This is a genomic window from Pedobacter nototheniae, assembly GCF_032678625.1.
Classification (GTDB): domain Bacteria; phylum Bacteroidota; class Bacteroidia; order Sphingobacteriales; family Sphingobacteriaceae; genus Pedobacter; species Pedobacter nototheniae_A.
In genome coordinates, this window is sequence record NZ_JAVTSO010000002.1 from 865,073 (window position 1) to 922,743 (window position 57,671).

General features: G+C 36.2%; 54 protein-coding genes. 27 read left to right on the forward strand and 27 right to left on the reverse strand.

Going from position 1 to position 57,671, the window contains the following annotated elements:
• Positions 1–9: 9 nt before the first annotated feature.
• Positions 10–1,023, reverse strand: a complete 1,014-nt coding sequence (locus R2Q77_RS09465; protein ID WP_316803478.1) for a glycosyltransferase family 2 protein — start codon at positions 1,021–1,023, stop codon at positions 10–12.
• Between the two features lie 6 nt (positions 1,024–1,029).
• The gene (locus R2Q77_RS09470; RefSeq protein WP_316803479.1) at positions 1,030–1,902 is read right to left on the reverse strand and encodes a lysophospholipid acyltransferase family protein; all 873 of its coding nucleotides are present in this window, start codon (positions 1,900–1,902) and stop codon (positions 1,030–1,032) included.
• A gap of 39 nt (positions 1,903–1,941) precedes the next feature.
• On the opposite strand from R2Q77_RS09470, the gene R2Q77_RS09475 reads away from it, so the two are divergent.
• The 4 genes from R2Q77_RS09475 (at position 1,942) to bioB (ending at position 6,321) form a co-directional block, all read left to right on the forward strand.
• The gene (locus R2Q77_RS09475; RefSeq protein WP_316803480.1) at positions 1,942–2,553 is read left to right on the forward strand and encodes a WbqC family protein; all 612 of its coding nucleotides are present in this window, start codon (positions 1,942–1,944) and stop codon (positions 2,551–2,553) included.
• Positions 2,554–2,556: 3 nt separating this feature from the next.
• Positions 2,557–3,678: a magnesium/cobalt transporter CorA gene (gene corA / locus R2Q77_RS09480; RefSeq protein ID WP_316803481.1), complete on the forward strand. Its 1,122-nt coding sequence runs from the start codon at positions 2,557–2,559 to the stop codon at positions 3,676–3,678.
• Between the two features lie 210 nt (positions 3,679–3,888).
• Positions 3,889–5,238 carry a magnesium transporter gene (gene mgtE, locus R2Q77_RS09485; RefSeq protein WP_316803482.1) on the forward strand — a complete coding sequence of 450 codons (1,350 nt, stop codon included), beginning with the start codon at positions 3,889–3,891 and terminating at the stop codon, positions 5,236–5,238.
• Positions 5,239–5,319: 81 nt separating this feature from the next.
• Positions 5,320–6,321 (forward strand): biotin synthase BioB, encoded by a 1,002-nt coding sequence (gene bioB / locus R2Q77_RS09490; RefSeq protein WP_316803483.1) that lies wholly within the window; start codon positions 5,320–5,322, stop codon positions 6,319–6,321.
• Between the two features lie 60 nt (positions 6,322–6,381).
• Here bioB and R2Q77_RS09495 read toward each other — a convergent pair whose 3' ends face one another.
• The gene (locus tag R2Q77_RS09495; RefSeq protein ID WP_316803484.1) at positions 6,382–6,792 is read right to left on the reverse strand and encodes an organic hydroperoxide resistance protein; all 411 of its coding nucleotides are present in this window, start codon (positions 6,790–6,792) and stop codon (positions 6,382–6,384) included.
• A gap of 467 nt (positions 6,793–7,259) precedes the next feature.
• Between R2Q77_RS09495 and R2Q77_RS09500 the strand changes: the two genes are divergently transcribed.
• The 3 genes from R2Q77_RS09500 to R2Q77_RS09510 are packed head-to-tail and all read left to right on the forward strand — an operon-like array spanning position 7,260 to position 11,095.
• Positions 7,260–9,653, forward strand: a complete 2,394-nt coding sequence (locus R2Q77_RS09500) for a gliding motility-associated C-terminal domain-containing protein (RefSeq protein ID WP_316803485.1) — start codon at positions 7,260–7,262, stop codon at positions 9,651–9,653.
• Entirely contained in the window at positions 9,653–10,651 is a 999-nt protein-coding gene (locus R2Q77_RS09505) for a PorP/SprF family type IX secretion system membrane protein (protein WP_316803486.1), read from the forward strand. Before R2Q77_RS09500 ends, R2Q77_RS09505 begins: the two co-directional genes overlap by 1 nt.
• A 3-nt stretch (positions 10,652–10,654) precedes the next feature.
• Positions 10,655–11,095 (forward strand): hypothetical protein, encoded by a 441-nt coding sequence (locus R2Q77_RS09510; protein WP_316803487.1) that lies wholly within the window; start codon positions 10,655–10,657, stop codon positions 11,093–11,095.
• A 261-nt stretch (positions 11,096–11,356) separates the two neighbouring features.
• Here the strand turns inward: R2Q77_RS09510 and R2Q77_RS09515 are convergent, their stop codons facing one another.
• The gene (locus R2Q77_RS09515) at positions 11,357–13,516 is read right to left on the reverse strand and encodes an FUSC family protein (protein ID WP_316803488.1); all 2,160 of its coding nucleotides are present in this window, start codon (positions 13,514–13,516) and stop codon (positions 11,357–11,359) included.
• A 719-nt stretch (positions 13,517–14,235) separates the two neighbouring features.
• Here R2Q77_RS09515 and R2Q77_RS09520 point away from each other — a divergent pair.
• From R2Q77_RS09520 to R2Q77_RS09530, 3 genes are read left to right on the forward strand one after another with little or no spacing between them, the layout of a single operon-like run.
• Positions 14,236–14,601, forward strand: a complete 366-nt coding sequence (locus R2Q77_RS09520) for a hypothetical protein (protein WP_316803489.1) — start codon at positions 14,236–14,238, stop codon at positions 14,599–14,601.
• Positions 14,602–14,653: 52 nt separating this feature from the next.
• A complete protein-coding gene (locus tag R2Q77_RS09525; protein ID WP_316803490.1) occupies positions 14,654–16,006 on the forward strand; it encodes a PhoH family protein in 1,353 nt (450 codons plus the stop codon).
• A 40-nt stretch (positions 16,007–16,046) separates the two neighbouring features.
• Complete coding sequence (locus tag R2Q77_RS09530; RefSeq protein WP_316803491.1) at positions 16,047–16,844, forward strand: hypothetical protein; 798 nt, start codon at positions 16,047–16,049, stop codon at positions 16,842–16,844.
• Here the strand turns inward: R2Q77_RS09530 and R2Q77_RS09535 are convergent.
• The gene (locus R2Q77_RS09535; RefSeq protein ID WP_316803492.1) at positions 16,810–18,021 is read right to left on the reverse strand and encodes a TCR/Tet family MFS transporter; all 1,212 of its coding nucleotides are present in this window, start codon (positions 18,019–18,021) and stop codon (positions 16,810–16,812) included. The two genes, R2Q77_RS09530 and R2Q77_RS09535, sit on opposite strands and share 35 nt — an antisense overlap.
• Positions 18,022–18,213: 192 nt before the next feature.
• Between R2Q77_RS09535 and gyrA the strand changes: the two genes are divergently transcribed.
• The 3 genes from gyrA (at position 18,214) to R2Q77_RS09550 (ending at position 23,162) form a co-directional block, all read left to right on the forward strand.
• Positions 18,214–20,796 carry a DNA gyrase subunit A gene (gyrA, locus tag R2Q77_RS09540; RefSeq protein ID WP_316803493.1) on the forward strand — a complete coding sequence of 861 codons (2,583 nt, stop codon included), beginning with the start codon at positions 18,214–18,216 and terminating at the stop codon, positions 20,794–20,796.
• 32 nt (positions 20,797–20,828) lie between these two features.
• Positions 20,829–21,911, forward strand: a complete 1,083-nt coding sequence (locus R2Q77_RS09545; RefSeq protein WP_316803494.1) for a tetratricopeptide repeat protein — start codon at positions 20,829–20,831, stop codon at positions 21,909–21,911.
• Positions 21,912–22,016: 105 nt separating this feature from the next.
• The gene (locus R2Q77_RS09550; RefSeq protein WP_316803495.1) at positions 22,017–23,162 is read left to right on the forward strand and encodes a tetratricopeptide repeat protein; all 1,146 of its coding nucleotides are present in this window, start codon (positions 22,017–22,019) and stop codon (positions 23,160–23,162) included.
• A 155-nt stretch (positions 23,163–23,317) separates the two neighbouring features.
• Here the strand turns inward: R2Q77_RS09550 and R2Q77_RS09555 are convergent, their stop codons facing one another.
• Positions 23,318–23,824 (reverse strand): GNAT family N-acetyltransferase, encoded by a 507-nt coding sequence (locus R2Q77_RS09555; RefSeq protein ID WP_316803496.1) that lies wholly within the window; start codon positions 23,822–23,824, stop codon positions 23,318–23,320.
• A gap of 375 nt (positions 23,825–24,199) precedes the next feature.
• The gene (locus tag R2Q77_RS09560; protein ID WP_316803497.1) at positions 24,200–24,565 is read right to left on the reverse strand and encodes an NUDIX domain-containing protein; all 366 of its coding nucleotides are present in this window, start codon (positions 24,563–24,565) and stop codon (positions 24,200–24,202) included.
• Positions 24,566–24,782: 217 nt separating this feature from the next.
• Between R2Q77_RS09560 and R2Q77_RS09565 the strand changes: the two genes are divergently transcribed.
• The 7 genes from R2Q77_RS09565 (at position 24,783) to R2Q77_RS09595 (ending at position 33,686) form a co-directional block, all read left to right on the forward strand.
• Positions 24,783–25,031: a hypothetical protein gene (locus R2Q77_RS09565; RefSeq protein WP_316803498.1), complete on the forward strand. Its 249-nt coding sequence runs from the start codon at positions 24,783–24,785 to the stop codon at positions 25,029–25,031.
• A 273-nt stretch (positions 25,032–25,304) separates the two neighbouring features.
• Positions 25,305–25,808, forward strand: a complete 504-nt coding sequence (locus R2Q77_RS09570) for a hypothetical protein (RefSeq protein ID WP_316803499.1) — start codon at positions 25,305–25,307, stop codon at positions 25,806–25,808.
• Between the two features lie 120 nt (positions 25,809–25,928).
• On the forward strand, positions 25,929–27,038 hold the full coding sequence (locus R2Q77_RS09575) for a sensor histidine kinase (protein WP_316803500.1): 1,110 nt from the start codon (positions 25,929–25,931) through the stop codon (positions 27,036–27,038).
• Complete coding sequence (locus R2Q77_RS09580; RefSeq protein ID WP_316803501.1) at positions 27,028–27,783, forward strand: LytTR family DNA-binding domain-containing protein; 756 nt, start codon at positions 27,028–27,030, stop codon at positions 27,781–27,783. Before R2Q77_RS09575 ends, R2Q77_RS09580 begins: the two co-directional genes overlap by 11 nt.
• A 167-nt stretch (positions 27,784–27,950) precedes the next feature.
• Entirely contained in the window at positions 27,951–29,090 is a 1,140-nt protein-coding gene (locus tag R2Q77_RS09585) for an efflux RND transporter periplasmic adaptor subunit (protein WP_316803502.1), read from the forward strand.
• A 22-nt stretch (positions 29,091–29,112) separates the two neighbouring features.
• The gene (locus tag R2Q77_RS09590; protein ID WP_316803503.1) at positions 29,113–32,271 is read left to right on the forward strand and encodes an efflux RND transporter permease subunit; all 3,159 of its coding nucleotides are present in this window, start codon (positions 29,113–29,115) and stop codon (positions 32,269–32,271) included.
• A 2-nt stretch (positions 32,272–32,273) separates the two neighbouring features.
• Positions 32,274–33,686 carry an efflux transporter outer membrane subunit gene (locus R2Q77_RS09595; RefSeq protein WP_316803504.1) on the forward strand — a complete coding sequence of 471 codons (1,413 nt, stop codon included), beginning with the start codon at positions 32,274–32,276 and terminating at the stop codon, positions 33,684–33,686.
• 204 nt (positions 33,687–33,890) lie between these two features.
• Here the strand turns inward: R2Q77_RS09595 and R2Q77_RS09600 are convergent, their stop codons facing one another.
• Entirely contained in the window at positions 33,891–34,268 is a 378-nt protein-coding gene (locus R2Q77_RS09600) for a hypothetical protein (protein ID WP_316803505.1), read from the reverse strand.
• A 169-nt stretch (positions 34,269–34,437) separates the two neighbouring features.
• Here R2Q77_RS09600 and R2Q77_RS09605 point away from each other — a divergent pair, with 169 nt between their 5' ends.
• Positions 34,438–35,136 (forward strand): endonuclease V, encoded by a 699-nt coding sequence (locus R2Q77_RS09605; protein ID WP_316803506.1) that lies wholly within the window; start codon positions 34,438–34,440, stop codon positions 35,134–35,136.
• Here the strand turns inward: R2Q77_RS09605 and hemF are convergent.
• From hemF to R2Q77_RS09625, 4 genes are all read right to left on the reverse strand, one after another.
• Entirely contained in the window at positions 35,133–36,026 is an 894-nt protein-coding gene (hemF, locus tag R2Q77_RS09610; RefSeq protein ID WP_316803507.1) for an oxygen-dependent coproporphyrinogen oxidase, read from the reverse strand. The two genes, R2Q77_RS09605 and hemF, sit on opposite strands and share 4 nt — an antisense overlap.
• A gap of 150 nt (positions 36,027–36,176) precedes the next feature.
• Positions 36,177–37,406 carry an MFS transporter gene (locus R2Q77_RS09615; RefSeq protein ID WP_316803508.1) on the reverse strand — a complete coding sequence of 410 codons (1,230 nt, stop codon included), beginning with the start codon at positions 37,404–37,406 and terminating at the stop codon, positions 36,177–36,179.
• Between the two features lie 102 nt (positions 37,407–37,508).
• On the reverse strand, positions 37,509–37,721 hold the full coding sequence (locus R2Q77_RS09620) for a coproporphyrinogen III oxidase (protein WP_316803509.1): 213 nt from the start codon (positions 37,719–37,721) through the stop codon (positions 37,509–37,511).
• Between the two features lie 77 nt (positions 37,722–37,798).
• Positions 37,799–38,107, reverse strand: coding sequence for a phosphoribosylpyrophosphate synthetase (locus R2Q77_RS09625; RefSeq protein WP_316803510.1), 309 nt, complete (start codon positions 38,105–38,107; stop codon positions 37,799–37,801).
• 79 nt (positions 38,108–38,186) lie between these two features.
• On the opposite strand from R2Q77_RS09625, the gene R2Q77_RS09630 reads away from it, so the two are divergent.
• From R2Q77_RS09630 to R2Q77_RS09640, 3 genes are all read left to right on the forward strand, one after another.
• Positions 38,187–38,672: a DUF4442 domain-containing protein gene (locus tag R2Q77_RS09630; RefSeq protein ID WP_316803511.1), complete on the forward strand. Its 486-nt coding sequence runs from the start codon at positions 38,187–38,189 to the stop codon at positions 38,670–38,672.
• A gap of 11 nt (positions 38,673–38,683) precedes the next feature.
• The gene (locus R2Q77_RS09635) at positions 38,684–39,313 is read left to right on the forward strand and encodes a helix-turn-helix domain-containing protein (RefSeq protein ID WP_316803512.1); all 630 of its coding nucleotides are present in this window, start codon (positions 38,684–38,686) and stop codon (positions 39,311–39,313) included.
• A 180-nt stretch (positions 39,314–39,493) separates the two neighbouring features.
• Complete coding sequence (locus R2Q77_RS09640) at positions 39,494–40,906, forward strand: MATE family efflux transporter (protein ID WP_410479258.1); 1,413 nt, start codon at positions 39,494–39,496, stop codon at positions 40,904–40,906.
• Positions 40,907–41,356: 450 nt separating this feature from the next.
• Here R2Q77_RS09640 and R2Q77_RS09645 read toward each other — a convergent pair whose 3' ends face one another.
• From R2Q77_RS09645 to R2Q77_RS09680, 8 genes are all read right to left on the reverse strand, one after another.
• Complete coding sequence (locus R2Q77_RS09645) at positions 41,357–42,091, reverse strand: hypothetical protein (protein ID WP_316803513.1); 735 nt, start codon at positions 42,089–42,091, stop codon at positions 41,357–41,359.
• Positions 42,092–42,156: 65 nt separating this feature from the next.
• Positions 42,157–42,855 carry a pseudouridine synthase gene (locus R2Q77_RS09650; protein ID WP_316803514.1) on the reverse strand — a complete coding sequence of 233 codons (699 nt, stop codon included), beginning with the start codon at positions 42,853–42,855 and terminating at the stop codon, positions 42,157–42,159.
• 63 nt (positions 42,856–42,918) lie between these two features.
• Complete coding sequence (locus R2Q77_RS09655) at positions 42,919–43,821, reverse strand: histone deacetylase (RefSeq protein WP_316803515.1); 903 nt, start codon at positions 43,819–43,821, stop codon at positions 42,919–42,921.
• On the reverse strand, positions 43,822–44,682 hold the full coding sequence (locus R2Q77_RS09660; protein WP_316803516.1) for a bestrophin family protein: 861 nt from the start codon (positions 44,680–44,682) through the stop codon (positions 43,822–43,824).
• Positions 44,683–44,694: 12 nt separating this feature from the next.
• Positions 44,695–45,987 carry a kynureninase gene (kynU, locus tag R2Q77_RS09665; protein WP_316803517.1) on the reverse strand — a complete coding sequence of 431 codons (1,293 nt, stop codon included), beginning with the start codon at positions 45,985–45,987 and terminating at the stop codon, positions 44,695–44,697.
• A 230-nt stretch (positions 45,988–46,217) separates the two neighbouring features.
• Positions 46,218–46,706 (reverse strand): pyridoxamine 5'-phosphate oxidase family protein, encoded by a 489-nt coding sequence (locus tag R2Q77_RS09670; protein ID WP_316803518.1) that lies wholly within the window; start codon positions 46,704–46,706, stop codon positions 46,218–46,220.
• A 60-nt stretch (positions 46,707–46,766) separates the two neighbouring features.
• Complete coding sequence (locus R2Q77_RS09675) at positions 46,767–47,372, reverse strand: DNA-3-methyladenine glycosylase (protein ID WP_316803519.1); 606 nt, start codon at positions 47,370–47,372, stop codon at positions 46,767–46,769.
• A gap of 15 nt (positions 47,373–47,387) precedes the next feature.
• Positions 47,388–47,867, reverse strand: a complete 480-nt coding sequence (locus R2Q77_RS09680; RefSeq protein ID WP_316803520.1) for a GAF domain-containing protein — start codon at positions 47,865–47,867, stop codon at positions 47,388–47,390.
• A 143-nt stretch (positions 47,868–48,010) separates the two neighbouring features.
• Between R2Q77_RS09680 and R2Q77_RS09685 the strand changes: the two genes are divergently transcribed.
• From R2Q77_RS09685 to R2Q77_RS09695, 3 genes are read left to right on the forward strand one after another with little or no spacing between them, the layout of a single operon-like run.
• On the forward strand, positions 48,011–50,179 hold the full coding sequence (locus R2Q77_RS09685) for a S46 family peptidase (RefSeq protein WP_316803521.1): 2,169 nt from the start codon (positions 48,011–48,013) through the stop codon (positions 50,177–50,179).
• A 2-nt stretch (positions 50,180–50,181) separates the two neighbouring features.
• Complete coding sequence (locus tag R2Q77_RS09690; RefSeq protein WP_316803522.1) at positions 50,182–50,886, forward strand: DUF3291 domain-containing protein; 705 nt, start codon at positions 50,182–50,184, stop codon at positions 50,884–50,886.
• Positions 50,887–50,900: 14 nt separating this feature from the next.
• A complete protein-coding gene (locus R2Q77_RS09695; protein ID WP_316803523.1) occupies positions 50,901–51,152 on the forward strand; it encodes a hypothetical protein in 252 nt (83 codons plus the stop codon).
• Between the two features lie 306 nt (positions 51,153–51,458).
• Here R2Q77_RS09695 and R2Q77_RS09700 read toward each other — a convergent pair whose 3' ends face one another.
• The 7 genes from R2Q77_RS09700 to R2Q77_RS09730 all read right to left on the reverse strand — a co-directional run bounded on the left by R2Q77_RS09700 (position 51,459) and on the right by R2Q77_RS09730 (position 57,582).
• Complete coding sequence (locus R2Q77_RS09700; protein ID WP_316803524.1) at positions 51,459–51,746, reverse strand: hypothetical protein; 288 nt, start codon at positions 51,744–51,746, stop codon at positions 51,459–51,461.
• Positions 51,747–52,015: 269 nt separating this feature from the next.
• Positions 52,016–52,510, reverse strand: a complete 495-nt coding sequence (locus R2Q77_RS09705) for a YMGG-like glycine zipper-containing protein (RefSeq protein WP_316803525.1) — start codon at positions 52,508–52,510, stop codon at positions 52,016–52,018.
• A 110-nt stretch (positions 52,511–52,620) separates the two neighbouring features.
• The gene (locus R2Q77_RS09710) at positions 52,621–53,349 is read right to left on the reverse strand and encodes a diphthine--ammonia ligase (RefSeq protein WP_316803526.1); all 729 of its coding nucleotides are present in this window, start codon (positions 53,347–53,349) and stop codon (positions 52,621–52,623) included.
• Positions 53,342–54,031 carry an SIR2 family NAD-dependent protein deacylase gene (locus R2Q77_RS09715; protein WP_316803527.1) on the reverse strand — a complete coding sequence of 230 codons (690 nt, stop codon included), beginning with the start codon at positions 54,029–54,031 and terminating at the stop codon, positions 53,342–53,344. The genes R2Q77_RS09710 and R2Q77_RS09715 overlap by 8 nt, the downstream gene beginning before the upstream one ends.
• 55 nt (positions 54,032–54,086) lie before the next feature.
• Complete coding sequence (locus R2Q77_RS09720) at positions 54,087–55,028, reverse strand: ABC transporter substrate-binding protein (RefSeq protein WP_316803528.1); 942 nt, start codon at positions 55,026–55,028, stop codon at positions 54,087–54,089.
• Between the two features lie 79 nt (positions 55,029–55,107).
• Positions 55,108–55,698 carry a DUF6580 family putative transport protein gene (locus R2Q77_RS09725; RefSeq protein WP_316803529.1) on the reverse strand — a complete coding sequence of 197 codons (591 nt, stop codon included), beginning with the start codon at positions 55,696–55,698 and terminating at the stop codon, positions 55,108–55,110.
• Positions 55,699–55,737: 39 nt separating this feature from the next.
• Positions 55,738–57,582, reverse strand: coding sequence for a TonB-dependent receptor plug domain-containing protein (locus R2Q77_RS09730; protein ID WP_316803530.1), 1,845 nt, complete (start codon positions 57,580–57,582; stop codon positions 55,738–55,740).
• Positions 57,583–57,671: the final 89 nt, after the last annotated feature.

The following is a 57,671-nucleotide window of genomic DNA, read 5'->3' on the forward strand; positions in this document are numbered from 1 at the left end:
AAGCACACATTAATTAAGCTTAGAAAAGAACCTGATTTTTTTGATAAAGAAAGCCCAAACCACACTGCCATTAAAAACGCCAGCATGTTGCGCATAAGGCTTTTGATGCTGTTTTCTTTTTGCCGCTGTTTTTAAAATTGACTTTATAAAATGCCAGTGCCCTTTACTTACCGCAAGGGTAAATTTAGGTTTACCAGTTAGCAAAAAGTGCCACCAGGCAATAAAATCGATCCACATTCTAATAATTATACGAAAGAAAGCATCGCCGGCAGGCAAATTTTTCTGCATAATAATCAGGTTGTTTCTAAAGTTTAAATAGGTTTTAAATGGGTTTTCGGTTTGCAAGGTTCCGCCACCAATGTGGTAAACCTCAGCATCGGGCGAATACATAATTTTGTAATTCAGGTTTTTAAGTCGCCAGCAAAGGTCAATTTCTTCCATGTGGGCAAAAAGGTCAGCATCCAGTCCACCTGCTTCCTGCCAGCATTTGCTTTTAATAAAAAATGCAGCGCCACTTGCCCAAAAAACTTCTTTAGTATCATTGTATTGGCCGTTATCCATTTCATAAACATTAAATAAACGTCCACGGCAAAAAGGAAAACTAAACCGATCTAAATACCCACCTGCAGCACCAGCGTATTCAAACTGGTTTTTATTACCGTGCCATTTAATTTTAGGTTGTGCCGCAGCAATAAGTGCATCACTTTCCATTAAGGCAATAACGGGTTTAATCCAGTTGGGCGTTACCTCAACATCCGAGTTTAAAAGGATAAAATAATCGGCATCAACACGTTCTAAAATTTTATTGTAACCTCCGGCAAAACCATAATTCACATCATTGGTAATAACTTTAACCTGAGGGAAGTTTTCTTGTAAAAAAGCAACTGAGCCATCTGTTGAGGCATTATCGCCAACAATGACTTGCAAATTATCATAATCAGAAAGGAGTATTCCGGGTAAAAACTGATTTAGCAATTCTTTCCCGTTCCAATTTAAAATTACAACGGCTACTGAAGGATTCATTCTTATCTATTCGGGTTTAACTTTCCAGCGTTTGTGGCTCCAAAGCCAGTATTGAGGCTGTTCTTTAATAATATCTTCTAAAAACTTGAAGTGCAAATTGGTTATTTCAAATTCTTCTGTTTTGGATGGATCTGCACACATTGGTAAAACCTCTACTTCATAATATCCTTTTTTAACAGGAGAAACTTTAAAATAATAAATAGGTCTGTTGGTTTGTTTAGCAATTTTTTCTACTCCAAGTAAAGCTGCAGTGGGCTGGTTTAAGAAATTAACAAAATACTTTGTTTCTTCTCTAACCGGTGATTGATCGCTGGCCAGGCATAGCAAAGTTGTTTCATTTCTATAGGTCGCAATTCCCCTTAATGTTTGCCGCATTGCCAAAAATATGTTACCATATTTAGTGCGTAAATTATTAAACCAAAGTTCAAATATTTTATTGTTAATGGGTTTATAAATTACAATGGTTTTAGCCGAAATATTTAAACCCAAAGCCAATGTTCCAAGCTCCCAGTTTCCATAATGGCCGGTACAGGCAATAACACTTTCGCCCGCTTTAAAATGCTTTTCAATTAAATCTATCCCACTAAACTTAACCCTCTTTAGCGTTTCTTCCTTAGAAATAGAAGCCATTTTAATAATTTCAAAAATCAGTCCGGCAAAATATTTAAAATACTTTTTCTCTATGCTTAGTAATTCAGCCTTACTTTTTTCGGGAAAAGAATTCAATAAATTTTCTCTGACAACTTTTTTTCTATATCCAATTATGTAATAAAGGAGATAATATAGTAATCTTGCAAAAAAAAGCAACAATTGCAGAGGCAGGAGCGAAAGCAGGCATAAAAAAAACACGCCTATGTGCGCAATTCCTCTTTTTATCATTATTTTTAAAACGTTTGGGTTACAAACATAAATTTTCAAATGCAGAATACAGCTATACTTCCATTATTTTATATTCCACCGGTTGGTTATTTTAGTTTAATGCAAAAATTAAGTCCTGATTTTTTAATTGAGCAGTATGAGCATTTACCGAAGCAAACCTACCGCAACAGGGCGAGTATCTGTTCGCCAAATGGCAAACTGGATATTACGGTACCTGTAGTAAAGGGATCAAAAACACATACAAGGGTTAAAGATGTAAAAATCAGTTACGATTTTAACTGGCAGCGCCTGCATTGGCTTAGCCTGGAAAGTTGTTACCGCAGTTCGGCCTATTTCGAGTTTTACGAAGATGAACTCGCCAGGTTTTACAATGAAAAATTTGAATTTTTATTCGATTATAATTTTCAGCTTTTAGAATGGTTGAGTAAAAAGTTGAAATTAAACACAGCTTTCAGTTTTACAGAGGAGTACATTGCAAATGTTGGCCCAAATCTTGACTACCGTAATATTATGAACCCGAAGAAAACGGAAGAAATGGTAAACAATAAACCCTATTATCAGGTTTTTGAAGATAGAAATCAATTTATGCCCAACTTAAGCATCGTTGATTTATTGTTTAATCAAGGCCCGCAAGCCCGGTTATACCTATAAATTATGGCTAAAAACAAACCGCGTCATCGACATAAGCACTATAAAGTACCATTACCTGGCACAAGCCCGGGTTTATATGCTATTGACGAAAATGCTTTAAAATCTGTTATTACCTTACATACTTATAACGATAAAACTTATAAAAAAGAGGAAATTAAGGGTTTTAATAACCTGAAAGAGTTAACCGGGAATAAAGAATTTTATTATTGGATAGATGTTAAAGGGCTTGCAGATGCAGCCATGTTCGAAACCTTATATACCGAACTTAACGTGAGCCGTTTGGTTTTGGAGGATATAACAAGTTCCTATCAAAGGCCAAAATTAGATGAATACGATAATGATAATTATGTTTTTGCGGTAAGCAGGCATCTTTATTTAGGCGATGACAGTAGCCTTTGCAACGACCAGATTTCGTTTATATTAACTTCACGAGTACTCATTACATTTCAGGAAACTTACGAGGATTGTTTTGAACCCGTTCGCAAACGTTTGGAGGTTGGAAAAGGCAATATCAGGGTGGGCGGAAGCAGCTACCTGATGTACGCCATAATGGATGTAATTGTAGACAATTATTTCACTTTACTTAACTATTGGGGCGAAGAACTTGATGCCATTGAAGACCGTTTATACGATAATCCGGATAAACGAATTATGTACGATACTCAAGCCATTAAAAGATCATTGATTATGATCAGAAAAGTAGCCTGGCCTGAGCGGGATAAACTGAACGATATTTTGCGTAGCGACAGCCCTTTGATTACTGATTTAACGAAAACTTATATCAAAGATGCTTACGACCATTGCATCCAGATTATTGATTTCATTGAATCTTTAAAGGAAATTGCATCGGCCAATATTGATATGAATTTATCCATTATCAGTAACAGGATGAATGAAATTATGAAGGTTTTAACCATTATATCTTCTATTTTTATTCCACTAACCTTTATTGCTGGTATTTATGGAATGAATTTTAGCCGAGAAGATCCCGTTACCGGTAAAATTTTAAAAGATAACATGCCCGAACTCTATATGGCACATGGTTATTTATATACCTGGCTGATTATGGGGGCTATTGCCATTTTGCAAGTAATCTATTTTTGGCGAAAAGGCTGGTTTAAATAATTTTAAGCGAAGTAAATTTATAATCAATCCTTAAACCGCATAAAGAATGTTTAAAGATTATTGTTTGCTGTCATTTTGAAACAGTAGCGGTAAAGGGTCTATAAAAATTCTTAAATTAAAAACTTAGTTAAGCGCTTAATTCTTAAATTTAAATATAATTTTAGCCTTCATAGTTGAAGATAATCTAAAATACAAAGCACAAACATAAAGATGCAATCATTCGAGATAGATAAAAGCGACGTATTAAAGGTTAAAAATGCAATTTTAGCAGGTGATGAAGTTCTAAAAGAGGTTTTACAGGATTATCATGCCTCAGAGATTGCCATCTTATTTGAGCGTTTAGATAAGGTGCAGCAGCAGCATATTATTAATTTATTGCCCGCTGAGTTGGCTTCAGAAATTATTTCTGAAATGGATGAAGAATCCCATCCGGAAGATTTGCTTTTCAAACTGCATCCCGATAAACGTACTGAAATTGTTGAAGAACTGGATTATGATGATGCTACAGATATTATTTCGCAGCTTGAAGACCATGAGCAAAAGGAAATTCTTGGCGATTTAAACGAGGAAGATGCTTCAAACATTCGTAATTTATTAACCTACGACGAGAAAACGGCCGGAGGGTTAATGAACACAGATTTAATTTGTGTAAATATAAACCTGACCAAAAAAGATGCTATTGACGAAATTATCCGTCAAAGCGAAGAGATGGAAGAGTTTTATACCATTTATGTGGTAGATGACCTTGAAATTTTTAAAGGCATTGTTTCGCTTAAAGACATTATTAAAGCCAAGCACAATGCCCAAATAACCGAGTTGGTTAAAACAGATGCTGTATATGTACATCCAAATACAGACCAGGAAGAGGTTGCTTATCTGATTTCACAATATAACTTAACCAGTATTCCGGTTATAGACGATCATCAAAAACTGCTTGGAAGAGTAACCTTTGATGATGTGATTGATGTAATGCAGGAAGAAAGTACCGAGGATATTTTAAAAATTTCAGGGGTATCAGAAGACGAGGAATTGAGCGGTAACTGGGTTGAGGCGGTAAAATCGCGTTTACCCTGGTTAATTATAAACCTGGGCACTGCATTTTTAGCTTCATCTGTTGTTCGCTATTTTGACCCGACGATTAAACTCATTCCCTCGCTTGCTGCTTACATGACCATTATTGCCGGGATGGGAGGGAATGCGGCAACACAAGCACTTGCCGTTACCGTTAGGCGTATCTCTTTATATGATTTAACAGATCAGCAAGCTTACAGGACCGTTTTAAAGGAATTCACCGTTGGATTAATTAATGGCGCCGCTAATGGATTAATCGTATTTATTTTCGCTTATTTTTTCGATGGAAATCCAATGCTTGGATTGGTTATCTTCCTGGCTATGACGGGTAATCTGGTTATTGCGGGCATTACGGGGGCTGGAATTCCATTAATTTTAAAACGTGTAGGTATAGATCCGGCCATTGCTTCGTCTATAATTATTACTACTTTTACCGATGTTTTTGGCTTCCTGTTAATTTTAGGATTAGCCAGTAAATTATTGTTGTAACGTTAAATATTAAAAATTGATGGATTGTTATGATCAATACAATCTTAAAAAACCCTTATATCAACACATACTGATCAAACTATGCAACCAACAAGACACGACTGGAGCAAACAAGAAATAGCAGATATTTACAATAAACCATTCTTAGATTTGGTTTACGAGGCTGCAAGCATACATAGAGCAAATAAAGATTATAATGAAGTTCAGGTAAGTTCATTAATATCCATTAAAACAGGTGGTTGTGCAGAAGATTGTTCTTATTGCCCGCAAGCTGCACGTTATCATACTGATTTGGAAGTACAACCCTTAATGCAGGTTGGCCAGGTGGTTAGCGCAGCGGTTAAAGCTAAAGAGGGTGGAGCTTCGCGCTTATGCATGGGTGCCGCCTGGAGAGAGGTAAGAGATAACCGCGATTTTGACCGTGTAATTGAGATGGTTAAAGCCGTAAATGATATGGATATGGAAGTTTGCTGTACATTAGGCATGCTTACCGAAAACCAGGCACAACGCTTAGCTGATGCAGGTTTATATGCCTACAATCACAATATCGACACTTCTGAAGATGATTATAAACGCATCATTTCTACAAGAACCTATGATGATCGTTTAAATACCATTAAAAATGTACGTAAAGCAAAATTAACGGTTTGCAGTGGAGGTATCATTGGTTTAGGCGAAACGGTTGAAGATCGTGTTTCAATGCTTCAAACTTTATCCAATATGGCTAAACATCCGGAATCAGTACCTGTAAATGCTTTGGTGCCGGTAAAAGGAACACCATTGGAAGATCAACCCCGTGTACCCATTTGGGATATGGTTAGGATGATTGCTACAGCACGTATTGTAATGCCAAATTCCGTTGTTCGTTTATCTGCAGGAAGAAATGAAATGAGCACTTTAGAACAGGCATTCTGTTTTATGGCTGGCGCAAGTTCCATTTTTGCAGGCGATAAGTTATTAACCACACCAAACCCGGCTTTTGTGGACGATATGGCTATGTTTGAGTTATTGGGTTTAAAAACAAGAGAGGCTTTTAAAAATGGCAGACCAGCCAATACTAAAATTGAAGAAGTAGCACTTTAAAAGAAATATGATTTCATAAAAAAAGCGATCTTACGATCGCTTTTTTTATGAAAATTAATTTTAGATCGCTGTAATGCGGACTTCAATATTTCCTTTTGTTGCTTTTGAATATGGACAGGCCCTGTGTGCTTTTTCTGCTAAAGACTGTGCTTCTTCATGCGAAATACCCGGAATGTGAACATCCAAATCAGCGGATAGCACAAACGAATTTCCGTCTTTATTAAATGAAACCAAAACATTTACAGTAGCCTCGCTAACATCAACTCCATCGCGTTCAGCAACAGAACCCAGTGCACCTAAATAACAAGGCCCCCAGGCTGCAGCAAATAATTGCTCAGGGTTAGTTGCCCCACCTTGTCCACCCAATTCTTTAGGTTTTCTTAAATCAAATTCTATTAATCCATCACTTGATTTTACATGGCCATCACGGCCACCAGTAGCTGTAACTTCAGCTGTATATAACTTTTCCATAAATGTATTATTAAACACGTTTTAACAGTTCATATCGCGTATTGTTTTAATGAATTATAAAATTCGATTTTTAAAAAAGATTTGAAATGTGCTTTATAACGATAAAAACAGCCAAATAATAATTTGTTTTTACGATTCAAAGGGGCAATTATCAGGCTTTTAAGCAAAAAAATGTTTCGTTTCATGTAAAAAATATGTTTTTTAATCTCTGTATATTCCTGAAAGGTTTATCTATCAATAATTAGCAAATCGAATTATTAAATATTTGGCCTATAGCACTTTAAAGCCTATTTTGGCTTAAACGTAATAGATTGAATGCTCTTCTAAATTAGAAATTGCAAAATTTAAATATGGTTTCGTGTAAAAAATGCCTGTTGTGGCCTGTTTAAAATTTAACAGGTATACTAATTTGATATTTTTACAATAAAACTGTTTACTCCCTCCCAATGATAAATAGATCTTTATTAATGCTTCTATTAATCTTTATGGTTACTTCATCGAAACTATATGCACAGGCTTGTCCTGAAAATATTGGGTTTGAGAATGGGAATTTTCAGAACTGGAAATTGTATACAGGAACGACAACAAATATTGATGATAAAAACTTTGTTTACATCAACGAAATCAATGCGCCAGTAAAAGGACGACATACCATTATTACAGATAAGAAAGCAACTGATCCTCATGGTCATTTTCCGTTAATTCCGGCGGGTGGTGGAAATTTTTCAGTTAAAATTGGAGATGAAGGTTCAGGATCGCAATCGGAAGGCATTTCTTACTTAATCAATGTCCCGAATGATCGTCCTGAATTCACCTTAACCTATCAGTATGCTGTAGTTTTAGAAGATCCTGCTCACCGGGCATCAGAACAACCGAGGTTTATTGCCAGGATTAAGGACGTGGAAAAAAACGAATACATTCCCTGCGCTTCTTTCGAATACATTGCAACATCTTCTTTACCAGGCTTTAAAAGGTCTGACATTAGTAACCTGGTGATTTATAAAGAATGGACGCCTGTAACTGTAAATTTATCAGGCTACCAGGGTAAACAGCTTATTCTTGAATTTATCAGTGCGGATTGTACCTTAAGTGGTCATTTTGGTTATGCTTATGTTGATGTAAATAATCTTTGTGGTGATATTATTATAGGAAATACTTATTGCAAAAGTGCAGATCAGCTTACGGTATCAGGCCCGAGTGGTTTTAAAACCTACAACTGGTATAGTGCAGACCGCTCTGTAAAATATGGATCAACACAAACGGCTATTATTAAACCAACACCTCCGGAAGGTGCTAAACTCTTATTGGATTTAATTCCTTACGACGGATTTGGCTGTCCAAGTACCGTTTCAGCAACTGTTAAAAGTGTAAACTACGAACTTCAGGTTTTACCTAAAAAAACAGTTTGTAAGGATACAGAAGTTGATTTAACCTCAGCTGATTATGTATTAAACAAATCTCCCGAATTTACTTATCTGGTTTATGCCGATAAAGACCTTACCCAGGAAATTAAAGGTTTGGTAAAAATTAGTGAGGCCAAAACTTATTACCTACTGGCAACAAATTATAAAGGTTGCCAAAGTGCAGGCATAATAGATTTAACCATCAACGATTTGGCTGCAGTTAGCGTTAAAAATCCCGACCCTGTATGTTATAATGAGACTGCGGACTTAACAAAAAATAATTTATTTACAGGAGATTTAACTGGTATTACCAAATCTTTCTTTACAGATGCTACAGTACTAAAACCCCTTGCAGATCCCATCCATGTAAACAAATCGGGCAAATATTATATTAAGCTCGTTAATACTTCTGGCTGTGAAAGCATAATTCCGATAGAAGTTTTTATCAATCAAAAACCCGTACTAAAAATTACTAATCCGGCAGCGGTTTGTTTCCCTTTAAAAGTGGATATTACTCAAACGGCAAATTTTACAGGTAGCGATGTCGACCTAAAATATAGCTTTTTCGCTGATAATAATTTAAGTCTGCCAATTGCTGACCCTAAAAATATAGACAAGTCTGGCATTTTTTATATAAAAGCAGAGAATGCAAATGGATGTGTGGTTAGCGATAAAATAGAAGTTAAAATAAACGAATTGCCCATCTTAACTATAAAAGATCCATTGCCTGTTTGCTATCCTGAAAAGGTAGACATTACCAATTCTACTTTATATGCCGGAAGTTCTTCTAACGTAACCTATTCTTACTTTTACGATAGTAACCTAACCAGTAAAATCAATAATCCTAAACAGGTTAACCAGACTGGAACTTATTATGTTAAAATAACAAATTATAGTAGTTGTTATGTTTCTGATAAAATAGATGTTGTTATCAATCCATTACCGGTTATTGTTTTACATCAACCTGCCGCTATTTTTGACCATGATTTTATTGATCTTACTTCTGCCAGTATTATTCAGGGTAGCCGTGGTTATGCTAAAATTAGCTACTTCCAGGATGCATCCCTGCTTAATCCAGTACCCAATCCGGCCAAAATAAATAAAGCAGGTATTTATTATATCCGTTTAGAAAATGATAAGGGCTGTTCGGTCTCTTCATCTATTGAACTCAATATATTACCAACCCCTAAAATAATTGTGCCTTCGGCATTTACGCCACAAAAATCTACTAATAACCGGTTATATCCTTTCCTGGTGAGCATTACAAAACTTGTAAGCTTTAAGGTTTACAATAAATGGGGGATATTGGTTTACCAGACAGATGCTTTAGATGGAGGATGGGATGGACAGTTTAAAAGTAAAATGCAACCATTAGAAACGTTTTCGTGGGTTGCAGAGGGGATAGACACCTTTGGTGGTAAATTTCAATCCCAGGGTAAAACCATATTAATACTGTAATGAATAAAACGTTATTAAGTTTATTGATGTGCTTAATTGCGGCATGTTGTTCGGCACAAGATCCAAAATTCTCTCAATATTTTGCATCACCGCTAACGCTCAATCCGGCATATACGGGCTTTTTTGACGGCGATTACAGGTTTGCGATCAATACCAGGCAACAGTGGGGTAATATGGGCGATCCTTATAATACTTACAGCGTTTCTGGCGATTTAAAATTGGTTGACGATGAGAATTTCACCAATAATGTTTTTAGCATTGGTTTAAGTGGTTTATTCGATGAGTCTTTTAACAAAGCATTAAAATCGCAATATATCAGTGCCAGCTTTTCCTATTATCAATATTTAGATATAGAGCATAAATTCAAATTTGGATTGGCACCACAGGTTTCATATGTTTCCAAATACCTTGATTACAACAAGCTTACCTTTGCTTCTCAATATACTTCTGATGGTAATTTTGATATGTCGATGCCAAATTACTTAGATTTAAAAAATGATAAAACTTCTTATTTCGACCTTAATTTGGGAGCAAATTTTTCAGCAACATTTGACCGGTTGAGTCTTGTAGCAGGCTATTCATTTTACCACATTACCAGGCCGCATGAAAACATGCTGAATGGCAATAACGATGTAGTTCCTTATCGTAAAACCATTAATTTAAGCGTATTATATAAAGTAAATGATTTAGTTGATTTAAATTTTAGCGGAATTAATTTTGCCCAAAAGGTTAACAACGAAACCCTTTTAGGCGGTGTTGTAACTTTTAGACCAAATGAGGAAACCAAGATTAAAATTAATACGGGTTTATGGTATTCATTTAACCAGTCGGCAGTTTATCCTTACCTGGGTTTATCTGTTGGCAACATCACAGCCGGTTTAAACTATACTGTTGCAGCAGATAGGGTATTAAACACAACACCACGTACCTACGAGATTTCCTTAATTTACACGCACAATAATTTTAAAGGTTATAAACTGGCTTGCCCTAAATTTTAAATTATGAAACCGTATCTATTATTACTCTTATTTATAGTATCAGGCAAAATAACCTTTGCACAAAATGTTAAACAAAGCATTGATTACCAATTCAACCGCGAAGGAAAAAATTATTATGCTTTTGAATTGTTTAAAAACAATAAAGATTCTAATAACGATTATTTGATGCTTAATTTTACGTCGAATTCCAGCTTTAAAAAAATTGATAAAATTTTAATCAAAACAACTGATTCAGAATTTAAATTAAAATTTAAAGTAAGAGAAGAGCAGGTGAAATCAGATAATCCAGGGCAGAAATTTTATCCAATTGTTATTGATTATAAATCTTTGTCAGTACAGAAACTTAACTGTGATGCTCAAATTATTTTCAAACTGGATGATGGTTCATCTTTGGCGCTACCATTTAATATCTGCTCTATTAAGCAAATTTTAAGTAGAAACTAAATACATCAAGTTTTGCTTTAATACGTCATGCTGAATTTTTTTAGGGTTTTTCCTGTTAAAAGATGCTGAAATAAATTCAGCATGACGATGGACTTAGTTAGATTGTATACAAGGCTAATTTTTATAAACCAATAACCAAACTCAGTTGCCCGTCTTCGTACCTTAGTGGAGAAATCTTTAAACCTTTAAATGCAGATTTCTCCATTCCATTGCACTCCAGTCGAAAGGACAATTGCAATTAGCTCAGGACAGTGTTAATTACTAAATCTTAATTTTTACCGATAGTTTATAAATATCGTAGGCTACTTTTTGAATTAAATCAAACTGTTCAGGAACTAAGTCTTCACCTGTTTTAATTAAAATATCATTGTCGTTAAGCCTGATTAAAGGAACATTTTCAATACTGCTTTTTCCTTCAACTAAATTATCTATGGACGCATCCAGCAAATAAATGGTATTGTTGTACATCGGTTTCAGTCCATCAAAATTTTCAAAAACAAAATCGTGTTCTTTGTTATAAAGTGAAAGTGTGGCAATGTAAGAAGATAACAAATGGCTCAGCGCTGTAAACTGGTGTACATCTTTAATAAATAACTGCTTGCTTTTAGGCTCAGAAAACATTCGTTGAAATAACGAAGCTAAATTGGCAGTACTTACATACACTTCTTTTCTGGCCAGCTTGTAATCGGTACGGTTGTAATTCTTTTCAAAATATAAAAAACTAATCTGTTCCAGGTATGCCTTATTTGCCTTTAAGATATCTGTCATGGCCTGTTTAAGTTTCTCATGTTCCCAGGTTGGGAAAAGAGAATAGCTGGCCAAAAGAGCAATACCTGAGCCAATAAAAGTATCGTAAATTCTTTCTCTGGCCAAAGCCAAAGAACCCATACCCAAAAAGTCAAATAGGATTAAAATATAAGGTGTCATAAACAACACGCTTACCACATAGTTTTTTCTTTGAAAACTATAACAGCCAATCATACAAATTAAAAGGATACCAAATAAAGCATGCCTGTCGTGCACAAATGCCAATACACCCATTCCAATAAATGCACCAACCGTTGTACCAATTAAACGTTGGTAATTGCGTTGTTTAGTTAAGCTAAAACCTGGTTTAGAAATTACCAGAATCGTTAACAAAATCCAATAACTGTGCGAGAAATTTAAAAGCTGGGAAACAATAAAACCTAAAAGCATCACTACCGTAACCCGGAGCGAATGCCTGAAAGTAGAAGAACTGTAGGTTAAATTCTCCGTAAACAACTTAAGGTCAAATTTTTGCCTGGTAATAAACTTTTCGGTATCCACATCGGCCTGCCGGATATCTTTACTGGTCCTGATTTTAAAATAGCTAAATATGGTTTTTACCCTCGATAAAATATTTTCAATATTGACTTCTATATTTTTCAGCGCAATAATTCCAATGGTACTATATTCTTGATTTGTATTATTACGCTCCAAGTCATTTATTTTAACTTTTAAACGTTCAATTTCTATTAAAAGGCGTTTTGATATGGTTGGTTTGCCACCACTTTTTAAAGCAAAAGCAATATCATCAAGTGCATAAGAAATGCGTTTAATTGCCATTTCATAATCAGATAAGATCCCAGATTTATCGAATTGATCGTGCAGCTGCTGATAATTGTAGTACGTAGACATTACCTGCTCAAATAAATCGACCATATCTACAAAAACAAGCAATAAAAAGCGCCCTTCAGGGGTAGAATCGCGAATAATTTCGCGGGTTTTAAAGAGCAGCTCTCTTACGGCATCCTGCTTTTCGTGTACCGAAACCTGTAGCTGCAATAAATCGGCATAAGTTTTATCGTAATTATTGTTGTGGTGGTAAAATTTAGCCTTTTCACGCAAAAACTCTGCAACCTCTAAAATGGAATCGCTTAACGATTGCTGAACAAGGCGATAGGGGCGTATGCGGTATACAAAATAACTTAGGCCTGTGTACCATAAACTACCGGCCAGCACCATTAAAGCATGAAGCAATACATCTTGCCAGGGACGTACATCATCAATACTGAGCACTATAATTAATAAAGTAGCCGTTCCTACAGCTGCTGCCCTAACACCATAAATATAAAACATGGAGAGTACGAAACTCGATACCATGAGTAAAAAACCAATGAAATAATGGTTTTTATTGGTTAAGCCAGTCAGTATGGAAAACAAGAAAATTAATACCGTAGTAACCAGCATGGCATTCCGGCGGTGCACCATTGGTCCGGGGGTATCAACAACGCTCACACAAAGGGCTCCTAAAGATAAAGTCATTCCATATTTAAGCAACCCAAACTGGGCGAAGATAAGAGATGGCAAAAGTACACCAATAGTGATCCGTAAGCCATCTGCAAAATATGTACTTAATAAAAAATCCTGGATGTTTCTTATCGGCTGCCTGATCTGCATGGTTACAAAAATAACATATTACCTAAGGTTTTTGTTGCCATTTTATTTTAACTTTTTTTTAAGATTGTCTGTTTTAGGCAGAAAATTTATAATTAGACCTTACATGATTATTAAGTCGTTGTTAATAAACGAGATAAGGATTGATGTTAATAAATCAAAAAATCATTGTTTTTAGCCTGTTAACCGTAAAAATACATGTTAATAAACTGATTTTAAGGTTAATAACTTTGTTTATAAATAATAGTATATTTTTCTTGACGGGAAGTTGTTCAAATGCTAAATTAGATGATATCAAATACGAAGTACTTTGAATTCTGATTTAAGCTATCCAAAAGAAATATAGAACCGAAAGGGGAAATGTTTCGGATAATTATAAGGGAAAAAATAATTAATTTCAGAAAGGGTTAAACCAAGTAAGAATATAGAGCGTTTATCGAAAGATGTAACATCCGAAAATTAACCCGCCAGAAATTATTAAAAATTGCAGAATTTCACGAAAGGATGTAATTGGAAATAAATTTTTACGAAACGCAAAAGTTTGCAGAAACTTAGTGAAAACGGAAAAATCAAAGTAACAAGAATTAGATGCCTTATAAGTGACTATGGTTATTTTTAAGGTTAAAACGGGGAACTAAATCGAAAGAAGAAGATCCCCGTTTTTCTTTTATCTGGTTTTTTCTTACTTTCTTTTGCGATCCTTATTTTAAAACCACTATAACATGGCATTTAACTTATTTAAAAAGAAAAAAGCGGAACCTGTAACCAATGCTGCAATCGATTTTTCGTCTATAGATAGTCAGGAAAAAGCAGTGCAACTTTATGTAGGCAAGCAGCTGGTAAAGCTTTATTTAATGCCATTGGCATTTGGTGGCGAGGATAATCCATTAAATGTGCTTTATGTACCAGCGTTTGTAAATTTCTATAAAGACCGTTTTGATATTATGATTGAAAACCTGCTTTTAGAAGGTAAAGAATTAAATTATTCGGCGGTTCCCGAATATAAGGGAAACAGCTTTATCCCTGGCAGTTTACTTATCAGCGTTAGTGGTGATGCAAAATTCCAGGAAACCATAAATATCTGGTAATTAATATGTAGATGACACTCCAAATCATCCTGATAAACATTAAATTTACCGAATGGCTAAAAAAGGTAAATCAATCCCAAATCCATCAAAAAAGATTTTCGTTTTAGATACATCTGTTATTTTATACGACCACGATGCTATAAATAATTTTCACGAACATGATGTAGCGATTCCGATCCAGGTATTAGAAGAGCTGGATAATTTTAAAAGTGGAAATGATACGCGGAATTTTGAAGCAAGGAGCTTTATCCGCCTGATAGATCAAACCTCAAAAGAGCAGCTAATAAGCAACTGGATTGCCCTAAAAGGCACCAATGCAGGCATGTTTAAAGTTGTATTAAATGAAATACCTTTAAAAACTGATGCCGAGGAAGTTTTTGGAAAGGGAAAATTTGATCATAAAATATTAAATGCCGCACTTTGCCTTAAAGAAGAAAACCCGGATAAAAAAGTAGTATTAGTATCAAAAGATATTTGTTTACGTTTAAAAGCTAAAGCATTGGATTTATATGCCGAAGATTATGAAACAGGTAAAATCAAGAATGTTGAAGCGCTAAATAGCGGCAAAACCGAAATCAATAATTTTTCAGAGGAAATTATTGAAGAGATCAAAAAAAAGAATACCATTGAGGTTGCCGGATTAGATTTCGAAAGCCCTAACGCCAACCGTTTTTATACTTTAAAAAACAAGAGGAAAACGGCAAATGTATTCTATAACCATGCGCAAAAAACAATTTCGGCAGTTTCTACTGATCCAATATTTAAAATAAAACCTAAAAACATTGAACAGGCTTTTGCCATCCATGCATTATTAGATCCTGAAATTAAGCTGGTCAGTATACAGGGAAATGCCGGCACAGGCAAAACACTTTTAGCCGTGGCCAGCGCATTGGAACAACGTAAAAACTTCAGGCAGATTTACGTAACCAGGCCAATAGTTTCTTTAAGCAACAAGGATATTGGTTTTTTACCCGGAGATGCAAAATCAAAGACAGATCCTTTTATGGCACCTATATGGGATAATCTTCGTTTTATAAAAGAACAGTTTATTGGCGATGATAAAATGTCGGCAAAGATTGACGAGCTGATTAATACTGAAAAAATAGCCATTGCGCCATTAGCCTTTATCAGGGGCAGAACCCTGACTAAGATATTCTTCATTGTAGATGAAGCGCAGAACTTAACCCCACACGAAGTTAAAACCATTATTTCGAGGGCAGGAGAGCATACTAAAATCGTTTTTACAGGAGATATTTACCAGATTGATACCCCATACCTTGATTCGGAAAGTAACGGGTTATCCTACCTCATTGAAAATGCTAAAAATCATCCGCTTTATGCACACATTACTTTGCAAAAAGGCGAAAGGAGCGAACTGGCAAATTTGGCCAACGAACTGCTTTAAATTAAAATATAATTAACGTTAAATCTCAAACAAAACAAAAATGTTCTCCTTATTTATTATTATAATTTTAATTCGTTTAGCCAATAAATACCTTGATAAAGGCGCCTATAAATTAGCCGTTACAGAAAACCCAAATATCGACAATAAGCCTTTACAAAGTTATTTTCCATTTGTTTTTCATGTGTTAATTACTGTACTGCTTATCATATCCTGCTTTACAACGGGTATATTAAACGAAGGAAGAATTCATGTTTTAGTTGCCGATGGAATCTTTCAATTTGTAAGTACCCTGCTGATTTTAATCGTCAGCATGATAAATCCATTTGCACCAATTTCTCCAGGGATAAAGGAAAAGATAGAGGCAAAATCGAAGGAAAAAGATGTTCAATGGATGAACTGGTTTTTAAGGGGGCGTAACTGGCAACTTATTAAAGGTTTTGTCTGTATATTAATTATAGCTTATTTTATCAATAGCGGCTATTTATTTATACCTGATTTTAATAATGGGGCTATATCGGGCGTAATTATTGTTTTAATTGTATTCTTTATTGTAAGTAATCTTATTCAATTGGTTCACAATCCTGTTTACTTTAAAAAAGCAACCTTGTTTCGGTTATCAATGCTTTACCGCTCCATTAAACTGTCGTTCTTTATTGCCGGGGGAATAATACTGTTAATTTTTATCTTTTCGCAAATACAAAATCTAACCATAAGAAACATTGTAAATTTAGAGGGTATCGCGTTATTGGTTTACAATGTCATCATGGCTTACAACGAATATAAAGTACTAACGATCAAGTCAGTTAATGATACTTCCTCAACGCCCTTATCGCAATAAGTAAACCGATTAAAGTTAAAATTGCACTGAGGATAAACGGCGCACCAGGAAAATAGAGTGGTGTACTATCTTCAATAAAGTAAACAAAAATATGACTGGCTAAAAACGGCCCGATAATAGCGGCCAAACTTTGTAAACTTGTTGTAATGCCCTGAATTTCGCCTTGTGCATTTTCAGGAACCTGGTTAGAAATTATACTCTGCATGGCTGGCCCGCCGATTCCTGCCAAACAATATGGCAAAATAAACAACATCATCATCCAGCCGGTTGAAGCAAAAGCGAAACAAATAAACCCACCAATGTACAGGATTAAACCAAAGTAAATGGCCTTTCTATTTCCTATTTTAGGAATAATAATGCGGATTAAACCACCCTGTACGATGGCGATCATTACCCCAACCACGCCCAGTGAATACCCAATCATTTTAGAATCCCATTTAAATTTTTCAATTACATAATATGACCAGTTTGATTGCACAGAATGGCTGGCTATATACAGTAGGAGTAAAGTACCTAATAAACCCAGTATGGCCGGGTATTTTGATGCATTTAAAAAAGAACCCACAGGATTAGCCCGCTTCCATGAAAATTTTCTTCTCTTATCGGGCAATAAAGACTCAGGCAAAATAAAATATCCATACAGCCAGTTAATCAGGGCAAGGCCAGCTGAAATCATAAACGGAACCCGCAGACCGTAGGTACTGAAAAGCCCACCAATAACAGGCCCCAAGATAAAGCCCACACCAAAAGCAGCTCCAACCATACCAAAATTCTGGGCTTTCTTTTCAGGTTCAGAAATATCAGCAATATAGGCCATGGCGGTAGTAAAACTTGCACCGGTTATACCGGCAATAATCCGCCCAATAAAAAGCCAGAATATAGAAGGAGCGAAGGACAGAAAAATATAATCAATACCCAATCCGAACAATGAAAAAAGCAGGATGGGGCGCCTGCCATATTGATCGCTTAAGCCACCCATAATTGGCGAGAAAATAAACTGCGCCAGCGCAAAGGCCACCATCAGGTAACCGCCATAATCTGCTGCCACACTCAAACTCCCACCAGTAAAATCCTGAATCAGTTTTGGTAAAACAGGAATAATTATTCCAAATCCGGTAAAATCTATAAGCAGCGTTACCATAATAAACGCCATTGCTGATTTCTTTTGTTGAGCCATTTGATATCGGATTAGAATACAAAAGTATTATAAAAAATATTTCTTTGACCGTATCTTTTTTTTATCGTTTTGTACGTCCTTTTTTACCCTAAAACTTTTCAACAATGCCTTATTATGGCATATTTTTGCTAAATTCGCAAGGTTATAATAATACCTTTTTAAACTTCGTTTTTGATAACGATAAAATAATTTATGGCAGAAGATTTAGAAAATCAACAAAACGACAAAATCATCCAAATTAACATAGAAGAGCAGATGAAATCTGCCTACATTGATTATTCAATGTCTGTTATTGTATCAAGGGCTTTGCCTGATGTACGAGATGGCTTAAAGCCGGTTCACCGCCGTGTTTTATACGGAATGCTTGATCTTGGAGTAACCAGCAATAAACCACATAAAAAATCTGCCCGTATTGTGGGTGAGGTTTTAGGTAAGTATCACCCGCATGGTGATGCATCCGTATATTTTACCATGGTACGTATGGCCCAGGATTGGAGTTTACGTTACCCGATGGTAGATGGGCAAGGAAACTTTGGCCACATTGATGGTGATTCTCCGGCAGCAATGCGTTATACGGAAGCCCGTTTCTCTAAAATTGCGGAGGAAATGCTTGCCGATATTAATAAAGATACGGTAGATTTTCAGTTAAACTTTGATGATACCTTACAGGAGCCCACTGTTTTACCGGCAAAAATCCCTAACTTATTAGTTAACGGATCATCCGGTATTGCCGTAGGTATGGCTACCAATATGGCGCCACATAACTTAACCGAGGTTATTGATGGTGTTGTAAGTTATATCGACAACAGAGAGATCACGATTGAGGAATTAATGAAGTTTGTGAAAGCTCCGGATTTTCCTACAGGTGGTATTATTTATGGTTATACTGGCGTTAAAGAAGCTTTTGAAACGGGTCGCGGTCGTATCGTAATGCGTGCCAAGGCAGAAATTGAAAGCATTAAAGACCGTGAGGTTATCATTGTTACCGAAATTCCTTACCAGGTTAATAAAGCACAAATGATTGAGCGTACTGCTGAATTGGTTGGCGAGAAAAAACTGGAAGGCATTTCAAACATTAAGGATGAATCGAATAAAGATGGTATCCGCATTGTTTACGAAATTAAGCGTGATGCAAATGCATCTATCGTTTTAAACAACTTATATAAATACACAGCGCTACAAACTTCTTTCAGTGTAAATAATATTGCATTGGTAAAAGGTCGCCCGCAAATGTTAAATCTAAAAGATTTAATTGTTCATTTTGTGGATCACAGACATGATGTAATTGTTCGCCGCACAAAATATGAATTAGCCGAAGCCGAAAAACGCGCACACATTTTAGAAGGTTATTTAATTGCTTTAGATCATTTAGATGAAGTAATTAAGTTAATCCGTGCTTCAGAAACACCTGAAGAAGCCCGTGTTGGCTTGATGGAGAAATTCGGATTAAGCGATATTCAGGCCCGTGCAATTCTGGATATGACGCTTCGTCGTTTAACCGGACTTGAGCGTGATAAGATCAAGGAAGAGTATGCTGAATTAATGAAAACCATCGAATACTTAAAATCTATATTGGCTGATGAAGGTTTGCGTATGCAGATTATTAAAGATGAGCTGGCAGAAATTAAGCAGAAATTTGGCGATGAACGCAGAACAACTATCGTTCACTCAGCTGAAGATATGAGTATGGAAGATTTCATCGACGATGAAGAAGTTGTAATCACCATTTCTCACGAAGGTTATGTAAAACGTACACCTGCAACTGAGTTCAGGGCACAGGGTAGAGGCGGTAAAGGATCAAAAGGCAGTACTTCAAGAAATGAAGATTTTATTGAGCACATGCTTGTGGCAACCAACCACAACTATATGTTATTCTTTACCGAAGCCGGAAGATGTTTCTGGTTAAGGGTTTACGAAATTCCGGAAGGCTCAAGAACCAGTAAAGGAAGAGCCATTCAAAACATCATCAACATTCCTAAGGAAGAGAAAATTAAGGCTTACATTAAAGTTAAAAACCTTAAAGACCAGGAATATTTAGAGAACAATTTTATTATTATGTGTACCAAAAAAGGTACTATTAAAAAAACTTCTCTTGAAGCATACTCTCGTCCGCGTGTTAACGGAATCAATGCCATTAATATTAACGATGGCGACCAGTTATTAGAAGCATGTTTAACCAATGGCGAAAGTGAAATTGTAATGGCATTACGTTCAGGAAGAGCCATTCGTTTTAACGAAAAAACCGTTCGTCCTATGGGTAGAACAGCTACTGGAGTACGTGGTGTTACACTTGCGCACGAAAAAGATGAGGTTGTTGGTATGATTGCCATAAACAATCCGGAGGTTACGGTGTTAGTAGTATCAGAAAAAGGTTATGGAAAACGTACGGACATTGATGATTACCGTGTAACTAACCGTGGTGGTAAAGGTGTAAAAACCATTAACGTAACGGAAAAAACAGGGCAATTGGTTTCCATTAAAGACGTTACAGATAGCGAAGATTTAATGATTATTAACCGTTCTGGTATTGTAATTAGAATTGCAGTAGCAGATTTAAGGGTAATGGGACGTGCTACACAGGGCGTTAGATTAATTACTTTTAAAGGTGATGACGAAATTGCATCGGTTACTAAGATTGATCATGAAGAAGATGAAGAAGAAACAATTGATGCTGAAGGTGTAGTTATAGAAGGCGGCAAAGCAGCTGAGGGAGAAACACCTAAAGAAGATACAACTGAATCTGACACGACAGAAGACACAGAAAACGAAAACTAAATCAATTTATAAAAAAAAGTATAATATTAATTATGAAAAAAGTAATTCTTAGTATATTGTTTGTAGGTGCAGCCACCTTAACATTTGCGCAGAAAAGCGAAATTGCGGAGGCTAAAAAAGCCTGGGGCATTTTTCAGGCTATGGGTCAAGGTTTACCTTTGCCAAAAAAATTAGAATCTTTAAAAGCTGCTATAGCCCATACAGATAAAGCCATTGCTGATGAGAAATCTAAGGTAATGCCAGAAGCATGGTCGTACCGTGCGCTATTAACTTCATCTGTAGCTATTTTAGATACCACAAGTGTTGAAAATGCAGATGCCAATTTAAAACTTGCTCAGGAAGCAATTGCTGAAACAAAAAAGTTAGACACTAAAAATGCTGAAAAAGAGAACATTGCATTAGCGGAAACTAATATCGCAAATGCAGTAAGAAACGGCGGTGTATTGGCTTATAACAAAAAAGATTACAAAACCGCTTACGAAAAATTTGTTCAGGCTACCGTAATTAACCCTTCAGATACTGCAATGTATTTAAATGCTGGTATTGCAGCAAGAAACATTGAAGATTATCCAAACGCAATACAACAATTTAAAAAGGTAATTTCTTTAAATTCACCTCAGTCTAAAGAATTGTATGCAGAAGTAATCGACATTACATTAAAAAAGCAGAAAGATACAGTAGCTGGTTTAGCCTTATTAAAAGAAGCAAGTACTAAATATCCAGAAAGTGCTGATTTTATTAAAACCGAAACTCAGATTTACATTGATAAAGGTGATGCTGCAAAATCAGAGCAAATGTTAAATGCTTTAGCAATTAAAGAACCAAATAATCCTAATTATCAGGTTTTATTAGGCAATATCTATTTCACTCAGGCTTTAAAATTACAAGCTGACAGAAATAAAATTGACCCTAAAAAAGTTAAAGAATTTAATGATGTAACGGCTAAAATGAATGGCTTGTTAGATAAATCTGTTCCTTATTATAAAAAAGCATTAGATGCTGATGCAAATAATCAAGGTGCATTAGAAACTTTAAAAACAATTTATGCCTTCAGAAATGATACTAAAAATTATGAAGACATTAAAAAACGTTTAGATGCATTACCAAAACAGTAATCGTCATATTAATTAAAAAAAGAGTCCTGATTTTGTCAGGACTCTTTTTTTTTGATTATTTTTACGTTTTTAGTCAGGTGCTTATTGCTTAATTTATATTTTCTTATGCAAAGTCGTTTTAAATTATTGATTCCGTTTTTAGTCTTTTCAGCTTATAATGCCAGTGCCCAAAAAAGCCAGATCCTTATTGCCAGAAATGCAGTGGGCAAACTTCAGGCTTCCATAGCTAGTAAAGAAGATGAAAAGAAACAATTAACCATCATTACGGAAGGACTTAAAGCATCAGAATCGGCCGAGAAGGATAAAAAAACGATGAACTGGCCCGAAACCTGGTCTATTAAGTCATATTTAACCTCTTATGCATCCTTAATTGATACAGACCCTGCAAACTCTGAAAGATATTATGATTTGGCGATTGCAGCTGTTAAACAGGCTAAAGACCGCGATAAATATGAAGATAACGCAGGTTTAATTAAAGCATCGCACCACAACATTTTAATTAAAAAGCAGGATAGGGGCACTGCAGCCTATTTCAGGAACGATTTCAGCGAAGCATTTGATGATTTAAGAGAAGTGAGTGATAATTTCCCTGCAGATACTACATTAGCTTTAAATACAGCTATTTGCGCGCTAAACATTCAAAATTACGACGAATCTCTAAAGTTTTTTAAAAGAGCAAAAGACAATGGAATTAAGAATCCGGCAGTTTTCCAAAAAATGTCAGAAATGTATGTGGCTAAGTTTGACAGCGAAACCGCAGTTAAAATTTTAGAAGATGGTTTGGTTGCAAATCCTTTTAATCATTTTTTAACGAACGATTATATTAATCTTTTGTTAGATACCGAAAATTATGACAAAGCCCAATCTTTAATTGAAAATAATTTAAAAGTAGAAAAAGGAAATAAACTTTTATTTTTCCTTTATGGCTATTTGCAACAAGTAAAAGGAAATAATCCTACAGCGATTTTAGCTTACGATAAAGCCTTAACAAAAGATCAGAATTATTTTGATGCACTTTATCAATTGAGTTTAGCCTATATTAATACGGCAAATGATGTTTTAAAGAAAAATGATTCAGATAAAAATACGCAATACAGTGCGTTAATTAACCGGGCACAATTTGCACTACAACGTGCTAATGAAATTAATCCGAATGATCGTAAAACCGTTCAATTACTGATCGATATTTACACCCGTAAAAACGCATTAGACAAAGTGCAGGAACTAAAACGCAAACTCCAGGAATTTTAATTTTTAATCAGTTTCAAAGGAAGTAGGGTAATGTTGTTATTTTCAACTTAACATAATATTAATTATAAGACAAATATAATATACTTCACGGAGCAATAAAATCCATTTTATTGGTGCAATTCTAAAAGTTATTTATAATCTACTGATCGTGGGGATTATAAAGGGTGACGATCAATCTTAAAATAAGCCAATTCAATTCCCTCTCTTTTTAGATTAGATAACCTTTTTAATCCGGCTTTCTGCAAAACCTTTTGCGAGGCAATATTATTTAGATCAGTGATGGCTACGATCTCTATAGCATCCGTACTGGTCAGACAATAATCTACTAAAGCTTTACTTAATTCAGTAGCGATACCTTTACCCCAGTAGTTCCTGCTTAACACATATCCAATTTCAGTTTGCCCGGGGATATATTTGAAATCCCTGATGACACATGTGCCGATAAAATCATTGTCCTGTGTGTTAAATATCCCCCAGCGCCCCAATGGGGTCTTGCCATAATTACCCATTGTTGTTCTAAAAAGTTCAATATACTCTTCCAACGGTCGATAAGGAAGATATTGGGTAACCTGTTCGTCCTCAAAAAGAGAAATGAAAAATGGCTGCTCATTCTGGGAAAATTCCCGTATAATTATAGAATCGCTCTGGAATAAAATTGGCATCTGTAGTTGTTTTATTTATAATTAAGAGGTATTAATTAATCATCTAACTGCATATTAACAAAAAAATAAATTTATAATAATAACCATTCATAAAAAAATCATAATGCGCTTTTACCGAAAAACCGTATAGTTGGTTTAAGTGAATATAAGAATGGTTGTAGCCCTCCCAAGGTGCTATAAAAGATCTGTTTGCAGCCATATCAAAAGACATATATCGCTTAATATAATCAATATCATCAAGACTAAAAGTCGTTAATTTTCCTTTAAAAGTAATATTCCTGTCATGAAAGGAATGTTTGAATATATCACCCCCGGTTAACAATCCAATAGTTTATATGAACCAAAATCGCAGGTATCCTTACAACCAAGCTTTTTTCAACCGAATAAATTATTCTGACTTAAATAGTCGAAAATTAACTTGTCAACCTCTGAGATTTTATCTTTATCAGAATATTTAAGCCATTTAATTTCTTCAATTTCAGAACTGGCTTTTAATTCACCGAGATATTCTCCCGAATAGCAAGTCATTTTTACGAATACGCCTTCTATATGTCCATGGGCCTGAGCTTCAAACGTGCCTACATATTTCAAAGTATTGCGGTTAATTGTTACACTTAGCTCCTCGTTAATTTCTCTAAGCAGCGCCTGTTCATCTGTTTCTCCAGACTCTCTTTTACCACCTGGAATATAATATTTATCTTTTCCGTAGCTTTTAGTCGAAAGAATAGATTTATCTTTCAATTGTATCCAAGCAAGTTTGTCAATTACCTTCACGTATGTTTAATGTTTTTAAAGCAAATGTAAGAGATCTGATTCAAGCTGCGAAAGATTAAATACACAATATATGCAGTCATATATTTTAAACAATTTATTCTAACTTTAAGCGCTGGATATTTGATCTAAAAGTAACCAGTAAATGTTTGATTACAAGTTAATTAAATTCAATAAAACAACATAAATGACGCAAAAAGAATTAACTGAATTAACAGATGAAGACTTGCTCCAGGAAGCAAAAAAGATTAAATCAACCAAATATTTCGACGGTTTCTTCATTGGTTTATTAATCGGAATTGCTGTTTATAGCACGGTTAAAAATGGTTTTGGTCTATTAACGTTCCTTCCCTTAGTCTATTTACCCATAGCGGCTAAAAATAAAGCCAAAAACACAGCACTCGTAAGCCTTTTAAAAGAAAGAAATTTGAGATAAATATTAGCGCTATCTTTTTCTGGCAGCTCCCATCCTATTTTTAAGCTTCAATTTTTCTGTTCTAATCGCTCCATCATAATCTTGATTTGGTTTGCATCATCGATTAAGCTGTTTGTTCTGTACGGAAGTATTTTTACCAAATACAAATCAGTCACGCCTAAATAAACTTCAGGAGCCAATTTTTACGTTTCGGTTAGCTTGAGAGCTTTAAGGGTGGCTTGATTGGTATTTTTGTGAATGGCAGTTCCAACCAGATAGAAATAATATAAAATTATGATTACCGATTATTCAAGTCCATCCTGGTTTAACCATTTGATGGAAAGCATTAACAAAAATATTCCGGACGCTTCATATCATTTCTCATTTAAAACTACTGCTGAAATCAAAAAAACTTTTAGCCTTCCTCCTACTTTTTTAAAAAAGATAAATGGTTTTTCCAATATCATTGCCATTTACATGGATGCAGGATGCTACAAAAAAGAAAGGTTACTTTATTACCACACCTATCTTACCTATATGCGCATTTCTCCTTTAGATTATGCCGGTCGATTGATTTGTAAAATGAAACTAATCTCAAACGAAAATTGCTTTTCCAACGCTGCAGAACAGGATATGGGGCTTATCATGGGCATTATTCAAAGGCTTGGCCATCAAAAAAGATACGATATTAATTTTGTGGATGAAAAATTGTATTTTGATTTACATACTGGATTTTCTTATCATAAAGAAATGGAACTGATACACCTGATTCTTTTAAATACAAGTCAGCACCAATAAATTGATTACCTAAAAACAATAATTATTTCCTTAGCTGTCAACATTTATGGCATTTTTGCAAAGCAGTTCGTGAATTAAAACGATCAAAAGACTTTAACGAATTAAAATATACATTGAATAATGACGGAAAATACTTTTTTAAGCAAAAGGGCTAAACGAATTTCGTTTCTGTTTTTTGCGTTCCTGTTGTTTTATCTTGTTTCTTTTTTGATCGATCCATATGCCAATTTCTGGAAAAACTATTTCCACAGAGATTTTTCAGATATTTTTGCCGAATGGGTAGTTTCGTTTCTGTTTTGCTTTCTGATTGCAGAAGGCAGCATTCAGATCCACATAAGGTTGAATAAGCGCTTTCCATGGACCAGTAACCCTTTAAAAAGGTTGATACTGGAATCTGCACTTAATATATGTGTGGTTACCCTGCTCATTTTAATGGAAGTTGTCTGTGTTCATTTAATTTACAGCAAAACTTTAGCTTTAAATGAAGAATTATCCAGCCAGAATATACGCGAAATGCTGCAATGGTTTATCGTAAGCTTGCTTATCTCGTTTGTTATTGTATCTATTAATACCGGGAGTTACTTAATCAACAACTGGAAAAATACGGAACTTAAGGTATCAGAACATAAACTGAAAATGGCAAGACTGCGGCAGGCTTCCATTGAAGCAGAATTAAATGCACTTAGGCTGCAATTGGATCCGCATTTTATTTTTAACAACCTAAGTGTGCTTTCCGAGCTTATTCTGGAAAACCCAAAACTTGGTTACGAATATTCAGAAAATTTCTCTAAAGTATATAGATTTCTGCTCATTAATTCTAAGAAAAATACCATTACACTGGCCGACGAATTGAAGTTTTTAAAAGCTTATATTTTCCTGATCGAAAACCGAATTGGTGCAGGCGTACAATTCGAAATAGCCGTAAACGAAGATGCGGCTAACTTGCTGCTTCCCCCACTCACTTTGCAACTGTTGATTGAAAATGCATTAAAACATAATATTACCAGCAAAAGCAATCCATTAAAAATTAAAATTTACAGCGTGGAATCCCAAACTGTTGTTGTAGAAAACACACTCCATCCGGTTGCCCGAAAAAGCGATCATTCAATGGGCATCGGTTTGGCCAATATTATTTCCAGGTTTACCTTATTGTCTAAAACCCCTCCACAAATTGTGGCGGATGAAAATTATTTCAAGGTTATGATTTATTTAATGCACTATGATCAATAATATCGTAATTATAGAAGATGAAAAGCTTAATGCCGATCGCATTAAACGCCTTGTTGGAGCAATCAGGCCGAACGTTTCTGTTCTTGGTGTGATAGATAGCGTGGCCGATGGTATTAAATGGTTTAAAGCCAATGTTATGCCTGATGTAATTTTAATGGATGTGAGGTTAATTGACGGGTTGAGTTTCGAAATTTTTAAGGAAGTTGAAATTAACTGCCCTGTGATATTTACCACAGCCTATGACGAGTATGCGGTAAATGCATTTAAGCATAATGGTGTAGATTATTTATTAAAACCAGTTGAACAGGATGAGCTTGAACAAGCCATAAAAAAAGTAGAAAAAGTAGCTAACCCATTAGCAAACCAGGATATGATGGCCGGGCTAATGGCATTTTTAAAGCCCAAGGAATTTAGAAGCAGGTTTTTAATTCCATATAGAGACAGTTACAAAACCATTTTAACAAGTGAAATAGCCTGTATCTATACTGAATTTAAAAGCACGAGGGCTCTTTTAACTGATGGAGCAGAGATTGTGTTGCTGCAAAAAATGGAAGAATTGGAAGAACAATTAGATCCCAAGTATTTTTTTAGGGCAAACAGGCAATTTATTATTCATATTGATGCCGTATTACAAATCCATAACTATCATCATGGAAAATTAAAAGTAGTGATTAAAAATTGTGGTGCTGAAATCATTGTCAGCAGAGATAAAGCCAGTTTACTTAAATTATGGATGGGTTATTAAAATTGTCAAACATTCCTTCCAAACGCCATAACCTGGCCCGAAAAGCGAATGACGATTCGATACTTAATCCTTTCGATTCAACTGCCAATTTTAACGGTTCGACAAAATATTTTAAAGCTTAAGCTTCGATTCGATTTTCTTTGCCTGCGCAAAAAGATCAAATCCCAATGATAAGAAATAAAATACAAGTTAAAAATACATTAAAGTTCCTTTCGTTACTTGCTTTATCAATCCTATTAAGTTCATGTGGCGGTAAACAAGCAGAAAACCAGCAACAAGCACCGTTAAAAGCCGATTTTATAACGCTGGAACCCACATCAGCCAATCTTTTAAAAAAGTATCCCGGCACAATCGAAGGTTCGGTTAATGTAGATATTAAAGCCCAGGTATCTGGATACCTTGAACAGATTTATGTTAAAGAAGGTGATTATGTAAACAAAGGTCAAACCTTATTCCGTATTAAAGGCGATGTTTTTAATGAGCAGGTAACAGGTAGCCAGGCCAGCCTAAAAGCTGCATTAGCCGCACAGGCCACAGCAAAAATTGAGCTGGAAAAAATAAAACCACTTGTTGAGGGAAAGGTTGTTTCTCCGCTGCAACTGGAAACCGCACAAGCACAATATGAATCAGCATCCGCACAGGTATCGCAAGCACGTGCTGCTCTGGGCTCATCCAAAATCAATGCAAATTTCGCAATAATCAAAGCCCCTGTTAGTGGTTATATAGGTCGTATTCCGAATCGCATTGGCAATCTGGTAACTCCGGCAGATGCAACTCCACTTACCTCACTATCTGAGATTAATAAGGTTTTTGTCTATTTCTCCATGAGTGAATCCGATTTTATCACTTATGCAAAAGATAAAAAGTCCGGTGCTACCGGTAATAAGGTTGAAGTTATTATGGCAGATGGAACGGTTTATAACCAGGTTGGCGAATTGGAAATGGCCAGCGGAAATATCGACCAGAGCACAGGAACAATGGCGTTAAAAGCTGTATTCCCAAACCCTGATAAAATCCTTCGTTCTGGTGGTTCTGCCCGGATTATATTAAGTAAAAACCTTAACTCCTCGCTTTTGGTACCTATGGCCAGTGTAAAAGACATTCAGGATAAGTTTTTTGTATTTGCTTTGGGCGATAGCAACAAAGTAGAAATGAAACCTATTGAGATTGCAGGCCGTAGCGGTAATGATTACATTCTGAAATCGGGAATCAATCCAGGAGAAAAGATAGCTATTAACAGCATCGATATCCTCAATCATGGTATGAGCGTTACGCCTAACCTGGTAAAAAAGGAAAAATCACAATAATAATTCTGATAAATAAAAAGACATGCTTAAAAATATAATAGATAGACCGGTAATGGCAACCGTTATTTCCGTGGTGCTGCTTATTTTAGGAATCATTGGTTTAACCAGGCTACCTGTAACCAGGTTTCCAGACATATCACCGCCTACCGTAATGGTATCAGGAAGTTATCCGGGTGGAAACAGTGAAGCTGTAATTCGTTCAGTGGTTACTCCGCTTGAAGAGCAAATTAATGGTGTAGAGAACATGCAGTACATTAAATCTTCTGCAAGTAACGATGGATCATTCTCCATCTCCATCATTTTTAAACAAGGGGTTAATGCCGATCAGGCTGCTGTAAACGTACAAAACCGGGTTCAACAAGCCACACCTATACTGCCGCAAGAGGTAATTAGAATGGGACTTACCACCTCAAAACAGCAAAATAGTATGATCATGATCTTTAATGTTTATACCACAGATAATAAAAAATACGATGAACTGTTTCTGCAGAACTATGTAAACATTAACGTAATGCCCAGCATTAAAAGGGTTCCGGGGGTTGGTCAGGCACAGGTTTTTGGAATAAAAGATTATTCCATGCGTGTTTGGTTAAATCCTCAAAAAATGGCCAGCTACGGAATGGTACCTGAAGATGTGAATAAAGCCATTGCCGATCAAAGTATTGAATCGGCACCTGGAAAACTCGGAGAAGAATCAGATGCTGCACTTGAATATGTAATGAGGTATAAGGGCAAGAAGAATCAAACCGATGAATATGAAAACATTGTCGTAAAAAGAAAAGGAACACAACTGGTCAGACTAAAAGATGTTGCCAGGATTGAATTCGGTTCTTTGAGTTACAGCGGTAATTCAACATCAAATGGAAAAAACGCCGTTACCGTTGCTATATTACAAACTACAGGCTCAAATGCTAACGAGATAGAAATAGGTGTTCGCGAAGAACTTAAAAAAGCATCAAAAGCGTTTCCTCCAGGCATTGCCTATACCAGCTTATTAAGTTCAAAAGAGCGATTAGATGAGGCAACAGGACAGGTTAAATCTACTTTAATCGAGGCCTTTATCCTGGTGTTTATCGTGGTATTTCTTTTCCTTCAGGATTTCAGATCGACCATTATACCTGCTATTGCCGTTCCGGTAGCTATTTTAGGAACCTTTTTCTTTTTGCTGGCTTTTGGTTTTACCATCAATGTACTTACGTTATTTGCATTGGTACTCGCTATTGGGATTGTGGTAGATGATGCAATTGTTGTTGTAGAAGCTGTACACAGTAAAATGGAGGGTTCCAACATGTCTGGCAGAGAAGCCACTCACAGTGCGATGGGCGAAATTACCGGAGCCGTTATTTCAATTACCCTGGTTATGTCGGCGGTATTTATTCCCATTGGTTTTATGACAGGTTCATCGGGTATTTTCTATAAACAATTTGCCTATACCCTTGCCATTGCTATTATCATTTCTGCGGTAAATGCCCTAACATTAACCCCTGCCCTTTGTGCATTATTATTAAAAAACAACCACGCTGCTGTCGATGGTAAAGAAATACAAAAACCCGGATTCCAAAAAAGATTTTTTATTGCTTTTAATTCAGGTTTTGATAACCTTACCGGCAAATATATTAAAGGCTTAAAATTCCTGATCAAGAGGAAATGGCTTGGTGCAGGCCTGGTTGTATTAATTACCGCTATCGCCGGTTATTTGATGGTGAGTACGCCAAAAAGTTTCGTACCAATGGAAGACGATGGTTTTATTGTATTTAGTTTAAGTATGCCTCCAGGCACTGCGTTAGACCGTACCACTGCTACAACGAAAGAAATTGACAAAATTTTAGCTCAAAATCCTGCCGTTGAAACGGCTTCATCCATTACGGGTTATAACATACTTTCAAATAGCGCAAGTCCGGCATATGCAATGGGATTTGTAAAGTTGAAAGAGAAAAAAGACCGGGGTACAGTAAAAGATATTGATGAGATTATGGGAAACTTAACAGGAAAGTTCTCTGAAATCAAAGAAGGAACCATTATGGCTTTCAGAAGTCCTCCGGTTGAGGGTTATGGCGTAACCAGTGGTTCGGAAATTGTATTACAGGATAAATCAGGTAAAGATCCGGCAGCACTTAAAATAATGGCTGATAAAGTAATTGGCCAGATTATGCAGCAACCTGGCGTGCAATATGCCTACACCACTTTTCGTGCAGATTATCCGCAACTTGAGTTAGAAGTTGATGAAGATAAGGCCAATCAGATGGGAATTAGCATAAGTGGATTAATGAGTACCATACAAACTTATTTTTCTGGCGATCAGAGTATGAATTTTACGCGGTTTGGAAAATTTTACCGCGTAAATGTTAAGGCTGATGGTATATTCAGAACGGATGAAGATGCATTTAACGAAATCTTTGTACGCAATGACCAAAATGAAATGGTACCTGTTAAGTCTATCGTAAAGTTGCATAAGGTTTATGGGCCCGAAGCATTAAACCGGTACAACTTGTTCAATGCAGTAACCATTACTGCTATTGGTCTTCCAGGTTCGAGCACAGGTTCTATTATGGATGTACTGGAGCAAAATGTACTTAGTAAGCTACCAACCGATTATGGTTATGAATGGACAGGATTAAGCCTTGAAGAAAAATCATCCGGAAATCAAACACTTATGATTCTTGGACTGTGTTTGTTATTTGTTTATTTCCTTTTGGCCGCACAATACGAAAGTTATCTATTGCCCTTAGCGGTATTACTTTCTATTCCGACGGGTATTATTGGTGCTTTTGCAGCCATAAAAGCAATAGGGTTAGACAACAACATTTATGTACAGGTTGGCCTTATTATGCTTGTTGGTTTGCTCGCTAAAAATGCCATTCTAATTGTAGAGTTTGCTGTTCAACGCCGGGCTGCAGGACTTTCTATAGTTGAATCTGCAATTGAGGGTGCAAAATCAAGATTAAGACCAATAATAATGACTTCATTGGCATTTATTGTAGGAATGATTCCCCTTATGATCGCTACAGGAGGTTCGGCTGCCGGAAATAGATCAATCAGTACCGGAGCTGCAATGGGCATGCTTTCAGGGGTCATTCTTGGTGTATTTGTAATTCCTTTACTCTACATTGTTTTCCAGTACCTGCAAGAAAAAATTTCTATTAAAAAAGAAATCGTTAACGCCAATACAAATCACCAATAAAAATGAAATTAGCTAAAAACCATATATTGCTTTTACTGTCATCAGTCGTTTTATTAGCTTCATGCGCTGTGGGTAAAAAATACAAACGCCCTGAAATAGGCGTGCCAGATCATTTCAGATCTCAAATAGCGGTTACCGGAGATACGGTGTTGCTGCCCTGGAAAACCTTTTTCAAAGACCCTAAATTAGTAATCTTGATTGAAAAGGCTATGCAAAAGAATATTGATGTATCCGTTGCCATGCTTAACATTGAGCAAGTAGATTTATCTTATAAACAGGCCAAGCTGGGTTTACTCCCAACGGTTGACTTATCGGTTGGGGCGGCCCGGAACTATTCATCCATGAATTCACTTAACGGCTCATTAAATCAGCAGTTTACCGGGGCAAGGTATCTTGATGATTTTAATACAACCTTCTCCGTTTCATGGGAAGCTGACATTTGGGGGAAAGTGAAAATGCAGAAAGAAAACGCAAAAGCTAACTATTTTATGCAAAAAGAAAACTTATCGGCCCTTAAAACCCGTATTGTGGCACAGGTTGCCCAAAGTTACAACAACCTCATTGCATTAGATGAACAATTAAAGGTGGCCTTGAGAAATACTGCACTTAGCGATAGTACATTAAAAATGATTCGTTTGCAGTTTAATTCTGCGCAGGTAAATTCTTTAGCTGTAGAACAGGCAGAAGCACAGAAAAAAACGGCAGAATTACTCGTTCCGCTAACCAGACAAAATATTGAGGTACAGGAAAATGCATTGAGCATACTCTGCGGTACTTTTCCAAGCCAAATAGAACGGGCTGCAAATGCTGCACAACTTAACCTTACAGTAATCTTTCCGTCGGGGATACCTGCAACATTATTAAGCAGAAGACCAGATGTTAAAGCAGCTGAATATGCTGTAACTGCTGCCAATGCAAATACAGGTCTTGCTAAAGCAGCAATGTACCCTACGTTTAGCCTTACGCCATCCGTTGGGATGAATTCTTTTACGTTTAACAACTGGTTTGAATTACCAGGCTCACTGACCAAGAATTTGGCGGCCAATATTGCGCAACCCATTTTTAGAAAAAGGGCATTAAAAACGGCCTACGAAACTGCATTATTAGAACAAAAGAAAACTGCACAGCAGTTTAAACTAACAGTAATGACCGCTGTGGGCGAAGTTTCTGATGCCATGGTGAAGGCCAAATATGCTAATGAACGTTCGTTACTGATAGAAGAAAAAAGCCAATCGTTAGATAAAGCAACAAGAAATGCGATGTTACTTTTTAAAAGTGGAATGGCTACCTACCTGGAGGTTATTGTAGCGCAAAACAATAGTTTACAGAATGAATTAGAAAAGGCAGAAATCAGAAGAGATAAACTTAATGCTGTTATAGATCTTTACCGTTCTCTTGGTGGCGGTATAGAGTAAGCGTACTAAAATATTACCTATTTGGGCAACCAGGTTTCAAACGGAGGTTTGAATTAATTCTAAACAAATTTAGGTTGCCCATAGGTTATTTCAAATTACGGTTAGTGGGTTGAACAACACCATGTTCAGGTGAATTTACATTAGCCAAATAATGTTGGAATGGTCAAACCTGCAAGAGAAAATTGTCGATGCTTCAAATATGTTTTAAGGCCTGAGTAATATATCTTTTTGCTGATTCCAGGCGCTGTTGGCCTTTTCCATATAATCGTTTAACTTTTTCTGCTCTTCTGCTGGCAATTTTTCTTTTAATTCAACCGCCTTCAAAATCCAGGAGGAAAAAGATTTATTTAAATTCGGCAGTAGTCCTTTCTCTTTTTGGTTTGCCGCAAAAGCCAATTCATTATAAAGAGCATTAAACTCTTTAATGTGTTTATTTACAGCTTCATTCGTAAATTCGGGAGTTAATATAGCAGCTTCAGCATAATAATTTCTGCTATAGCCAGTTTGTTTTTCCTTGCAGGCTGTAAAGAAAAAAATACCTGCAAGTGCAAATATTGAAAAGAAGCTCCAGATGTTTTTCATGTCGATCAAATTTTACATTTTAATATTAGTCATATTTGCCAATATATTTCTCAATTCCTTACATTCGTTGAGAAGAAATTCATAAACGTATGGATTTTAGTATTTTTTGCTGAAACGAATTTTTAATATTTGATGAACTATTATAGCCCGCGATTTGTTATCAGGTTACATGTATGATCATTTTACCTTTCCCGAAGCTGATGCCTTACAAATTGAATTGGCTAAAAAACTTGTCTTTACGCCACTTAAAGAAATAAAGACCATTGCGGGCGCTGATATATCTTTTGATAAAGGCAGTTCAACCATGTACGCCGGAATGGTTATTTTAAGCTTTCCTGAAATGATTATTCAGTCTTATGCACTCGAAACTTACGAAACAACTTTTCCCTATAAACCAGGATATTTAGGTTTTAAAGAGGTGCCTGCTTTATTAAAAGTTTGGGATTTAATCCCGGTTAAACCAGATGTATTGGTATTGGATGGTAATGGCATCCTCCACCCCAGACGTATGGGCGTGGCATCACATTTTGGCGTATTGGCAAATCAGCCAACCATTGGATGTGCAAAAAGCATTTTATATGGAGAAAATCACCTGCCGGGAAAATCAAAATACAGTTATACTGAAATTAGAAGTTATGGCGAAACTTTAGGCTATGCTTTAAGAACCAAAGATCATAATAAGCCTGTTTATATATCGGCAGGGCATTTAATTACTTCCGAACAAGCTTTGGCTGTATTGAAAAAATGTATTGGAAATTACCGCATACCAGAGCCTACGCGGGTTATACATGATTTGGTAAATGATTTTAGAACCGGTAAACTAAAGGCTGGTTTTCATATTAAAAACCAGCCTTTAACTTTATTTTAAATCCAGTTAATGCCTTTTTTCAAAAACTGGAGCGTTTTATCTTCTGCTGAACCTTTTTCCGGCTGCACATTATAACCCCAATTGGCCTGCGGAGGTAAACTCATTAAAATAGATTCTATTCTGCCATTCGTTTCTAATCCAAATTTAGTTCCCGAATCGTAAACTAAATTAAATTCTACATATCGGCTACGGCGTTGAAATTGCCATTCTTTTTGCTTTTCCGTAAATTCTTTATCCCGGTTTCTATCAATCAGTTCCGTGTAAACAGGTAAAAATGTTTCACCTATGTTTATAGAGAAATCTAATATTTCAGACCAGGATAAATTTGTATTTTCAGGTTTCAACCTATCGTAAAAAATTCCACCTACACCCCGCGTTTCTTCCCGGTGTTTAATAAAAAAATAATCATCAGCATGGGTTTTAAATTTTGGATAAAAATCCGGATTAAACTCATCACAGGCATCTTTTAACTTGTGGTGAAAGAAACGGGCATCGTTTTCAAAAACATAGTGTGGTGTTAAATCTATCCCCCCACCAAACCAGCGTGTATGTTCGTTTAACTCAAAATACCTGATGTTCATGTGGATAATAGGAACTAAGGGATGATTGGGGTGTATAACAATGGAAACTCCGGTCGCAAAAAAATCTTCCTCAGTTACATTAAAAGCTTTTTTTACCGCTTCTGGAAGCTTACCATAAACAGCAGAAAAATTTACCCCGCCTTTTTCAATGATATTTCCATTTTGCATAATCCGAGTACGACCACCGCCCCCACCTTCACGCTGCCAAAGTTCTTCTTCGAATTTGCCTTTTCCATCTGCAATTTCTAATCCCCTGCAAATCTCATCCTGAATTTGCTGATATCTCTCTGCTACTTCTTCTTTAAACATGGCTCCTAATCTTTTGTAAAACAAATTTAAGGCTATTCACTTACCTATTTTTAATTAAGTTTAGATAGTACAATCTATTGACAGTTTAGGAAATTGTTTGGACAGAAAGACATCGGGCAAGCGTCTTTTTATTAAATTCTCGTAGCAAATCTATTCTTCGAGGTAATTTAAATCTTTGTTAAAACTCTCTTTCAATTGGCTGAGTGCAAAAACTGCAATAACCGTTAAAATGGCCATTAGTATAAAGCCAGCAGTAATATTACTGTATTTTTTGGCGAGAAAAAGAAATAAGAAATTAATTGGAATTAAAGCACCACGTACAAAGTTAGGCGCTGTAGTGGTTACGGTTGCCCGTATATTGGTTCCAAACTGTTCAGCAGCAATTGTTACAAAAGTAGCCCAATAACCAACAGAGAAACCCATAAATAAACATAAATAAATAAAGGTTTGACCGTTTAAGCCATAACTGGTTAGGTAAACAATTACACTAATTGCCGATAGAAGATGAAAAATAAATACCGTTTTTCTCCTCGACTTTAGTACTTGCGCCAATAAACCTGTAACTACATCGCCTATGGCAATTCCAAAATAGGTAAACATAATTCCGGTTCCGGCATTTAATGGTTCTGTTGAATGTAATTCTTTTCCAAACTCAGGCGAAAGGGTAACTAAAATCCCTACGACAAACCATAACGGAATGCCGATTAAAATACAATACAAATACTTTAAAAACCTTTTTTTATCGGTAAAAAGCATAAAAAAGTTTCCTTTTGATACTTCAGATGACTTTACTACATTTTTAAACATACTCGATTCAAATGTACCAACGCGTAATAAAAGTAAAAAGATCCCCATGCCACCACCAACAAAATAAGAAGTTTGCCAGGTAAAATTTTCCGAAATCAAAGTAGCAGCAGCAGCACCCAATAAACCTACGCCTGCCACAATCATAGTTCCGTAACCACGTTTTTCTTTGTCCATTGTTTCGGTAACCAAGGTAATGCCGGCCCCAAGTTCGCCAGCCAAACCAATACCTGCAATAAAACGAATGGTGGCATAGCTATTTACAGAAGTAGCAAAACCATTGGCAATATTGGCTAAAGAATACAATAAGATAGAACCAAAAAGTACTTTAATCCGCCCCAGCTTATCGCCCAGAACGCCCCATAACAGGCCGCCTAAAAGCAAGCCAAACATTTGCATATTGATAATGAAAATTCCGTTTTCTTTTAATCCAGCTGCAGAAACACCGATTTCAGTTAAGCTTTTTACACGTACTACAGAGAATAGTACCAGATCATAAATATCTACAAAATAGCCCAGCGCGGCTACAATAACTAAAAAAATTATATTACGATTGTTTGTGCTTTGGGGTTCCATTCTTTATTTGGTTATTTATAATTGCTGAAAGTACAAATTCATCCAAATAAAAAAAATAGATTTAAAATAAAAAAGTCCCGATAAAAACCGGGACTTTCCTGCCTACATTGGAGGCATTTTTTTTGTCGTATCAGGTGGCATCTTTTTGGATGTATCCATTGGAGTTGTTGTTTTTGAAGTATCCATTGGTGCCATTTTAGTCGAATCCATCACCGTACTGTCTGAAGAACCAGCCATATTTTTTGATGAATTGCATGCAGATGTGGCGATCATTAATGAGCCGGCAAAAGCAAGACTTAAGATTATTCTTTTCATAGTTTTTGTTGTTATTTATAGAAACTTAACAACCTTATAATCATTTGGTTTTATTTTTTTTTCAGCGCCAGGTAGGTTTATTCATAATGAACCTTTAATTTATTGAGTAATTCAGGAGAAACATTTTCGGCATAAACCCCATAAGCATCTACTAAAACGCCTTTTAAATTACCTACACTGGAGGAAATGGCATAAACAACTGCACTATCGGCAGGATCGGTCATTCCTTCAAACCGATAAACTTCGTCAATTTCAAACTCTTCGGGCATGAGGCGTAAATCTATCCCCTTACATTCTAAGCATTCAGATGTCAGGTTAAAATCTAATTCATAACCTCTTTTATCAAGGTCGGCAAGTGCCGCGGTAACTGTATCGTAAATATGCATAATCTAATTTACTAAAATATTACCTAAACATCATCTCTAAAACTTTAAAACCTGATAAAACTTTCTGATATTAGCCACTATGATCATTTCTCAAAATACCCTTAAATGGGTAATGCGCTTTTATCCACCTTTGTTCTTTCAGCGCATTTGGGTCAAAAAGTTCGACAACGAATTTAGAAGCTGTTCGGTTAAACTGAGTAAAAGCATTTGGAATAAAAACTATAATGGTTCTATTTTTGGCGGCACCATTTATGCCGCTACCGATCCATTTTATGCATTATTATTTGATCAGTTGATGCAAAGAAGGGGTTTTAAGGTTAGGGTTTGGCTAAAAAGTGCTTCTATACAATATTTAAAACCAGGGCGCTCTACCCTGTATTTTACCATTACCATTACCGACGAAATGATTGCCGATGCTGAACACGCACTTAAAACAGTTGGCAAATTTGTAAAAGCCTATCCAATGGAAATTACCAATAAAGATGGGGAGTTGTGTGCCACTGTGATGAACGAAGTATATATCCGAAACTTGCACCAGGGCGAAACGCCCAGGGTTGCTTATTAATTTTATGATCTATGGCTGGTATTAAGAGTTTAATTTTGCAGGGCGAAGGCGTTACCCTTGATTTTAAAAAAACCATTACCAATAACGAGAAAATAGCCAAAAGCTTAGTTGCATTTGCCAATAACCGGGGTGGTAAATTATTAATAGGTGTAGCCGACGATGGCACTATTAAAGGGGTAAAATCAGAAGATGAAGAAAAATACATGATCCTTAAATCTGCCCATCAGTTTTGTAAACCGGCTTTAGAGCCTTATTTTGAAGAAATTTATGTAGACAATAAGCTGGTGCTGGTTGCTAATATACCCGAAAGTGATACAAAACCTCACTATGCACTGGATGACCAAAAAAAATGGTGGGCATATATTCGCATTGATGATAAAAGTGTATTGGCAAGCCGGATAATTCTGGAAGTTTTAAAACAAGACCAAAAAAATGCCGGCGTTATGATTTCGTACTCCGATAATGAAAAAAAGTTAATGGAGTTTTTAGGCGAAAATGAACGGATTACATTAAAGGAATTGAGCAAGCTTTTACGGAGTTCTTACCGGAAGGCACAAAAAATATTGGTAAATCTTATTTTAACCAATGTCATAAAATCGCATACCACAGAAAAGGAAGAATTTTTTACTGCTGTTAAATAATATCTTTTTTATTGTGGTTTAAAAACCCGATTTTTGCGTAATTATTATTCTTTGTTCGTCATTCTGAATAACGCGAAAAATCTATAAGCTATCTTTAAATACCAGCTTTCCTTTTTAGCATTATTTTATCATTTGATTTTTCAGCTAAAGCTAAATGGCCTGGCGTACAACTGTATTTTAATGATTTTTTTTGAAACAACAAACACCATGTCATCTACTTTCTACACAAAATATAAATCGTATTATAAAGAAAATCTTCACCTGGCATTACCCATCGTCGGTTCTCAGCTTGGGCACACTCTTGTGCACATGGCAGATAGCATTATTGTTGGCCACTTTACCGATACGGAGCAACTTGCAGCCGTATCTTTAGTTAACAGCATATTTATGCTTGTGCTGGTTATTGGTTTAGGGATTTCTTATGGTTTAACCCCTTTAATTGCACAGGAAAACGGCAGGCAGAACCATAAAGAATGTGGAAGATTGTTGTCAAACAGTTTAATTATAAATGCAATAGTGGGCATTGTACTTTATATTTTGGTGCATTTTGGTGTTTTATTAATTATTGATCACCTGGATCAAACACCTGCAGTAGTAAAATATGCCAAGCCCTATTTAAGTTTATTGGCCATTTCCATTATCCCTCTGCTTATTTTTCAAACCTTTAAGCAATTTGCCGAAGGATTGGGTTTTACAAAACAAGCCATGTTTGTATCCATCTGGGGAAACCTGCTGAATGTAATCCTGGGGATTATTTTTGTAAAAGGAATGTTTGGCATAAGCCCAATGGGCGTTAAAGGAGTTGGTTTAAGTACTTTAATAGACCGTATTTTAATGGCTATCGTAATGACGACCTATGTTTTAAGATCGCAAAACTTTAAAAAATACTTAGTTAGTTTCAAAGCAACCTTCTTTGATAAAGTAAGGACATTAAAAATAATAAAAATTGGAATGCCCGTAGCCATGCAATACTCATTTGAAATTAGTGCATTTAGTGGTGCAGCAGTTTTAATTGGTACCATAGGCGCTGTAGAACAGGCAGCCCATCAAATTGCCATGAGTTTAGCCGCTATGACTTATATGATTGCAAGTGGCGTAGCCTCTGCTGCAACCATAAAAACCGGCAATAATTTCGGTAAAAACAACTTTGTTGATCTGCGCAAATCTGCTATTGCAAGTTATCATGTAATTTTAGCTTTTATGGCTGTAACAGCCTTAATATTCATCTTTGCCAATCAACTGTTGCCGTTTATCATTACAAACGATTTAGCGGTGATTAAAATTGCAGCACAATTGCTAATTATAGCAGGTTTCTTTCAGTTGTTTGATGGTACACAGGTTGTAGGTTTAGGTGTACTAAGAGGTTTGGGCGATGTAAATGTGCCAACTTTTATTACCTTTTTAGCCTATTGGGTAATCGGTATTCCGGTAGGATATTTACTTGGAATTACATTTGGATTAGGGGTAAACGGGATCTGGTATGGATTAACTTTAGGTTTACTAACTGCTTCTATCCTACTGTTTATACGTTTTCAAAACAAAACACGGAAGCTGAATAGAAATATGACCGAGCCGGCGATTGAAATGGTTTGAGTTAGTTAAATACGTTTCTATAATAAGACAGGGTTACAGTTAGATTGCATCCTTCTAAACTGAGTTCGATAATTAATTCTCCATTTTTGAGCCTAAGTCCTTTCGAGAAGGCTTTTTCAGCCGACGAAGCAATCTTTCCTGCAAGATAGATTGTTTCAGCTCGCTCAAGCCCAGCTTCGCCATAACGATCGCATAAAGAAATGTAGAACAAAGGATGTTAAAAACATCAATAATAATCGAACTCAGGTTTCTAATTATTGATTTGGAAATGTAAGCTTCAGTAAATGTGGCAGCTGTGGCCCCGCTTTACACTTTATCCCGATAAAGAATCGGAATGTCGTTTCAATCGGGTTTAGATACCAAGTTTCTTCTCTGAATATCCTGTCGCATTAGATTTGGAATGCCATCCTGGTTAAATAAACCCGATCGGCAGCAAGGAAAACTTATATATTATTTACCTCCGACATTAAATACAACACCTATAGTAAAGATAGAATTGCCGGCAGACATATATTTCCTGCTTTTTAAGCCAATATTACTGCTTGTGGTATATTGTAGCTGAATTACCTTACTCAAGGTCATACGAGTAAAGAAAACAGGTTCAAAAAAGATATTATCTTCCTTTGGCTGTAGCACACCATTCAGAAAAAACCGATCCATGTTTACGTGACTGATCCGCAAAGCCGTACCATAGTTAATGGGGAAATTTGTACCAAAAAGCTTTAAATTGTTTTTTTTCTTCGAACTGTAGTTAACCTGTATAAACGCTTTTCGGTAATCGATATCCTGCAATTCAGTGCTTACAACCACATCATGCTCAAAATCACGATAGGTAATATCGCTCCAACCCTTTCCAACTCCGCCATATATTTCGATAATCCGGTTGTTATCCGGACCAAAAGTATCAAAATATCCTCCACCAATTTCAATCAGTTTATGGTTAAAGTCTTTACTTCTTCTTTCATTGCTCATAGCCGACCCGCTAAAAAGAACTCCTATGTGATCTGAAACTGCATAAGCGCCATTAATACTGGCATTGCCTTTTAAGGAAATGTGTCCACCGCCACTAAACTCACCTTGTTTGCTTAACATAGGCGTATTAGGCACATTTGGCATATAAACTGAAGAACATCCGCTTGCAAAAAGTGCTAAAACCGGAATAATTAGACGTAAGGATTTTATCATAAATGCTATTTAAACAGAATAAAGGGCTAAATATTGTGTTAGAGCGATAGAAATTGTATTAAAATTTATCGGATTAATTTCGAATAATCAAGATTCATAAAATCCATTACCCTTTTAAATTCATGCTGAATATTAGCTTTAATGTGGATTTTTTCTTGTGTTACCGGGTGGGTGAATTTCAATTCAGAAGCATGCAAAAGCATAGTGGTCATCTCCCACTGTTCTTTAAAAAATTTATTCTGTTTATTGCAACCATGGGTTCTGTCACCAATAATTGGGTGTAAAATATGACTGAAGTGTTTTCTTAGCTGATGCATCCTTCCGGTTTTCGGGGTAGCTTCAATTAACGAATATCTGGAAGTAGCATGTTTGCCAAAAGCCACATTTACTTCAGCCCTTTGAAGGGTAATAAAAGAGGTAAAAGCATCCTGAATTGTTCCATTTTCTTTGGCCAACGGATAATCTATATCCATTGCATCTGCGGTAAATCCCCGTAAAATGGCTAAGTATTTTTTATCCACTTCGGCTTCCATAAACTGCTGATGCATAGCCTTCTCAGCATCTTTATTAAAAGCAAACAATAAGATGCCACCAGTTTTGCGATCCAGCCGATGTACAGGACTTACATGCCGCCCAACCTGATCTCTAAGCATTTGTAAAGCAAATTCGGTCGCATCACGGGCAATAGACGATTGATGAACCAATAAATCATGTGGTTTATTGATTGCAATTAGATGTTCGTCCCGGTATAAAATTTCAAGCATGGTTTTTAAAAGAACGCGAAGATAAGGATATTGCTTTAATTAGAAATAAAAGCGTTCATTCGCTTAGGTAAATAAATCAAAAGCCAATTTGTAGGTATTGCAATGTGCATCAACAATATCTTTAATATCAACTGAATAGCCTCCGCCCATGCTTACCTGTACCGGAACATTTTTATCAATGCATTTTTTTAAAACCATTCGATCACGTTCTTTGCAACCTGCTTTACTTAAAGCCAGCTTTCCGAGCTTATCTGTTGAAAGTACGTCCACTCCTGATAGATAAAAAACAAAATCAGGCTGATGGAGCTCAAAAATTTGGTTAAGGTTTCGTTCTAAAATCGGCAGATATTCATCGTCTCCGATTCCATCATTTAGCGCTATGTCTAAATCTGACTGTTCTTTTCTGAAAGGGAAATTCTTATCAGCGTGCATAGAAAAGGTAAATACCCTTGTCTCGTTTGTGAAAATTTCTGCAGTGCCATTTCCCTGGTGAACATCTAAATCTATTATTAATATACGGTTAGCTATTTTATTATTTAACAAATAGTTAGCAGCAATAGCCTGATCATTTAACAAACAAAAACCTTCGCCCCAATTACTACCCGAATGATGGGTACCACCCGCTACATTAAAAGCAATGCCATTGGCCATTGCATAGCCTGCAGCATCAATTGTACCTTTGGTAATCCGTAATTCTCTCTCTAATAATTGCGCCGTTAATGGAAATCCAATCCTCCTTTGCTCCCTTGGTGGCAGCGTTAAATCCCTAAGCTGTTCCCAGTATTCTTTTTGGTGGGTTAATAATACGATGTCTTCTGCCACTATTCCAGGACTAAATAGATTATCAACCTCAATTATGCCCTCATGCAATAACTGCTCCGGAATAAGTTCATATTTAAGCATCGGAAACCGATGCCCCACCGGTAGAGGATGTGCATATAGAAGATGATGCGCAATCTTAATCATTTAACCTAAAATCTCCTCTACGTGTTTTTCAATATTATTGCAGATTTCATCCACAGGCAGGTCGTTTGCATCTTCACCAAATGGGTTCTCTATTTCTTCAGCTATAAGCTCCAAACTCGCTAATACATAGAGGATAAAGGGAACAATTAAGACTAAAAAATAACCCAGACTAAACACCCATCCAATAGGCAATGTAATGACATATATGAAAATGAATTTTTTAATAAATGCACTGTAGGAATAGGGAATTGGGGTGTTTTTAATTCTTTCGCAACCTCCACAAATATCGGTAAACTGGTTTACGTCCTGCGTTAAAACAATCAGCTGTTCCTGCGAAATCAATTTACGCTCCAATAATTCGTACAATCTGGAAATCATACTACTCGCAATCTGGTTGGGAATATGTTTGCCGCTTTCCACTTCTATCAGGAAACTGTTTTTTCCAAAATATTTCTTCTCTCTTAAATGTTCTTTCAATGCAAAAGCATATTTAGGAATGCCGTATTCAAAAAATCTCACTTCTTCATCGGGAAGTTTGAGTGCTTTAATTTTCATAGAAAAATTTCGGCTAACATTGGTTAGGGAGCCCAACAGTTTACGGCCATCCCACCACCTGTCATAAGAAGTATTTGTTCTGAATACAAGCAACATTGAAATTACAAAACCTAATAAACTGTGCATCATACCTACATTGATCACATAACTGCTTTTAGAAAGCTGAAGAAAATGCAATTCTATATAAGCTACAGCGGCAGAAAAAAAGGCTACCCCTAACATAAGCGGCCATAACTTTCTAAAAGTATCTGCTTTATGGACGTGAAAAATAAAAGTAGACCAGTCTTTGGGGTTATAGTTAATCATCTTTTTATTTAATTAAATACCTAATATCGTTTTACTTACATGAAGAAGTGCTTTTCCGGTCAGAAATAGATCTTCATAAGAATTGTATAATGGGATTGGGCTTAATCTAATCACATCAGGCTCTCTCCAGTCGCCAAGGATGTAGTTCGTCATTAAACCATCAAAAACTTCCTTTCCTTTTTGTCTGGCAATAATAGAAAGCTGCGCGCCACGATCTTTTGAATCTTTAGGTGTGATTATTTTGTATTGTTCAAATCCTAAGTCTTTATTAACCTCATTTATAATAAATTGAAGATAATTAGTTAAATTGATACTTTTAGTTCTTAAAGGCTCAATAAAACCTGCTTTTTCAAAAATCTGAAGCGATGCATGATATAAAGCCATAGGCATAACCTGGGTGCAGCTTACCTGCCAGCCATCCGCACCTGCTTCGGGAACAAAGCCTTTTTCCATTTTAAATCTCTGGCTTTCCTGGTAACCCCACCAGCCCGCAAACCGATTAAAGGTGGTATCGGTAAAATGTTTTTCATGAACAAAAATCCCACTTATTCCACCCGGACCTGAATTTTGATATTTATAAGAACACCAACAGGCAAAATCTATATCCCATTCGTGCAACTTAACCGGCACGTTTCCTGCAGCATGTGCCAGATCAAAACCAACGATGGCGCCAACCTCATGTCCGGTTTTTGTAATTGCCTCCATATCGAACCATTGCCCGGTATAATAATTTATCCCGCCAAAAAGCACTAACGCCAGCTCATCACCATGTAACCTGATTTTAGCCTCAATATCTTCTGTTCTTAATGTTTCTTCGCCTTCCCGTGGAAAAACCTCTATAATTGCGTCTTCAGGTGCATAACCATGAAACCTAACCTGGCTTTCTATTGCATACTGATCTGAAGGAAACGCACCTCCTTCCATAATAATTTTGTAGCGATTGCCTTTAGGTTTATAAAAGCTAACCATTAATAAATGAAGATTAACGGTTAGCGTATTCATTGGACAAACTTCAGCAGGAGAAGCACCAACAATAGGCGCCATTAACTTTTTTAGCGCTTTATGGTAAAACATCCATGGGGTTTCGCCTTCAAACCAACCCTCTACAGCATGGTTTTCCCAGTTATCCAGTTGCGCAATTAATACTTCTTTTGCTACTTTAGGTTGCAAGCCTAAAGAATTACCACACAGATAGATAAATGGTTTTTCATTTTGGTTAGGAAAAAGAAATTGTGATCTAAATTCACGAAGCTCATCTGCTTCATCCAGTGCTTTTGCAAAAGCCAGGTTATTTTCAAAATTCATCGCGTCAATATTACAAAAAAAGCAGGTATTGTTTCCAATCCTGCTCTATAAACTTGTGTTCGAACGTTATTATTGACGTCTTTAAGTAAACCGGTTCTGTTTAGCATTTGTCCAACGCTTTTAACTTTTAATGATGATTAATCGATTGTATTTGCCGGGAGGATCCCCTTTACAAAGCCTTAAAGACAGGTTTAACTACCAAAATCGGGCTATAAGAATTTTAAACCAATTTAAAATTTCATCGTATCATGCTTACCCAGGTCTGGCTGCTCACCGGTAACCAAAGCTTTTAACGTACTAAAAAGCACAACGAGCTTAGACGATGAGGCATCCCAATATTCAGCCTCTTCAGGCGTAATCTTAATTAAAATCAACCTTGGATCTTCTATCCCGTCAGGAAACCATGCCTTAATAAATGGCGACCAATAAGCTTCTTTACGCACTTTATCATCAACAATGGATGCTTTACCTTTTACTGTTAAATAAGTATTTTTTGACGGGTCACTATAGGCAAGCAAAACATTGTTTTCTTTTGAAATTTCTTTTGATTTCGGCGAATATTCATTGGTGTAAAACCAAATACTACCATCATCTTCTATTTTGGCTGTGCCCATCGGGCGGCTTCCAAATTCATCGTTGGCCGAAAAAGTTGTAAACATGCAGATGCGCACACTTTCTGCCATTTCTTTAAGGATTGATATATTTTTTTCGTTTTTCATATTATTGGATCTTTAAATGAAAAACAGCATCCTGGCTAAAATGTTTCAATAAAATCCTCACTAAACCTTATTAGGTTTGCTTACGTACTTATTGCCTTTAACAAAAAAACGCCAGGGTAAAAGTGCATGTTCCTTTGCATAAGCAATACCTACCCGTGGGCCTGCCGCTATTTCTTCTTCCTTATAAGTAATTTGATGGTCTTCAATCCAAATTTCCATACCAGTTAAATCTTTGGTATTAAAAGATAAATTAATACCTAAAGCCTTTGCAGCAGAGCCGGGACCTGAAGAAACCGCTGGTTTTGAAACTGGCATATTTCGTCTTTCTTCAATAATTTCCAAACCATCAAGTGGTTGTATTGCCCGTACAAGTACAGCATGTGGATCGCCTAAAACAGAAGTAGTTATGTTAAAAAGATAATGAATGCCATAACACAGGTAAACATAGGCTTTACCGCCCTCTCCAAACATTACTTCGGTACGGTTTGTCCTTCTGCCGCCATATGCATGTGAGGCCTTATCCTTAACACCAAAATAAGCTTCAGTTTCGACTATAATCCCCGAAGTTACTTCACCATTAATTTGTGTATAGAGTATTTTACCTAAAAGATCTTTAGCCAACGCAACTACATCGTCATTTAAATAAAATTCGGGTTTTAACTTCAAGGTCTGATATTTAATTTAATTATTTAATAAAATGGATATAACGCGTTCTAAATAAGATTGATCTGTTTCATCAAAATGATTTAAATGCTCGCTGTCTACGTCCAGCACGCCAATAACCACTCCATCTTTTATTAAAGGTAAAACAATTTCAGATTGCGACAATGAGCTGCAGGCTATATGCCCTGGAAAAGCTTCTACATCAGGCACAATAAGTGTTTTAGCTTCTGCCCACGAACTTCCACAAACACCTCTTCCTTTTTGTATCCGGGTGCAGGCTACCGGCCCCTGAAAAGGCCCTAAAACCAATTCCTCTTGCTTAACTAAATAAAAGCCTACCCAAAACCAGTTAAACTGTTCTCTTAATGCAGCACAGGCGTTGGCCATATTGGCTACAAAATCAGTTTCACCAGTTAGTAAACCTTCAATTTGAGGTAACAGAGCCTTATATTGTTCTTCTTTAGTTGCGCTTCTGTTTATCGTTAAGTCTTCTGCCATAAAATTATAAATATTCCAAAGTTAAAAATTACAATTGTCATCCCCACCAGATCTTTAAAACATTACAGCCTTACAACAATAAACTTTTTAACAATAGCTTAAAATCCTTAGTTTTGACATTTAAACACCAAAATTACACCTAAATGAATAAGAAAACCTTAATCTTTACTTCATTACTTTGCTTAAGTTTAACGCAACTGGCTTATAGTCCGCCTGATGAAGGAATGTTTCCGCTTAGCGAAATACATAAACTTGATTTGAAAAAAGCGGGCTTAAAGATCAATCAAAATGAAATTTACAATCCAGGTACACCCAGCCTGGTCGATGCATTGGTAAATGTAGGTGGTTGTACCGGCTCTTTTATATCCAATGAAGGCTTGATTGTAACCAATCACCATTGTGCCTTTAGTGCTGTGCAACTGGCAAGTACGCCTGAGCATGATTATTTAACTGACGGTTTTGTTGCCAACACACGCGAACGCGAAATTGAAGCTAAAGGATTAACCTGTCGGATTACAGACAGTTATGAAGATGTTTCAGATCAGGTTTTAGGTGCTGTTGCACAAATTGATGACCCTGCTTCAAGAATCAAACTGATTAATGAAGTTATGAAAAATATAGCCTTGGATGCTGAAAAGAAAGATTCGACAATTAAAGCCGAAGTTTCTGAAATGTTTATTGGCAAATCATATGTGTTATTTCGTTATAAAACCATCCAGGATGTACGTTTGGTTTACGTGCCAAGCAGAAACATTGGTGAGTTTGGCGGCGAAACCGATAACTGGGTATGGCCGCGCCACACCGGTGATTTTTCTTTCATGCGCGCATATGTATCGCCAGATGGCAAACCCGCTAAATATTCAAAGGATAATGTTCCCTATAAACCTAAAAAATTCTTAAAGGTTAATCCCAGCGGAACCAAAGAGGAAGATTTTGTATTTATTTTGGGTTATCCGGGCCGCACCTTTCGTCATCGCCCTGCAGCATACATAGAATACCAGCAAGATTACTTATTGCCTTATACCTCAGAATTATACGATTACGAAAACACTACGATGGAAAGTGTGGGTAAGAAAGATAAAACTACCGAACTTAAGCTGGCAACCAGAATTAAGAGAAATGCCAACGTTTTAAAAAATTACCGTGGAAAATTAAAGGGCCTGAAAGGCATTGGTTTAATCGCACAAAAAGAACAGGAAGATGCTGCGCTGGCTGCCTTCATTAATAATGATGTGAATTTAAAAGCTAAATACGGCACATTAATGAATGATATTGACCAAACCTACAAATTGATTAACGGCGATGCTAACCGTGATTTATGGCTTGGACAAATTTACACCTCAACCAGTTTGTTAAATGTTGCTAAAAACATAAATGCTTTTAAAACAGCAATAGACGAACAGGCTGCTGGCAACAAACAAGCTTTTTTTGATCAGAATCTACCCAAACTAAAAAATGCTTTAGCTGGAATTTATGAATCTTACGATATTGATGCAGATAGAAGAATTTTTAAGCGCATGGTAATGGATGCTTCTAAATTTAAGCCCAACCAAAGGGTTACAGCTACAGATAAAATTACAAACAAGGGTTCGAACAGCGAAACCCTGACCAATGATTTTATTAACGATGCTTTTGGCCTGACCAAATTAAAAGATCAGAATTATGTAGTAAATACGCTTTTAAAAAGCCCTAAAAGCATTAGTGATTATAACGATGCGCTTTTGGTTTTTGAAAAAGATATTGCAAAGCAGATTCAGGAATTAAAACCCGAAAAAGATCGCCGTGATGGTGTTGTCAATAAATTGATGGGTGATTATGTAAATGTTAAGGAGAAATTTTTAAAGAAAGATTTTATCCCGGACGCAAACAGCACCCTTCGATTAACTTACGGTTATGTACGTGGTTATTCGCCAGCTGACGCCAGTTATATGGCACCATACACAACCATTAAAGGAATTATAGAGAAAGGCGCTACAGGCAATCCTGAGTTTGCTTACCCAACTTTAATAAAAACTCTTTGGGATGCTAAGGATTTCGGAAATTTCGCAAAGAAGGATCTAAAAGATGTGCCTGTATCATTTTTATACAATATGGATACCACAGGTGGTAATTCTGGCTCTCCTATTATGAATGCTTACGGCGAATTAATTGGTGTAAACTTCGACAGGGCTTATGAAGCAACTATTAACGATTATGCCTGGAACGAAAGCTATAGCCGATCTATCGGTGTAGATATCCGTTACGTATTATGGGTAGCTCAAAAGATAGATAAAGCTGATTTTCTTCTAAAAGAAATAGGTGTAAAACTTTAATAATGATTACCGCATTAACCATTACAAAATACCGTTCAACAGCCATCCCCTTTGCATTTTTGGGGATGGCTGTTTTGCGCCTGCCCCTATGGCTGAACAAGAAATGCAAGTTTTGGAAACTTATGGGAAGTGGTAAAGATGCACAGGTAGACCTTGCGCCCAATTTTAAACACTGGGCCATATTAACAAACTGGAATAATAAAGCAGATTGTGATGATTTTTATAAAAAATCATTTGTAATGAGGTGGTTCCGCTTTTTTGGAAAGGAAGAATTCACCATTTTCTTAAAACCTTTGTCCAGTCACGGCTTATGGTCGGGCAAACAGCCATTTATTTCTACTGCTGACCAAGTTAAAACAAACGGAAAAATTGCAGTAATTACACGTGCAGCAATTCGCTTTAATAAAATCAGGGAGTTTCAGCAGAACATTAAAAAAGCGGCCGAAGCCATGAGGGTTGCGCCAGGCTTTATAATCTCCGTAGGGATTGGCGAAGCCCCTTTTTTCAGACAGGCCACTTTTTCCATTTGGGATAACGCTGAAAGCATGAAGAATTATGCCTATAAATCCTTGGATCATGCAAAGGTTATAAAACTTACAAGAGAAAGAAACTGGTATAGCGAAGAGCTTTTTGCGCGCTTCGAAATTCTGGACTATCATGGATCCTTAAACGGAATTGGAATTAAAAACTTAGAAAACAACATATAAAAGAAACAAATCGTATGAGAGTTATAGCTGAACTTCCGCACCCGGAATGTAAGATTACCATTTTCTCCATGAATCAAAAATACATCGTAAAATTTGAGCAGGGAACTTTTGAGCAGAGTTATAAATTGGCCGAACTGGATTTGAGTGGAGGAGGCGTAAATGATGTGTTTGAAATTTTGGATGAAGCGTTTATTGCAACCGTAATTGAACGTTTTAAAGCCATGAGAACCGATTTTACAGCCGCCTACAAAAGACATCAGTTTTAATGCATATAAAACACATAACTAACTGTGCAATAGCGCTAATAACTACAAAACAAAATAATATTCTGTATTTTTAACTAAAAATACACCTAAAATAACTGTCTTATATAATATATAGGTTTAATATAAAACAATTAAACAACTGATATAAAGGTAATTAAAAACAACATCAGAATTAGATTTTGCTGCTACTATATGCCAAATATAATTCTGAAAATCAATTTAATGATTTTTGAAAGGCATTATACCGAGAACCTGAAGGCAGTTTTATATTACTCAAATCGAATATATATGGTAATTAGTTATTCGTTAAAACGTACCGCCTACTTCTTTTAATTCTTTTTTGGAAGATCCTTTTTTTACTGTTTCTATAATTTGTTTTTGGGCCGAAGCAGAAAAGTTAATTACACTCCCTATTGAACAATATGATCCGGTAAAAGAGAGTTTACTTTCAATTACTGGTTTATCCTTTAAAATAATTAGCTCAAAACCTTCAGGAAGTTTACTGTTTGCGGATGCGATTAGCTTATCGATCTGGCATGCGGTTTCTTTAATTAATTTGTTAATCTCCAAAAGCGATAAGTTTTTCTTTTTCATTGTTTGTCCGTTTGGATTCAAAATAGGTTTTATCAATTGAGCATTGATGATGACTACTTATAGTACAATTGAAACCTTAAAAACCCCTACTGGTAAAATAAATTATGTTAAGTTTTAAATAAAAACTTAGCATATAAAGCGCATAACAATCAGAAATCTCCGAAATGAACGAACACAAATAAAATATTAGTTAAAGAAAGCAAAAATGATTTTAAACAAAAAAAGCAGCTATAAAATTATAGCTGCCTTTAATATGCTTTAAAGAGGTATTAGTTTTTAGGTTTCACTCTTCCTGATTTTCTGTCTTCGCCTCTGCCAATTAAGTAACCACTACCTGCACCTACAACGCCACCTATAATTGCACCTCTTCCTTTTTTCTTGTCAATTAACGCACCACCTACGGCACCAGCTGCACCACCAATTAAGGTTCCTTTTGCAGCATCACTCCAGCCTTTTTTCTTAGCTGTAGGCTGAGTACCTCCATAGGATGAAGAACTGGTTCCAGATCCAGAGCCGGAGCCGGATGAACGAACTGCAGACCTTCTTGCTGCTGCTAACTCGGCATCATGTTTTTCTTTTGCTGCCAATTCTTGTTTCGCTACATCAGCTTTTTTAAAACTATCTAAACGCAAGCTATCTTTAACCGCTTTTACTGCAGCTTGCTTTTCAACTTGTTGTTGTTTTACCGCTGCCTCTTCTTTTGCCTTATTATTACAAGCAAACATTACAGAACTTAAGGCTATTACCGCTAATATCTTTTTCATGACTTTAATTTTTTTAGAAATCAGATCATACTGATTCCGTTGTTCATTGGGATGTGTATGTTTAACAGTTATCATTAAGAAAAAATGATGCCAAAAATAGAACTCACCAATTAATCAGTTAAATCAAGATACCAGAATCCCTGGTTTTTAGGAAGTTCGGAGGTACTTGAATGACCGTTATCGGAATTTGTTTTCGGCGCAGGTAATGCTTTAAAAATGAGTTCACCTGTATTAAAAGGAATCTTTTCTTTAAAAATCGGCCCTTCAAAAGCAAAAGTATGAAATTCTCCGTTTTCACCACAAGGATCCACATCAGCAGGCAAGCCCGCCACAAAGTTTGCATCGATTACTTTTCCACAAAGCATTTTAAGTGCATCCCAGCAACACACAATTATGGTTTTATAGCCATTATCTATAAATTCGTCAATAAGCTTCGGTGTATCTTTATTCCATAAGGGAAACAATGCTGTAAGCCCAACTTCCTTTAACTTATTTTCCCTGTAAGTCCTGAGGTCTTGCAAAAAGATATCTCCAAAAATGGAATGTGTAATGCCTTCTTCTTTTAATTTCGACAGGTGGTCGTACATCACACGATCATAGGTTTCCATATCAGGCAAATCTGGCAAACGAATCTGATACAAGGGAATACCGATGCTTTTAGCTTGTTTAATAAGCAAACTTTCCCTAACGCCGTGCATAGATACACGATTGTATTTTTCAGTCACCGTTGTAACCAGGTACCTGATTTCAAGTTCGGGATCTTGTAAAGCGTAATGCAGGGCTAAAGTACTGTCTTTGCCACCACTCCAGTTAAAAATACAAATTTTCGGCTTAGCCATTAATCAGTAGATTTTTAACAATTGCCATTCCATTTACGGCTGTATGCTCAATTTTAAACACATTCTGGTAACGTTTCACTTCAGGAATTTTTGGATCAACAATATATTTAGGTGTTGTAGCGGGTACAAAATCAATTAATCCTGCTGCCGGATATACAGCTAAAGAAGTTCCAATTAAGAGAAAAATAGCCGCATTGCTACAAATTTTCGCCGCTGGCTCAATCATCGGTACCTCTTCTCCAAACCAAACTACATGCGGACGCAGCTGACTTCCCAATTCGCAACGCTCGCCCATCTTTAGTTCCCATCCATGTATAGGGTAAGTTAAACCAGGCTTACGATCAGATTGCGATTTGGTAATAACACCATGTAAATGCGTTACCTTAGCTGAACCTGCTCTTTCGTGCAAATCATCTATATTCTGTGTAATAATCTCTACATCGAAATCATTTTCCAGCTCTGCAAGTATTTTATGCGCAGCATTGGGTTCGGCAGCTAAAACCTGTTTGCGTCTTTCATTATAGAATTGTTGTACCAGTTCGGGATCTTTTTCCCAGGCTTCAGGCGTAGCTACATCGTAAACATTATAACCTTCCCAAAGCCCATCTGCATCTCTAAAAGTTTTTAAACCACTTTCGGCACTAATGCCCGCTCCCGTTAATACAACTAATTTAGGTTTCATTCATTTAGGTTTTTTAATCCTGCTTTTTTAAAAAGAACGGCAATAAGGCATTTCCTCATCTGGCGTTTTGTAATTGCTTTACAGAATTAAAATTTACAAATTTTGCTGCAATTTTAGCATCCGCGCTAAATATCTCCGGATGAAACATACAGGCCAAAGCTTCAATTCCTTCAACCAACGTTCCAACACTGGGCTGGGTAAACATATCAAAATCGGCAATATAAACCTGGTTATTTTTTACGGCTTCTAAATTCTCCCAGCCTGCTTTTGAAGTTAATAATGCCATTTCTTCAATGCTTCTTTTCACATCAAAACCGCAAGGTGCAACAACTAAAACCTGCGGATTGTATTTTATAATTTTATCCCAGGGGGTAACAATAGAATCGCCGGCAGGATTTGAGAGCATATCCACACCGCCCGCAGCAGCAATTTGAAAAGGAATCCAGTGTCCGCAATTGTAAACAGGCTCTATCCATTCCATTAACATTACCCTTTTTAAAGGTGCCTTGTTTGATCTTAGCCGATCCAGAATATCATCAACTTTATACTGGAGCCCGGCTAAATAATGTAATGCAACTTCTTCCTTACCAATGGCTTTTGCAATGGTAATGGCGCATTCAAACACATCCTGAAGATTGTTAGGCGATAACGGAACTAATGTTGGCTGTTTGCTTAATTTAGAAACTGCAGTTTCGGTGCAAACGGTATCAATGTTACAAACCTCACAAATGTCTTGTGTAAAAACAATATCTGGAGAAATGCTTTCCAGCAATTCCTGATCCACCCAGTATAAACTCTTACCCTGTGCTTTTGATGCAGAAAATATCCTGTCGATTTCGATACTTGAATAATTTTTACCTTCTAAAATACAACGGACAATTTTTGGCTGTGCTGCTGCTTCCTTCGGGCATTCGAAAGTTACACCATACAGGTATTCCTGTAAACCCATATCATAGATCATTTTGGTGGCTGCAGGAAGAAAGGAAACTATTTTCATCTTTATAAATTAAAATTTAAAGATAAAAAAAATCCCCTTCTGCATTAAACAAAAGGGGATTAAAATAAAGTATATAAGCTTATGCTACCTGTTTCTGTACTTTCAGAACCGGGTATTTGGCTTTTAAAATTTCAAAAGCACCGAAAAGTAACGCACCGTAAATAATGGTTCCTTCTAAAAATCTAATCTCAAATGGAATTGCTTTAACTAAACACTGGAAGTAACCCGCAAAATCTTGAGTAAATAATGGATTACCGTACCATGAACCTATATCGCTCACAATCCAGTGGATTAAAACAATTACCAGTGTTGAAGCCAGTAAATTAACCACGTTCACTTTTTTTAGCAATACCCTGCCTACTAAAACCATTAAAGCAAAGGCGATATAAGTCCAGTACCAACCTTCATAAAGAAAACCCGTGCTGTATTTGCTGAATATTGTATTTGCTAAAATGAAATCACTTAAAAACAAGCTCAATAATGGAAAAGCAAATGCTTTAAGATGATCTTTAAAATATGCACCACCAAATAAAGCTACGGCTCCTATTGAGGAAAAATTAGCAAATTTTAATTCATCAGAGTTGAATGTGACCAGCAAACGGAAAGCCGTGATGGCCAAAATCATCAACAATAAGATTAAGGTGCGTGGATTAAATTTTAAATGCGACATTTTATTTTGGTTAATATTTAATGCAAAGTTAAATTTTTATTAGCGTATATTAAAACTAACACCTGCATTAAAATTAAAACCTGGACTGTTGTAACCTATAAGTTCATTATATTTTTCATTTAAAATGTTTTTTGCATCGAAAAATATTTTAACCCGTTTTTTTGCCAAAGCATACTCTGCATAGGCATTTATTAATTTATAGGCTGGCAACATTTCATCAACCGAAACACTTGTAAAATAAGTATCGTAACGTTTTCCAAAATAGCGATAGTTGGCACTAACATATAGGTTTTTAGTTGCCTGTACACCAGCATTGATACCAAAGGTATGTTTTGGTCTGCGGATTAAATAATCAACCGTTCCGCTATTACCTTCTACGTAAGCATAGTAACCGTTAAAATCAAAGTTGCCAAGTTTTACGGCAGGCTCTACCTCAAGACCTTTATACTTTTGGCTTGCTTCATTAATGTAAACTTTTGGCGTATAAACAATTGCATTGGTTAAATCGCGCTTGAAAGTAGCCACACGCAAAGTAAACTTATCATCGGCTAAATTAATGCTTACTCCCGCTTCGTAATTCTGAGATTTTTCAGGCATCAAATTCGGATTTGGTGAATATGGTCCAAATAACATCATTAATGTGGGCGCTTTAAAAGCAGTTGAAACAGTCCCGAATAATTTTACTTCTTTAATGATGTTTATGCTTGGCGTTATAGTATAAGTGTAATTTTCGCCATACTGTTCGTGTTTGTTGTAACGGCCACCTACCTCTAAATTAAATACACTTAAATCATGTAAAAACAAAGATCCATAAGTTGCAAACAGGTTTATGTTTGGCTGTTGCCCGATAGCAAAAAGTTTCATGGCTCTGTTTTCAACACCAAGCAATAAATCAAGCTTGCTATTAAGCTTCTGGTTGTAAAATAAATCAATGAAATTGACTTTACCTTGCGCAAAATCAGGGTAAGCAGTATGAGACTCATTTGAACTGCTTTCGTAACTGTAATTTAAAGTAACCTTACCCGTGTTAAATTCGTACCGGGCATTGGTGCCTGCTGCAACGTTTTTAAGAATAGAATAATTTGGGGCATCGGTAAAAGGGCCGTCGTCAAATTTGTAATTTCCATAGAAATAGCGAACAAATGGATTTACTGAAAAATGTTTATCCAGTTTAATTCCAAAATTGGCACTCACCCCGTCTGTTTTAAAACCATCCTTATCAAATGAAGTTGTATTGCCTACCGGATTTGCCGCTTCAGAAATACCATCTGTTTTGAGGTGAGTATAGTTAATGTTGTATGTAAATCCTTCAACAGCACCGCTTAAACCAATTGCTCCTTTATACGTTTCGAAAGTGCCTGCACTCGCTATACCAGAAATGGTATTGCCTTTTGGGCCACCCTTTTTAGTAATAATGTTGATTACACCAGCAACTGCATCAGAACCGTATATGGTAGACTGCCCGCCTTTTAAAATTTCAATGTGATCAATCTGATCAATTGAAAGTAAACGCAGATCGAATGCACCACCATTTCCTGAGGGGTCATTCTGTACAATCCCGTCAATCAATATTAATGCATAACCACTGGGTGCGCCACGAAAAAACACACTCTTATCTTTACCTGGGTTACTGTAGGCGCCCCCAACAATAATACCCGCCTGCTCACTGATTAAATCGGGCAGCGATTTACCCTGACTTCTTTCTAAAACTTCTTTGCTGATGATGGTAACCACTTTACCAGTTTGCGATTGCTTCTGGTCGTTTTTTGTTGCAGAAATTACAACATCTTTTAGCCTTAAGCTGTCTTGCGCCTTAGCCAAACCGCTCATTGTTAGTTGTGCAAGCCCGAGGCCTGCGGCAATTAAAATACTTTTTTTGTTCATTTGATTGTGCGTTTTTGCCCACAGCCAACGGATTTAGAAAAGGAAATGAAAATACGAAAAATAAAAGCACCTCACTCCTTAGCTTCAAT

Bases quoted from the DNA above. Each gene is read 5' to 3' on its own strand.
- R2Q77_RS09465 (WP_316803478.1), bottom strand. From the start codon at position 1,023: ATGAATCCTTCAGTAGCCGTTGTAATTTTAAATTGGAACGGGAAAGAA.
- R2Q77_RS09470 (WP_316803479.1), bottom strand. From the start codon at position 1,902: ATGATAAAAAGAGGAATTGCGCACATAGGCGTGTTTTTTTTATGCCTG.
- R2Q77_RS09475 (WP_316803480.1), top strand. From the start codon at position 1,942: ATGCAGAATACAGCTATACTTCCATTATTTTATATTCCACCGGTTGGT.
- corA (WP_316803481.1), top strand. From the start codon at position 2,557: ATGGCTAAAAACAAACCGCGTCATCGACATAAGCACTATAAAGTACCA.
- mgtE (WP_316803482.1), top strand. From the start codon at position 3,889: ATGCAATCATTCGAGATAGATAAAAGCGACGTATTAAAGGTTAAAAAT.
- bioB (WP_316803483.1), top strand. From the start codon at position 5,320: ATGCAACCAACAAGACACGACTGGAGCAAACAAGAAATAGCAGATATT.
- R2Q77_RS09495 (WP_316803484.1), bottom strand. From the start codon at position 6,792: ATGGAAAAGTTATATACAGCTGAAGTTACAGCTACTGGTGGCCGTGAT.
- R2Q77_RS09500 (WP_316803485.1), top strand. From the start codon at position 7,260: ATGCTTCTATTAATCTTTATGGTTACTTCATCGAAACTATATGCACAG.
- R2Q77_RS09505 (WP_316803486.1), top strand. From the start codon at position 9,653: ATGAATAAAACGTTATTAAGTTTATTGATGTGCTTAATTGCGGCATGT.
- R2Q77_RS09510 (WP_316803487.1), top strand. From the start codon at position 10,655: ATGAAACCGTATCTATTATTACTCTTATTTATAGTATCAGGCAAAATA.
- R2Q77_RS09515 (WP_316803488.1), bottom strand. From the start codon at position 13,516: ATGCAGATCAGGCAGCCGATAAGAAACATCCAGGATTTTTTATTAAGT.
- R2Q77_RS09520 (WP_316803489.1), top strand. From the start codon at position 14,236: ATGGCATTTAACTTATTTAAAAAGAAAAAAGCGGAACCTGTAACCAAT.
- R2Q77_RS09525 (WP_316803490.1), top strand. From the start codon at position 14,654: ATGGCTAAAAAAGGTAAATCAATCCCAAATCCATCAAAAAAGATTTTC.
- R2Q77_RS09530 (WP_316803491.1), top strand. From the start codon at position 16,047: ATGTTCTCCTTATTTATTATTATAATTTTAATTCGTTTAGCCAATAAA.
- R2Q77_RS09535 (WP_316803492.1), bottom strand. From the start codon at position 18,021: ATGGCTCAACAAAAGAAATCAGCAATGGCGTTTATTATGGTAACGCTG.
- gyrA (WP_316803493.1), top strand. From the start codon at position 18,214: ATGGCAGAAGATTTAGAAAATCAACAAAACGACAAAATCATCCAAATT.
- R2Q77_RS09545 (WP_316803494.1), top strand. From the start codon at position 20,829: ATGAAAAAAGTAATTCTTAGTATATTGTTTGTAGGTGCAGCCACCTTA.
- R2Q77_RS09550 (WP_316803495.1), top strand. From the start codon at position 22,017: ATGCAAAGTCGTTTTAAATTATTGATTCCGTTTTTAGTCTTTTCAGCT.
- R2Q77_RS09555 (WP_316803496.1), bottom strand. From the start codon at position 23,824: ATGCCAATTTTATTCCAGAGCGATTCTATAATTATACGGGAATTTTCC.
- R2Q77_RS09565 (WP_316803498.1), top strand. From the start codon at position 24,783: ATGACGCAAAAAGAATTAACTGAATTAACAGATGAAGACTTGCTCCAG.
- R2Q77_RS09570 (WP_316803499.1), top strand. From the start codon at position 25,305: ATGATTACCGATTATTCAAGTCCATCCTGGTTTAACCATTTGATGGAA.
- R2Q77_RS09575 (WP_316803500.1), top strand. From the start codon at position 25,929: ATGACGGAAAATACTTTTTTAAGCAAAAGGGCTAAACGAATTTCGTTT.
- R2Q77_RS09580 (WP_316803501.1), top strand. From the start codon at position 27,028: ATGATCAATAATATCGTAATTATAGAAGATGAAAAGCTTAATGCCGAT.
- R2Q77_RS09585 (WP_316803502.1), top strand. From the start codon at position 27,951: ATGATAAGAAATAAAATACAAGTTAAAAATACATTAAAGTTCCTTTCG.
- R2Q77_RS09590 (WP_316803503.1), top strand. From the start codon at position 29,113: ATGCTTAAAAATATAATAGATAGACCGGTAATGGCAACCGTTATTTCC.
- R2Q77_RS09595 (WP_316803504.1), top strand. From the start codon at position 32,274: ATGAAATTAGCTAAAAACCATATATTGCTTTTACTGTCATCAGTCGTT.
- R2Q77_RS09600 (WP_316803505.1), bottom strand. From the start codon at position 34,268: ATGAAAAACATCTGGAGCTTCTTTTCAATATTTGCACTTGCAGGTATT.
- R2Q77_RS09605 (WP_316803506.1), top strand. From the start codon at position 34,438: ATGTATGATCATTTTACCTTTCCCGAAGCTGATGCCTTACAAATTGAA.
- hemF (WP_316803507.1), bottom strand. From the start codon at position 36,026: ATGTTTAAAGAAGAAGTAGCAGAGAGATATCAGCAAATTCAGGATGAG.
- R2Q77_RS09615 (WP_316803508.1), bottom strand. From the start codon at position 37,406: ATGGAACCCCAAAGCACAAACAATCGTAATATAATTTTTTTAGTTATT.
- R2Q77_RS09620 (WP_316803509.1), bottom strand. From the start codon at position 37,721: ATGAAAAGAATAATCTTAAGTCTTGCTTTTGCCGGCTCATTAATGATC.
- R2Q77_RS09625 (WP_316803510.1), bottom strand. From the start codon at position 38,107: ATGCATATTTACGATACAGTTACCGCGGCACTTGCCGACCTTGATAAA.
- R2Q77_RS09630 (WP_316803511.1), top strand. From the start codon at position 38,187: ATGATCATTTCTCAAAATACCCTTAAATGGGTAATGCGCTTTTATCCA.
- R2Q77_RS09635 (WP_316803512.1), top strand. From the start codon at position 38,684: ATGGCTGGTATTAAGAGTTTAATTTTGCAGGGCGAAGGCGTTACCCTT.
- R2Q77_RS09640 (WP_410479258.1), top strand. From the start codon at position 39,494: ATGATTTTTTTTGAAACAACAAACACCATGTCATCTACTTTCTACACA.
- R2Q77_RS09645 (WP_316803513.1), bottom strand. From the start codon at position 42,091: ATGATAAAATCCTTACGTCTAATTATTCCGGTTTTAGCACTTTTTGCA.
- R2Q77_RS09650 (WP_316803514.1), bottom strand. From the start codon at position 42,855: ATGCTTGAAATTTTATACCGGGACGAACATCTAATTGCAATCAATAAA.
- R2Q77_RS09655 (WP_316803515.1), bottom strand. From the start codon at position 43,821: ATGATTAAGATTGCGCATCATCTTCTATATGCACATCCTCTACCGGTG.
- R2Q77_RS09660 (WP_316803516.1), bottom strand. From the start codon at position 44,682: ATGATTAACTATAACCCCAAAGACTGGTCTACTTTTATTTTTCACGTC.
- kynU (WP_316803517.1), bottom strand. From the start codon at position 45,987: ATGAATTTTGAAAATAACCTGGCTTTTGCAAAAGCACTGGATGAAGCA.
- R2Q77_RS09670 (WP_316803518.1), bottom strand. From the start codon at position 46,706: ATGAAAAACGAAAAAAATATATCAATCCTTAAAGAAATGGCAGAAAGT.
- R2Q77_RS09680 (WP_316803520.1), bottom strand. From the start codon at position 47,867: ATGGCAGAAGACTTAACGATAAACAGAAGCGCAACTAAAGAAGAACAA.
- R2Q77_RS09685 (WP_316803521.1), top strand. From the start codon at position 48,011: ATGAATAAGAAAACCTTAATCTTTACTTCATTACTTTGCTTAAGTTTA.
- R2Q77_RS09690 (WP_316803522.1), top strand. From the start codon at position 50,182: ATGATTACCGCATTAACCATTACAAAATACCGTTCAACAGCCATCCCC.
- R2Q77_RS09695 (WP_316803523.1), top strand. From the start codon at position 50,901: ATGAGAGTTATAGCTGAACTTCCGCACCCGGAATGTAAGATTACCATT.
- R2Q77_RS09700 (WP_316803524.1), bottom strand. From the start codon at position 51,746: ATGAAAAAGAAAAACTTATCGCTTTTGGAGATTAACAAATTAATTAAA.
- R2Q77_RS09705 (WP_316803525.1), bottom strand. From the start codon at position 52,510: ATGAAAAAGATATTAGCGGTAATAGCCTTAAGTTCTGTAATGTTTGCT.
- R2Q77_RS09710 (WP_316803526.1), bottom strand. From the start codon at position 53,349: ATGGCTAAGCCGAAAATTTGTATTTTTAACTGGAGTGGTGGCAAAGAC.
- R2Q77_RS09715 (WP_316803527.1), bottom strand. From the start codon at position 54,031: ATGAAACCTAAATTAGTTGTATTAACGGGAGCGGGCATTAGTGCCGAA.
- R2Q77_RS09720 (WP_316803528.1), bottom strand. From the start codon at position 55,028: ATGAAAATAGTTTCCTTTCTTCCTGCAGCCACCAAAATGATCTATGAT.
- R2Q77_RS09725 (WP_316803529.1), bottom strand. From the start codon at position 55,698: ATGTCGCATTTAAAATTTAATCCACGCACCTTAATCTTATTGTTGATG.
- R2Q77_RS09730 (WP_316803530.1), bottom strand. From the start codon at position 57,582: ATGAACAAAAAAAGTATTTTAATTGCCGCAGGCCTCGGGCTTGCACAA.